The organism is Acidisoma sibiricum, assembly GCF_057837225.1.
Genome location: NZ_CM174445.1, coordinates 1,536,124 through 1,593,047, shown reverse-complemented (window position 1 = coordinate 1,593,047; position 56,924 = coordinate 1,536,124). Strand labels below are relative to the sequence as shown.

At 63.2% G+C, this 56,924-nt stretch carries 52 protein-coding genes (2 of these 52 only partly in view); 23 read left to right on the top strand and 29 right to left on the bottom strand.

Annotation, left to right across the window (positions count from 1 at the left end):
- The 4 genes in view from AC3G7M_RS07670 to AC3G7M_RS07655 are tightly spaced (at most 23 nt apart) and all read left to right on the top strand, a layout consistent with a single transcriptional unit that may run on beyond the window.
- On the top strand, positions 1–640 hold the 3' portion of the coding sequence (locus AC3G7M_RS07670) for a glycine-rich domain-containing protein (protein ID WP_489215332.1). Its footprint begins 602 nt before the window's first position; only the last 640 of its 1,242 coding nucleotides appear in the window; its start codon lies beyond the left edge, outside the window; it ends in the stop codon at positions 638–640.
- A gap of 1 nt (position 641) precedes the next feature.
- Positions 642–1,124, top strand: a complete 483-nt coding sequence (locus tag AC3G7M_RS07665) for a phage fiber-tail adaptor protein (RefSeq protein WP_489215330.1) — start codon at positions 642–644, stop codon at positions 1,122–1,124.
- A gap of 3 nt (positions 1,125–1,127) precedes the next feature.
- Entirely contained in the window at positions 1,128–3,683 is a 2,556-nt protein-coding gene (locus AC3G7M_RS07660) for a right-handed parallel beta-helix repeat-containing protein (protein ID WP_489215328.1), read from the top strand.
- A 23-nt stretch (positions 3,684–3,706) separates the two neighbouring features.
- Entirely contained in the window at positions 3,707–4,828 is a 1,122-nt protein-coding gene (locus AC3G7M_RS07655; protein ID WP_489215326.1) for a hypothetical protein, read from the top strand.
- Here the strand turns inward: AC3G7M_RS07655 and AC3G7M_RS07650 are convergent, their stop codons facing one another.
- A complete protein-coding gene (locus AC3G7M_RS07650; protein ID WP_489215324.1) occupies positions 4,829–5,623 on the bottom strand; it encodes a phosphodiesterase in 795 nt (264 codons plus the stop codon). It abuts the gene before it with no gap.
- A 77-nt stretch (positions 5,624–5,700) separates the two neighbouring features.
- Between AC3G7M_RS07650 and AC3G7M_RS07645 the strand changes: the two genes are divergently transcribed.
- Genes AC3G7M_RS07645 through AC3G7M_RS07630 form a run of 4 tightly spaced genes read left to right on the top strand, consistent with a single transcriptional unit; the run spans position 5,701 to position 10,704 of the window.
- A complete protein-coding gene (locus tag AC3G7M_RS07645) occupies positions 5,701–7,629 on the top strand; it encodes a phage tail protein (protein WP_489215322.1) in 1,929 nt (642 codons plus the stop codon).
- On the top strand, positions 7,629–9,719 hold the full coding sequence (locus tag AC3G7M_RS07640) for a hypothetical protein (RefSeq protein WP_489215320.1): 2,091 nt from the start codon (positions 7,629–7,631) through the stop codon (positions 9,717–9,719). Before AC3G7M_RS07645 ends, AC3G7M_RS07640 begins: the two co-directional genes overlap by 1 nt.
- A gap of 23 nt (positions 9,720–9,742) precedes the next feature.
- A complete protein-coding gene (locus tag AC3G7M_RS07635; protein WP_489215319.1) occupies positions 9,743–10,201 on the top strand; it encodes a hypothetical protein in 459 nt (152 codons plus the stop codon).
- A gap of 38 nt (positions 10,202–10,239) precedes the next feature.
- On the top strand, positions 10,240–10,704 hold the full coding sequence (locus AC3G7M_RS07630) for a hypothetical protein (RefSeq protein ID WP_489215317.1): 465 nt from the start codon (positions 10,240–10,242) through the stop codon (positions 10,702–10,704).
- Here AC3G7M_RS07630 and AC3G7M_RS07625 read toward each other — a convergent pair.
- The 6 genes from AC3G7M_RS07625 to AC3G7M_RS07600 form a co-directional block, all read right to left on the bottom strand.
- The gene (locus AC3G7M_RS07625; protein WP_489215997.1) at positions 10,610–11,398 is read right to left on the bottom strand and encodes a segregation and condensation protein A; all 789 of its coding nucleotides are present in this window, start codon (positions 11,396–11,398) and stop codon (positions 10,610–10,612) included. The genes AC3G7M_RS07630 and AC3G7M_RS07625 overlap by 95 nt on opposite strands.
- A gap of 64 nt (positions 11,399–11,462) precedes the next feature.
- On the bottom strand, positions 11,463–12,164 hold the full coding sequence (locus AC3G7M_RS07620) for a site-2 protease family protein (RefSeq protein WP_489215315.1): 702 nt from the start codon (positions 12,162–12,164) through the stop codon (positions 11,463–11,465).
- A complete protein-coding gene (gene nagZ / locus AC3G7M_RS07615) occupies positions 12,164–13,162 on the bottom strand; it encodes a beta-N-acetylhexosaminidase (RefSeq protein WP_489215313.1) in 999 nt (332 codons plus the stop codon). Before nagZ ends, AC3G7M_RS07620 begins: the two co-directional genes overlap by 1 nt.
- 8 nt (positions 13,163–13,170) lie before the next feature.
- Complete coding sequence (locus tag AC3G7M_RS07610; protein WP_489215311.1) at positions 13,171–14,019, bottom strand: SPOR domain-containing protein; 849 nt, start codon at positions 14,017–14,019, stop codon at positions 13,171–13,173.
- Positions 14,020–15,807, bottom strand: a complete 1,788-nt coding sequence (gene argS / locus AC3G7M_RS07605; RefSeq protein ID WP_489215309.1) for an arginine--tRNA ligase — start codon at positions 15,805–15,807, stop codon at positions 14,020–14,022.
- 9 nt (positions 15,808–15,816) lie between these two features.
- Entirely contained in the window at positions 15,817–16,965 is a 1,149-nt protein-coding gene (locus tag AC3G7M_RS07600; RefSeq protein WP_489215995.1) for a deoxyguanosinetriphosphate triphosphohydrolase, read from the bottom strand.
- A 51-nt stretch (positions 16,966–17,016) separates the two neighbouring features.
- On the opposite strand from AC3G7M_RS07600, the gene AC3G7M_RS07595 reads away from it, so the two are divergent.
- Positions 17,017–17,361, top strand: a complete 345-nt coding sequence (locus AC3G7M_RS07595) for a HesB/IscA family protein (protein WP_489215307.1) — start codon at positions 17,017–17,019, stop codon at positions 17,359–17,361.
- 26 nt (positions 17,362–17,387) lie between these two features.
- Positions 17,388–18,182 (top strand): exodeoxyribonuclease III, encoded by a 795-nt coding sequence (locus AC3G7M_RS07590; protein ID WP_489215305.1) that lies wholly within the window; start codon positions 17,388–17,390, stop codon positions 18,180–18,182.
- 3 nt (positions 18,183–18,185) lie between these two features.
- On the opposite strand, the gene AC3G7M_RS07585 is transcribed toward AC3G7M_RS07590, so the two are convergent.
- The 5 genes from AC3G7M_RS07585 to AC3G7M_RS07565 all read right to left on the bottom strand — a co-directional run bounded on the left by AC3G7M_RS07585 (position 18,186) and on the right by AC3G7M_RS07565 (position 23,344).
- Positions 18,186–18,509, bottom strand: coding sequence for a DUF2218 domain-containing protein (locus AC3G7M_RS07585; RefSeq protein WP_489215304.1), 324 nt, complete (start codon positions 18,507–18,509; stop codon positions 18,186–18,188).
- A 20-nt stretch (positions 18,510–18,529) separates the two neighbouring features.
- A complete protein-coding gene (locus AC3G7M_RS07580; RefSeq protein ID WP_489215302.1) occupies positions 18,530–19,141 on the bottom strand; it encodes a PadR family transcriptional regulator in 612 nt (203 codons plus the stop codon).
- A gap of 66 nt (positions 19,142–19,207) precedes the next feature.
- Positions 19,208–20,401 (bottom strand): benzoate/H(+) symporter BenE family transporter, encoded by a 1,194-nt coding sequence (locus AC3G7M_RS07575; protein ID WP_489215301.1) that lies wholly within the window; start codon positions 20,399–20,401, stop codon positions 19,208–19,210.
- A gap of 58 nt (positions 20,402–20,459) precedes the next feature.
- Positions 20,460–22,142, bottom strand: a complete 1,683-nt coding sequence (locus tag AC3G7M_RS07570) for a cation:proton antiporter domain-containing protein (protein WP_489215299.1) — start codon at positions 22,140–22,142, stop codon at positions 20,460–20,462.
- Positions 22,143–22,255: 113 nt separating this feature from the next.
- Entirely contained in the window at positions 22,256–23,344 is a 1,089-nt protein-coding gene (locus AC3G7M_RS07565; protein WP_489215297.1) for a LacI family DNA-binding transcriptional regulator, read from the bottom strand.
- 256 nt (positions 23,345–23,600) lie between these two features.
- Here AC3G7M_RS07565 and AC3G7M_RS07560 point away from each other — a divergent pair, with 256 nt between their 5' ends.
- Both AC3G7M_RS07560 and AC3G7M_RS07555 read left to right on the top strand, forming a co-directional pair.
- The gene (locus AC3G7M_RS07560; RefSeq protein ID WP_489215295.1) at positions 23,601–24,602 is read left to right on the top strand and encodes an ABC transporter substrate-binding protein; all 1,002 of its coding nucleotides are present in this window, start codon (positions 23,601–23,603) and stop codon (positions 24,600–24,602) included.
- An 11-nt stretch (positions 24,603–24,613) separates the two neighbouring features.
- On the top strand, positions 24,614–25,321 hold the full coding sequence (locus AC3G7M_RS07555) for a M24 family metallopeptidase (protein WP_489215293.1): 708 nt from the start codon (positions 24,614–24,616) through the stop codon (positions 25,319–25,321).
- Between the two features lie 36 nt (positions 25,322–25,357).
- Here the strand turns inward: AC3G7M_RS07555 and AC3G7M_RS07550 are convergent, their stop codons facing one another.
- The 4 genes from AC3G7M_RS07550 to carA all read right to left on the bottom strand — a co-directional run bounded on the left by AC3G7M_RS07550 (position 25,358) and on the right by carA (position 31,846).
- Positions 25,358–26,560 carry a threonine ammonia-lyase gene (locus tag AC3G7M_RS07550; protein WP_489215291.1) on the bottom strand — a complete coding sequence of 401 codons (1,203 nt, stop codon included), beginning with the start codon at positions 26,558–26,560 and terminating at the stop codon, positions 25,358–25,360.
- 12 nt (positions 26,561–26,572) lie between these two features.
- Positions 26,573–27,046 (bottom strand): transcription elongation factor GreA, encoded by a 474-nt coding sequence (gene greA, locus AC3G7M_RS07545; protein ID WP_489215289.1) that lies wholly within the window; start codon positions 27,044–27,046, stop codon positions 26,573–26,575.
- A gap of 125 nt (positions 27,047–27,171) precedes the next feature.
- Positions 27,172–30,414 (bottom strand): carbamoyl-phosphate synthase large subunit, encoded by a 3,243-nt coding sequence (gene carB / locus AC3G7M_RS07540; RefSeq protein ID WP_489215287.1) that lies wholly within the window; start codon positions 30,412–30,414, stop codon positions 27,172–27,174.
- A gap of 4 nt (positions 30,415–30,418) precedes the next feature.
- Complete coding sequence (carA, locus tag AC3G7M_RS07535) at positions 30,419–31,846, bottom strand: glutamine-hydrolyzing carbamoyl-phosphate synthase small subunit (RefSeq protein WP_489215285.1); 1,428 nt, start codon at positions 31,844–31,846, stop codon at positions 30,419–30,421.
- Between the two features lie 113 nt (positions 31,847–31,959).
- Here carA and AC3G7M_RS07530 point away from each other — a divergent pair, with 113 nt between their 5' ends.
- The 5 genes from AC3G7M_RS07530 (at position 31,960) to AC3G7M_RS07510 (ending at position 37,976) form a co-directional block, all read left to right on the top strand.
- Entirely contained in the window at positions 31,960–32,418 is a 459-nt protein-coding gene (locus AC3G7M_RS07530; RefSeq protein ID WP_489215283.1) for a GatB/YqeY domain-containing protein, read from the top strand.
- Between the two features lie 9 nt (positions 32,419–32,427).
- Positions 32,428–34,299, top strand: a complete 1,872-nt coding sequence (gene dnaG / locus AC3G7M_RS07525; protein WP_489215281.1) for a DNA primase — start codon at positions 32,428–32,430, stop codon at positions 34,297–34,299.
- A gap of 73 nt (positions 34,300–34,372) precedes the next feature.
- A complete protein-coding gene (gene rpoD, locus AC3G7M_RS07520) occupies positions 34,373–36,319 on the top strand; it encodes an RNA polymerase sigma factor RpoD (protein WP_489215993.1) in 1,947 nt (648 codons plus the stop codon).
- A gap of 59 nt (positions 36,320–36,378) precedes the next feature.
- Positions 36,379–36,927: a GNAT family N-acetyltransferase gene (locus AC3G7M_RS07515; RefSeq protein WP_489215279.1), complete on the top strand. Its 549-nt coding sequence runs from the start codon at positions 36,379–36,381 to the stop codon at positions 36,925–36,927.
- Between the two features lie 8 nt (positions 36,928–36,935).
- Positions 36,936–37,976 (top strand): glycosyltransferase family 4 protein, encoded by a 1,041-nt coding sequence (locus AC3G7M_RS07510; RefSeq protein WP_489215277.1) that lies wholly within the window; start codon positions 36,936–36,938, stop codon positions 37,974–37,976.
- Positions 37,977–38,116: 140 nt separating this feature from the next.
- Here AC3G7M_RS07510 and AC3G7M_RS07505 read toward each other — a convergent pair whose 3' ends face one another.
- Positions 38,117–39,049 carry a hypothetical protein gene (locus AC3G7M_RS07505; RefSeq protein ID WP_489215276.1) on the bottom strand — a complete coding sequence of 311 codons (933 nt, stop codon included), beginning with the start codon at positions 39,047–39,049 and terminating at the stop codon, positions 38,117–38,119.
- A gap of 640 nt (positions 39,050–39,689) precedes the next feature.
- Positions 39,690–39,896 carry a hypothetical protein gene (locus AC3G7M_RS07500; protein WP_489215274.1) on the bottom strand — a complete coding sequence of 69 codons (207 nt, stop codon included), beginning with the start codon at positions 39,894–39,896 and terminating at the stop codon, positions 39,690–39,692.
- Positions 39,897–39,959: 63 nt separating this feature from the next.
- Between AC3G7M_RS07500 and AC3G7M_RS07495 the strand changes: the two genes are divergently transcribed.
- The 3 genes from AC3G7M_RS07495 to AC3G7M_RS07485 are packed head-to-tail and all read left to right on the top strand — an operon-like array spanning position 39,960 to position 42,439.
- Complete coding sequence (locus AC3G7M_RS07495) at positions 39,960–40,475, top strand: UPF0262 family protein (protein ID WP_489215273.1); 516 nt, start codon at positions 39,960–39,962, stop codon at positions 40,473–40,475.
- Positions 40,472–41,557, top strand: a complete 1,086-nt coding sequence (mtnA, locus tag AC3G7M_RS07490; RefSeq protein WP_489215271.1) for an S-methyl-5-thioribose-1-phosphate isomerase — start codon at positions 40,472–40,474, stop codon at positions 41,555–41,557. Before AC3G7M_RS07495 ends, mtnA begins: the two co-directional genes overlap by 4 nt.
- 15 nt (positions 41,558–41,572) lie before the next feature.
- Positions 41,573–42,439: a DUF2272 domain-containing protein gene (locus AC3G7M_RS07485; RefSeq protein ID WP_489215270.1), complete on the top strand. Its 867-nt coding sequence runs from the start codon at positions 41,573–41,575 to the stop codon at positions 42,437–42,439.
- Positions 42,440–42,478: 39 nt separating this feature from the next.
- On the opposite strand, the gene AC3G7M_RS07480 is transcribed toward AC3G7M_RS07485, so the two are convergent.
- A complete protein-coding gene (locus AC3G7M_RS07480; RefSeq protein ID WP_489215268.1) occupies positions 42,479–43,024 on the bottom strand; it encodes an ester cyclase in 546 nt (181 codons plus the stop codon).
- Between the two features lie 23 nt (positions 43,025–43,047).
- Positions 43,048–43,458: a rhodanese-like domain-containing protein gene (locus AC3G7M_RS07475; protein ID WP_489215266.1), complete on the bottom strand. Its 411-nt coding sequence runs from the start codon at positions 43,456–43,458 to the stop codon at positions 43,048–43,050.
- A gap of 75 nt (positions 43,459–43,533) precedes the next feature.
- Here AC3G7M_RS07475 and AC3G7M_RS07470 point away from each other — a divergent pair, with 75 nt between their 5' ends.
- From AC3G7M_RS07470 to AC3G7M_RS07460, 3 genes are read left to right on the top strand one after another with little or no spacing between them, the layout of a single operon-like run.
- Entirely contained in the window at positions 43,534–44,523 is a 990-nt protein-coding gene (locus tag AC3G7M_RS07470) for a cysteine synthase A (protein ID WP_489215264.1), read from the top strand.
- Between the two features lie 45 nt (positions 44,524–44,568).
- Positions 44,569–45,747, top strand: a complete 1,179-nt coding sequence (locus tag AC3G7M_RS07465; RefSeq protein ID WP_489215262.1) for an AI-2E family transporter — start codon at positions 44,569–44,571, stop codon at positions 45,745–45,747.
- The gene (locus AC3G7M_RS07460; RefSeq protein ID WP_489215260.1) at positions 45,744–46,928 is read left to right on the top strand and encodes a BaiN/RdsA family NAD(P)/FAD-dependent oxidoreductase; all 1,185 of its coding nucleotides are present in this window, start codon (positions 45,744–45,746) and stop codon (positions 46,926–46,928) included. Before AC3G7M_RS07465 ends, AC3G7M_RS07460 begins: the two co-directional genes overlap by 4 nt.
- 78 nt (positions 46,929–47,006) lie before the next feature.
- On the opposite strand, the gene AC3G7M_RS07455 is transcribed toward AC3G7M_RS07460, so the two are convergent.
- From AC3G7M_RS07455 to AC3G7M_RS07415, 9 genes are all read right to left on the bottom strand, one after another.
- Entirely contained in the window at positions 47,007–47,606 is a 600-nt protein-coding gene (locus AC3G7M_RS07455) for a nitroreductase family protein (protein ID WP_489215258.1), read from the bottom strand.
- A gap of 26 nt (positions 47,607–47,632) precedes the next feature.
- Complete coding sequence (olsC, locus tag AC3G7M_RS07450) at positions 47,633–48,391, bottom strand: ornithine lipid ester-linked acyl 2-hydroxylase OlsC (RefSeq protein ID WP_489215256.1); 759 nt, start codon at positions 48,389–48,391, stop codon at positions 47,633–47,635.
- 312 nt (positions 48,392–48,703) lie between these two features.
- Positions 48,704–52,336: a vitamin B12-dependent ribonucleotide reductase gene (locus tag AC3G7M_RS07445; RefSeq protein ID WP_489215254.1), complete on the bottom strand. Its 3,633-nt coding sequence runs from the start codon at positions 52,334–52,336 to the stop codon at positions 48,704–48,706.
- 385 nt (positions 52,337–52,721) lie between these two features.
- The gene (gene gloA / locus AC3G7M_RS07440; RefSeq protein ID WP_489215252.1) at positions 52,722–53,117 is read right to left on the bottom strand and encodes a lactoylglutathione lyase; all 396 of its coding nucleotides are present in this window, start codon (positions 53,115–53,117) and stop codon (positions 52,722–52,724) included.
- 114 nt (positions 53,118–53,231) lie between these two features.
- Positions 53,232–54,065, bottom strand: coding sequence for an LpxI family protein (locus AC3G7M_RS07435; protein WP_489215250.1), 834 nt, complete (start codon positions 54,063–54,065; stop codon positions 53,232–53,234).
- A 9-nt stretch (positions 54,066–54,074) separates the two neighbouring features.
- Positions 54,075–54,890 carry an acyl-ACP--UDP-N-acetylglucosamine O-acyltransferase gene (gene lpxA, locus AC3G7M_RS07430; protein WP_489215249.1) on the bottom strand — a complete coding sequence of 272 codons (816 nt, stop codon included), beginning with the start codon at positions 54,888–54,890 and terminating at the stop codon, positions 54,075–54,077.
- A complete protein-coding gene (gene fabZ, locus AC3G7M_RS07425) occupies positions 54,887–55,387 on the bottom strand; it encodes a 3-hydroxyacyl-ACP dehydratase FabZ (protein ID WP_489215247.1) in 501 nt (166 codons plus the stop codon). Before fabZ ends, lpxA begins: the two co-directional genes overlap by 4 nt.
- A gap of 21 nt (positions 55,388–55,408) precedes the next feature.
- A complete protein-coding gene (gene lpxD, locus AC3G7M_RS07420) occupies positions 55,409–56,467 on the bottom strand; it encodes a UDP-3-O-(3-hydroxymyristoyl)glucosamine N-acyltransferase (protein WP_489215991.1) in 1,059 nt (352 codons plus the stop codon).
- A gap of 2 nt (positions 56,468–56,469) precedes the next feature.
- Positions 56,470–56,924 carry the 3' portion of an OmpH/Skp family outer membrane protein gene (locus AC3G7M_RS07415; RefSeq protein ID WP_489215245.1) on the bottom strand. The gene runs 391 nt beyond the window's last position, so 455 of the gene's 846 nt are visible here — the last part of the coding sequence; its start codon lies off the right edge, out of view; its stop codon occupies positions 56,470–56,472.

Below are 56,924 nucleotides of genomic sequence, written 5' to 3'. Positions count from 1 at the left end.
TATCGCAGTTCACCCCGCGGCGCCTTTCCTGAATTTCAAGCTTCCGTCGCTGACCCCTGGATTTTCACGCCGCGTGGCCTATGGCGCATCCACAACCTTCACAGTGCCAGTGGGCGTGCGATTGGTCCGCGCCACCGTCGTCGGTGGTGGCGGTGGTGGCGGCGGCAGCAATGGCAGCTACGCGGCTGCCGGCGGCGGTGCGGGCGGCTTCGCAAGCGGGACGTTCAGCACGACGCCAGGCACCACCATTGCCATCACTGTAGGCGCGGGTGGCGCAGCCGGCGTGGCAGGCGCCTCTGGCGGCGGCGGCGGCAGTTCCAGCTTCGGCACCTGGCTGAGCGCGACAGGCGGCCAGGGCGGTCAATATCAAACTGCCGCATCGACACCCGGCGGCTCTGGCGGCCAGGGCAGCGGCGGCGAGCTTGCAGGCTATGGCGGCTACGGGGCTGACGGCCAGAACGGGTCAACCGTCATCGGCGGCCATGGCGGTGAAAGCCTGTATGGCGGCGGCGGACGCGCATCCACTGCGGGAAATCCTGCTCTTAATGGGCAGGCGCCGGGATCGGGCGCTGGCGGCACCTACAATACCGCGGGCAATGGCGGCCAAGGGGCCGGCGGCATCGTGGTCCTGGAGTATTGATATGCCAACTCAAGCAGCCCATTCATGGAAACCGAGTGCTGCACGACTTCTGACCATCACCGGTTTCGATCCAAGGCCGCGCGGCACCACAGCCGGTTACCAGGCAAATGCATGGCCGCCAAAAGATCCTGCCGATGTTCTCGACTATTCCTATGATATTTCGCCCGCACTTTGGGGCGATGACGGTGACAGCATTGCTTTCCTGGATGTGACGATCAACCCGAACCAAACGGGCGATCTCACACTCAACACGTCTTCCGCAGACGGCCAGTGCGCTATCCTCTGGCTTGGCGCTGGTCAGAGCGGCACAACCTATGCCGTTACCTTGGCGATTGAGACTGTGTCCGGCCGGGGATTTCAGCGTACCGTCTATCTTCCCTGCCTCTCGCTCTCGACAGAGCCGCCGCTTGGCATGGAACTGGTGACCGAAACCGGAGCCCCTATACTGGATAGCTCCGGCAACCCCATCTTCATCGAAAGTTAGACGATGCCCACGATCGATCAGTTGCCCGCTGCGGTCGCGAGTTCCGACACCGATGAGCTGATGACGACGCAAAGTGGTGGTGCGCGCAAGGTCACGCGGGCTCAGCTCCTAGCCGGTCTTCAGCCCGCAATCTCCGTGCCGCCGGGGGCTATTCTCGGCAATAGCGGCACCGCATCCAGCAGCCCGCTCGCCATTACGGTCGGCAGCAATCTGACGCTGGCCAATAGCACGCTCTCGGCCCCGGCACCTTTCGCTATAGCGGGACTGCCCGTTGGCAACGCGCCGGCCGCGACCGATCTCATTCCGGTCTCTCAGAATGGCACAGCGAATTCTGTTGCCTACAGCACATTTCTGTCGAGCCTAGCCACCCTACCTGGCTTTGACGCATCTCCGATGCAAACAAGTGCCATTGGCGGCAATACCGCGCGTAGCCTGGGAGCGCATGCTGCCGACAGCATCTGCATCGAAGATTTCGGCGCCGTGGGAAATGGTTCGACCGATGACAGCGCGGCCTTCATGGCGGCAATCGCCACCCTGCGGCCGGTGCGGCTGGGCGCGAAAACCTATATCGTCAATGGCGCGCTCACCCTCAACAATGGCGCTGCCTTGACGCTGCTCGGCATTGCCGGCCAGACCACGATCCGTAGATTGACGCAGGGCGCGGGATCAGCCTGGATCACGCTGACGGCACCGGTGGTTCATGTCGAAGGGGTGATCTTCGATGCCAATAGCAGCCTGACCGGCAGTGTCACCGCGGTTTCGGTCCCAGCAACCTGTCTACGCTCAACATTTCTCCGCTGCGCTTTTTCAAATGCCATCGGCGGCTCTGGTCTGCTGTTCAATCAATCCGACCCGATCCTGGCTCGCCATAGTGTCACCGCCTGCGAGGCCTTTGGCAATGTCAATGGCATTCGCGCGCAGGCGGTTGACGGTTTGACCGTAACGGCCTGCCATCTCTACAATAACTCGGTTGCCGGGATCTCGATCGATCTCGTCACTTCCGCACATACATTGAAATCGCGCCTGGCCGCGGTTGTCGGCAACCAGTGCTACGGCAATCAAATCGGTATTTTGGTGGGCGACTACGCCAATGCCTATGCCGTGCCCGCCACCATCGCCAATACCACGTCCGATGGAATGCTATGCGTCGTTTCCGCAAACATCGCCCATGACAATACGGAATACGGCATCGTCGCTCAGGGCTACAATCTGAATATTCAGGGGAACCTCGTCTATAGCAACGGGGGGACCAATGTGAACGGCGGCGGCATCCTGGCCAATTGCTGGGTTTCCGCGGTCAGCGGCAATGTCGTCTCGACCCATAGCGGCTTCGGGATAGATGCCGGTGCCGCAAATTTCACAATGATTGCCAACAACATCGTCTCGACATCGCGCATTGGCATCAATGCCGGCGGTGCCCAGGAGCCGCGCATAACCGGCAACTTTGTCTCGGCCGCGAGCTACTACGGCATCGTGATCTATAATAACGAGACGACGGCGGGTGGTTCACCGATCGGCGTTCCGTCGAGCGATGTTTCGATCACCGAAAACGTCATCGACATTCCAGCCGGGGGCGGCGGCATTCTGCTCATCGACGGACCACAAAATGTACATGTCGCGCGCAATGATTTCATCACCACCAGTGGCGCAGATCTGAGCCTTTGCCTTCTGCCGCTCACCGACACGGTGACGATCGCTGATAACATGCTCAATGGCGCGTCTTCGATCCATCTCTATGATCCAAGCGAAACCACCAGCGGCAGCTTCTCTGGCCTCTATTCCATGCTTTTCCCTGATGTGATCGACAAGGTATCCATCCTCAGCGCCTCGCAAGCGGTGCAATCGCTGCGGTCGCTCAATGCCGGCAACTACGCGGGCTACGTCACTTTCACCAAGCTCACCGCCGGTGGCAGTAGCTATACCAGTGCCCCGGCTGTCACCTTCAGCGGCGGTGGCGGATCGGGTGCGGCGGCCACCGCCTTTGTCATGAATGGCAGCGTGATCGGCTTTCGTATGACGAGCCTCGGCGCGGGCTATACATCCGCCCCTGCGGTCTCGCTTACCGGCGGGGGCGGAACAGGCGCTACCGCAATCGCGAATGTCGGCATCCCCGTGCCGACGGGGCGGCGCCTGACAGTCTATTGTGGCGTGCCCGTTACCTGGGCGGTTTCGGGCAGCAACCCGAGCCAGATGACCAGCTCCGGTGTCTCGATCACAACCCCTGGCCGTTCGGAGGTGGAGTGGGTCGGGCTAAGCGGCGTCTGGTTTGCCAGCCGGTACCAGCAGACCGACTATATTGCGCCTGCGACTGACGGCAGCGTGACTTTGCGCTCGCAAACCGGTGACGTTCGCCTTCACCCCGCCGGCGCCGGTGCCGTACGCTGGGTCAATGACGCGCAATCCACGGGTTGTACCACGACGATCGGCAACGGTGCGCCGACCGGCGTAGTGGCCGCACCGCCCGGATCGGATTACCGCAATCTCAGCGGTGCCGCGGGTTCCATCTTCTGGGTGAAGCAGTCCGGTACCGGCAATACGGGCTGGGTCGCCATCGCCTGAGGCGCTTTGCGAAGGAATGCGACATGCCGACAATCGCCAAGCTGCCTGCAGCTCAGACGCTGGCCCCCACCGATGTGATGCCGATAGACCAGGGAAACGGCACCAACGGCGTCACTCTGGCAGCGCTCTTCGCCGGCCAGCAGTCAGCCATCACCGCCCCTACAGGTACGCTGCTGGGGCGGGTGTCAGTGGGCTCAGGCGGTCCAGAGACCGTGGCGCTCGGCTCCGGCCTGATCATGACAAGCGGCACCATCGCCGTGGGAGGTTCATTAACCGGTCTTCTGGACGGTCAGACAGTCGATGAGCTACAGGCTGCCGCCGTCATTCATGACACGGACAGTTTTCCCCTCGATCAGGGCGGCACCACCTTGCTGCGCCAGACGATGGCCGCCGTTTGGACCTATATCGCGGCCAAGCTGCCGATTGCGACACGGCGCGTCGTTGAACTCACGACCAATACGGTTCTCGATGCGACCGCCCATAATGGCGCGATACTGGTCTGCAGCCAGCCGATCACCCTCTCGGCCAATTTTGTCAATATGGGATCAGGCTTCGCCTGTGACGTGCTCAACCTGTCGAGCGGCACGGTGACCATGGGAACCGGGATTACCGTGGGAACAGGCAATACCGGTCTGCCGGTGCAGATGGCAGCCCATCTCAGCGCCATCACCTATTCCGCGGGGAATCTGGTCTTCTGGGAGGGTGTCAGCAGCAGCGGATCATCCACTACCACATCGTCCGGCACGACCACCGTGTCCTCCGGCGGCTCCACAACCTCTTCTGGCGGTTCGACCGTCACCTCAGGCGGATCGACGGTCACCTCGGGTGGCTCCGCAACGACGGCAAGCTTCAGCTTCGTCAGCGCCCCCAGCGGCAGCTATACCGCCGGACAGGCGGGAGTCGGTGTCAACGCAACACTTGCCCCCGGCAGCGCCGCATCAGCCGTGCAGTTCGGCATCTCCTCCTCCGCCAGCACGGCACCGCTGAGTTGGACGGCAGGCGCGCTCGTGAATACGCAAAGCAACGGCGATACTTTCTGGGGCGCCTATGTCACTATGCCGAGCACCGCCGGCAGCTACTACTGCTGGGTCGAATCGGTGGACGGCACAATCTTTGGTGTCAGCGCTGCCTTCACGGTGGCCTGATCACGCGAAGGGATATGGCCCCGGAAATTCCCCGATCGGCAGATAATGCGTCAGCAGGCCGTGCGGGTCCCGCCAGTCATGCAGAAGCAGGCCCGGTGGCTCGATAAAGGATGCCGGTTCGGCAGCTGGATCGATCCGCAGGGCGATCGCCGTCGTTGTGCTCGGTGCGGTGCACAGAAGCGTACCTCCGAACCGCATCTGCATGAGACGATGGACATGTCCGCACAGGACCCGTTCAACCCCCGGTGCCCTTGCAATACAGGCCGCAAGGCGATCGGCACCAAAACAGCGATACGCGTCGAGATAGGGTACGCCGGTCACAATCGGTGGCTGATGCATCATGACGATCATCGGACGATCAGGTCGCGCCATAAGTGCCGCTTCCAGCCAAGCCTCGGCAGACGCATCAAAAAGTCCATGATGCTCGTCCGGGACAGTGACGTCGAGTGCGATGACCCGCCTGTCTCCCAATTCCAGAACGTAATGCAAGGGTCCTTCTGCCGGAAGATAGGCGTGATCACGGAAGGCCGCCCGGAAAGCCGCGCGCTCGTCATGATTGCCGGGAATGACCAGAAGCGGTGCCCTCAACGCGCTGAGAATCTCGCGGGCGACCGCATATTCCTCACGCGAACCGGTGTCCACGACATCGCCCGTCAAAAGCACAAGATCAGGCTGCGGCGATAGCCGGTTGAGCTGCGCGATGGTACGCGTGAGATCACCGTTCGAGTTTGCCGCATCCTGATAGAGAACACCGCCTGGCCGCAGATGCGGGTCTGAAATCTGCGCAATCAACATAGGCTGCCTCCCTCCATCCTCTTCCCACGGAGAGGAGCACAGCAGGTGCAGCAGCGCCATACGCAAATCGAGCAAGCATGATCACCCAGCAAGGTGCCCTGAACACGACCGCGCTGGTCGTGCCTGATCTTTATGTCCAGCTGGTACCCCCAGCCGCCACCATCCTGAATGGTGTGCCCAGCAACGTCATTGGCGCCGTCGGCTCGGCAAGCTGGGGGCCGGTCGGCCAGCCGGTCGTGATCGGCACCATGGCAGATTATGCGCAGAGCTTTGGCCCCGTGATGAACCGTCCTTTCGACATGGGCACCCATGTCGCCATCGCGGTTCAGCAGGGTGCGACGGCCTTCCGCTGCGTGCGTGTCACGGATGGCACTGAGACCGCCGCCACTGGTCCAGGGCCCGCCGGCTGCATCACGTTTACGGCCATCCACGCCGGCGCGGTCGGCAATCTCATCGCCATATCCTTGGCTGCGGGCAGCAAGGCAGGCAGTTGGGCTGCCATCATCGGTCTGATCGGCCAAACGCCTGAGCGCTTCGACAATATCGAGGGCAGCGGCGCTGCCTTCTGGACGGCGCTTGCGGCCGCGATCAATACCGGCATTGGCCAGGCGACAGCGCTGGCATCGCGCTTCGTTGTGGCCGCGACGCAGGGGGGCACCACGGCACCGGCCGCCGCGCACTTCACCTTGTCCGGCGGCACCGATGGCGCGACGGGCGTGACCGCCGCGACCCTTGTCGGCACCATGGCACCGCTGAGCGGCATGTACGCACTGACCGGACAGGGCTGCGCGATACTCGACCTCTGCGACAGCACGGACGCGATACACTGGCCGGATGTGGAGGTTTTCGCGGCATCCGAAGGCATCTATGCGATGCTGACCGGACCAGCCGGCGATACCATCGCCAATGCCATTGCCACAAAGGCCAGCGCCGGCATTGACAGTGCCGCCGTCAAACTTCTGTTCGGGGATTGGCTGGCCTGGTGGGACGCAACCAATGAGACAGAGCGGCTGGTAAGCCCGCAGGCCTTCGCCGCCGGGCGCCTCGCCAATCTCTCGCCGGAACAGTCCGGGCTCAACAAGCCGCTCTATGCCATCGGCGGCAGTCAAGGCGTCGGATTGCCGGGCAGCGGGCTGACCCGCACCTACAGTTATGCCGAGTTGGAGCAGCTATTCGCGGCCGGGATTGATCTGATCACGACACCGAGCGCGGGCGGACAGACGCTTTGGAGCCTGCGGCTTGGCCATAACAGCGCCAGCAACCCGGCGGTCAGCGGTGACAACTACACACGGCTGACGAATTATATCGCGGCGACGCTCGCCGCTGGCATGGGTCTTTATGTCGGGCAGGTCATCAACACAGCTTTGCTGCGTCATATTCGCAGTACTTTGCTGGGCTTCCTCGCGAACCTGCAAGGTCAAGGGATGCTCGGGAGCACGGACGGATCAACGCCCTTTGCCGTGCTCTGCGATAGCGTCAACAACCCTGCCAATCGCACCGCATTGGGCTACGTGCAGGCGGATGTACAAATCCGATATCAGGGCATCAATGAGAAATTCATCGTCAACCTGGATGCCGGGGCGAGCGTTCTTGTCTCTACAAGCGGCGCATCCAGCAGCAGTAGCGGGGGTGGCTCGACCTCAGGCGGCGGCTCCGGCGGAAGTGGGAGTGGCGGCGGCACCGGGAGCGGCGGCTCGACACCCACGACCCTGAGCTTCCAGACAGCACCCACCGGGCCTTATACGGCGTCACAGGCGAATATCGGCGTCAATGCCGTCCTGGCGCCCGGCAGCACAACCGCCAGCATTGAGTTTGGCTGGTCAACCTCGACGACCACAGCACCGACAAGCTGGGTCGCCGGCCTCTATGTCAATAGCCAAAGCAATGGCGACGCGCTCTATGGTGCCTATCTGACGGCGCCCGCAACAGCTGGTACCTATTACGCCTGGGTCGCAACCGCTGATGGAAGCGTTCATGCGGTCTCCGCAAGCGTGACCGTCAGCTGATGCTGCTCGTTTCCCCCAATACGCCGCTGCTGGTAGGCGCGGGTTTACCACTGTTAAGCGGCCCCAGCGGCAATTCGTCAGTGGGGTCGGGGGCCGGCGGCGGCAGCGCCTCATCCGGCACCACGCCCGCGTCGATTAGCGGCCTGGCCGGCTGGTGGGACGCCAGCACAGCCGTAAACTGGAACACGGCAGTCCCGACGCTGCCTGACCTGTCCGGCGCCAATACGCCGCTCACGCCGTACCATTTCTACACCGGCAGCAGCGTGACGCCTGCGATGCTGATGACGACGCCAAGGCTGAATGGCCTTCTGGGCGGTCTTGGCGCCCCGATCGCCCAGGCAAGCTACGCGCCGACACTCGATCCTGATACGGGCCTGACGGTCAGCGCGCTCAGCCTTTCACCCGATATCGCCTGGACCCATTGCCTTGTCTGGAGCAGGCCAAACCGCAGGCAGGGCACATCTTACGTCAATGCCAATCCGGTTGCGCTGATCACTGTCGGCGGCACTATTGCTCTGTCCCTCTCCTCCAACGGCAGCAGGCTCAACCTCTTTCCAGCTGCAGCCAATGTCCTGCTGTCCTCGTCCATCACCCGGCGGCACAGCCATGCCATCGTCCTGCGCAATACACCGGGCAGTGGCGTCGATATATGGCTTGACGGTGCTCAGGTCGCGGGTGCTGTCGCCAATCCATTGCCCACGGGCGTCACCGGGCCTGTCACGCTGCTGCATGACATGACGCTGCAGGGCGCTGCCCAGCTCTGGTTCCATGAAATGGCGACCTGGCCGCGCGCTCTTTCGGCGTCCGAAGTCGCGACGCTGGTCGGCTACCTTGGCAGATGGACACTCGGGGCCCGCAAGGGCGTCAGCCTGCTCATCATGGGTCAGTCAAATGCCAGTTATTTTGTGGCGTCAGGCGGCGCTCAGCTCATGGCGAACGGGCTTTCCTGGTATCTCGGCGCCCTGGCCGGCAACCTCATCTTCCAGCCTTCCGGCACCTATCTCAGCCCGGCGCGCTATACGCAGGTCAACGGCCACCCGATCTCGAATGCCACGGCACCGCTGTTCCCGCCAGGAACAGCCAGCGGCACCTTCCTCACCAATCCGGGCGACGGCTCTGACCCGTCTAGCTGGGTGCTCGGCCCGGATGGCCTCGCAACTCAGGCCTATCTCACGGGCAGCGCGGCGATTCCGACATCTGAGGACCTGACGGATATTGCGGCCATCCTTTGGCCCTGGACTGAGCAGGACAGCACGGCCCCCTATTCCCAGAAGGCGCTCTATGCCGGAACCGTTAAACGGCTGGCCGCCCTCACCCGCGGCATGCTGGGCCGCACGCCCGCAAACCTGCCGCTGCTGATGTGGAATGCCATCCCGTACGAAACCGATGGCGGGGTCCAGATGGTCCGCGAAGCGATCAGCGATATTGCGGGGGACAGGACGGACAATCTGACCGTCTTCGTCGCCCAGACCGCGGACAGCATTCCGCTGAACGCAACCTATGATGCAACGACCGGATTGTGGAGCGGCGGTGACGCCACGCACCGCGATGAGACAGATGAGATCTCCTTCGGCCTGCGCGGCGCTCATGGCGCAGCGCGCGCGCTCGCGGCTGCCGGCTTCGCCGATACGACGCCCACAATTCTCAATGCCATGCCGAAGGCAGGACCAAAAATCCTGAGCGCGCAGTTGAGTGGCGCCACCATCATCGTCACCATCCAGCACGATCAGGGCACGGATATTCTGCTGCCCTTGCAGGCCGCTGCCGGTATCGGCTGGGCCGTGATGGATGGCGGATCGGTCGCGGCCCCTGGCCCCATCATTGCCGCCATAAGCGCGTCGCGCATCGACGCCACGCATCTTCTGCTGACACTCGCCAGTGCGCCGGTAAACACGGCCGCCAGCTGCCTCCTATTCTATCCTTACGGATCTACCCAGATCGGCCGCGGCGATGCGGTGACCGATAATTTTGCCAGCATCGCCTGGCCTGCCGGATGGGACATGAGCGCGCAGCTTGGCAGCCTTTGGCGCTTCAACTTTCCGCTGCAGGCGACCAGTTACGGCGTGCCGCTCAACGCCGGCAGTCCATGATTGATCCACATACCGAGAGCAGCATGACGACGAATGACTGGATCGGAGTAGCGACCGTCACGCTGACATTTTTTGCTCTTTATTCATCGGCCCTTGCCTGGCTCATCGGCCAGAATACCCGGCTGCGTTCAGAAACTCGGCGCGAACTTGAATCGCTGGAAGCGCTGACCGAACGGGGATTGGACAAAATCCAGATGCAGGAATCGAAGTCGCGAGGCGATCTGGGTACGACCCTTCAGGCCGGCGTGCAGTCCCTGCAACAGCAGGTTAACCAACTTCGCGACGGCAGCGCCACAAAACCGGAACTCGCCGCAGTCGAACAAAGGCTGGCCGCGACCCTCAATGAGTTCAAGGCGGAAACGCGGACCGACTTCGCCAAAATCAGCCAGAAGGTCGATCGCCTTCCGGCGATCGAGGCTCATATCGCCTCGGTCAGCAGCATGATCGAAAAGATCAGCACCAGTCTGACCATTCGCAATTAGTTTCTTCAACAATACCAGCATCGTCAGGAGCATATCCGATGGATCTCTCGCCGCTGACTGACTCGACCGTGACCCTTGCCTCGGCAGGCATCGCGGCCCTGTGCCCGGTTCTTGTCGTCAAGCTCAGTACCTTTTTCAAACTCAATCTCGATCAGGCGCATCGTGATGCGATCGCATCGGCGCTGGAAACGGCGCTCGGAATCGGCCTGCAAATCGCGAAGGAGGCCGGCGACACCCAGCTTGCCAACGTGAATGTCAAAAGCACCGCTCTTGCCGCCATGGTGGGCTATGTCAAGCAATCGGTGCCTGATGCCGTCAGCCATTTCAGCCTGACCGATGACGCCCTCGCCCAGCAGGCGACGGCCAAGCTTGCGACCGTTCTGCATACGACAGCGGCCGCCGCCGCGCTCAATGCTGTAACGGGTCTTCTTCCGACGGTGGCGGCGGCTCTGACGTCACCGTCTCCGGCACCTCCGGCGTCTCCGACCCCCGCTTCACCATGATGGGGCCGAACAGCTCGTCCTGACGAAGGGAGATGGCGCCGCCTCTGGCCATTTCCAGTCCCGCAAGCAAAGTGCTGGCCAGTGCGGCACGCCGGCCCAGCGGCTCGGCCGCAGGTTCTTCGGGTAGAAAGGCGGAAAGCTCCGTCCAGTCCGGCAACTGCCCCATCAGCTTGCCCAATCGCTTGAGCGCGTCTTGCACGCTCCAGAACACCATCGGACGCGGCGTGTAATGGCGCTGCGAGACGCCGCGGCGCAAGGCACTGATATAGCCGCGCAACAGCCCGGGCAGATCAAGCTTGAGGCCCGAGCGGTCGGTTTCGGTCAGATCCTCCGGCACACCACGTCCGAAAACGTCGAAACCGAGCTGCGGACGATTGCCAAGCCATTGCGCGGCGCGCCTGACGACCTGCAGCTCCAGCAGCCGCTCGGCGAGATTGCCCGCCAGCTGCTCGGTATCATCCGCCTCGTCCACACCCTGCGGCACCAGAAGGCGCGATTTCAGCCAGGCGAGCCACGCTGCCATGACGAGCCAGTCCGCCGCCAGTTCCAGCCGGATACGGCGTGCGCCTTCGATAATGACAAGATACTGGTCAACCAGCGCGAGGATTGAAATATTGCCGAGATCGACCTTCTGGGCCCGCGCGAGATCGAGCAGCAGGTCGAGTGGACCTTCAAACCCTTCCAGCCGCAGCATGAGGCTTTGGTTGCTGTGATTGGCATCCTCTCCAAATAGGTCGGAGGTGGACGGCTTGCCGCTCTCAGACACTTTGGCCGGCCAGATTGAAGACAAGGCGCATGGCCCAGGGCACAAGCCGGTTCAAAACCTCACCGATCGGGTCGAACTGATAGCCCGCCTGGCGGGCGGCCACGGGCAGAATGAAAATCGCCAGCAGCACGACGGCGATCCCCGCGCGCTCCATCCGCGCCCAGGCAGCAGCGAGCGGCAGGGGAAGAATCCCCACCACAATGCGCCCGCCGTCCAGCGGGGGGATCGGCAAAAGATTGAAAAGCCCCAGCACAATATTCGCGAGAATGAAATCCTGGATGAAGGTCGCGGCCGGCCCGATCATCTGCGGTGAGAGATGCGGCAACAGCCAGCCGCACAGCGCGCCGATCCAGGCAAGAAAGAAATTCATCGCCGGGCCGGCCGCCGCGACCAGCGCCATGCCCTGACGTGGATAGCGAAAGCGCCAGGCGGCAACCGGCACCGGCTTGGCCCAGCCGAACATGAAGCTGACATATCCCAGGGTGATCAGCTGACCGATGAGCAGAATGCCGGGCAGGATAATCGTGCCAAAGCGATCGATGTGACGCAGCGGATTGAGCGACAGCCGCCCTTGCAGTTTTGCGGTGTCATCGCCCAGGCCCCATGCCGCGAAACCATGCGCCGCCTCATGCAAGGTGATGGCCAAAACCGCGGCAATGACGCCGAGCGCAATCTTGAGAAAAACGGCGTCCATCAAACAACGCCTTCGAGAAGTGAGGAACGTTCGTCAAGCAGAGCGGCAAAATCCAGCGCGGCGGGGACGGGGCGCATAGAGCGCAGACGCTCACCCAGGCCCGGCGCCGCCGGCAACGCTTCCAGAAGGGCGCGGTTGCCTTCCGCCTCTCCCGGACAGAACAGCGCGATATCACAACCGGCGGCGAGCGAGGCTTCGGCCCGCTGCAGCGGGGAGCCGGTGAGCGCATGCATGGCCAGATCATCCGACAGCAGCAGGCCTCTGAATCCGATGTCCTGGCGGATTACGGACTCGATCACCCCTGCCGACAGCGTCGCCGGCCGGTGGTCATCAATGCCCGTGAACAGGATATGCGCCGTCATCATACAATCAAATTCTGCGGCCAGGACTCGAAACGGTTCAAGGTCCCGTGCCCATTCCGGTCCGCTCGCATCGACCCTAGGCAGATGATGGTGACTGTCGACCGTCGCGCGGCCGTGGCCGGGCACATGCTTGGCGATCGGAATAATCCCCGCCGCCACCAGACCCTGCGCCATCGCGCGGCCCAGCACCACAACGGCATGCGGATCGGCGCCGAAGCTGCGGTCGCCGACGACGGCTTGGTTCTGTCCCGGCACGGCCAGGTCCAGCACGGGGGCGGCGACCATGTCGAAGCCGGCCGCACGGCATTCGGCACCGATCGCAGCGCCCTGCAGCCAGGCAGCACGCTCGGCTTGTCTGGGCGCTTCAGGCCACAAGACGGCGATGCGGCCGACCGCCGGATGTGCCGCCCATTGCGGCGGCCGCAGCCGCGCCACGCGCCCGCCTTCCTGGTCGACCATGATCACCGCGTCGGGCGAGAGCACCGCGCGCAGGTCAGCGACCAGCCGCGCCAGCTGTGCCGGGTCCTGCACATTGCGACCGAAAAGAATGATCCCAGCCGGAGAATGCTGGCGGAAAAGGTCAGCCTCCGCCCCTGTCAGATCAGGGTCGGAGACACCGAGGATTACGGGTTTCAAGGACTGGCTCAGTAGGATGCCACGTTGCATGCGCTCCCATGGGCGCGCACGTCCTCACAGAACTTGCTCGCCTCGGCGATGGAGCCGAAGCCCGCCGTACGTACCCGCCACCAGGTATGGCCATTGACCTGCGCCTGCGCGAAGATCGGCCGGCGGCCGGCAAAAAGCGCGGGCATGCGGTGGGAGAGATGATCCCATTCCTTCATCGCTGCGTCGCGACTATCCAGCGCCGCGAGCTGCACGCGGACGGGGCCGTGATGGTCTGCCGCCGGCGGCCGATATTCTTGGGCCAGATCATGCGTTTTAGCCGCCTCCTTGGAGGGCGGCGGGACATTCATTGCCGTCTGCTTCGACCCGGGCGCGGCCGGCGTTTCTGGCACCGAGGGAATAGAGACAGCGGGCGCCTGGGTCGCCGCGGCCTGCGCCGGAGCGGGCGTGGCCGGAGCCGGAGGCGGGGTCGGGGTCGGGGTCGGGGCGCTTGCTGCCGGCTTTGCAGGTTGCGGCCCGGACGCCTGCTGTTCCTGCTGTGCGGCAGCGGCGAGCGCCGCCGGGTCCGGCGTTTCTGGTGCGGGTGCAACCGCGCTACTGCTGCCATTGGTCAGCAGGCCGCTGCCTTGGGTCGTCACGGCCAAGCCGCCGGGATCGGCCGGCTTGACCTTCACCGGTGTCGTCTGCGCCTGAATCACCGGCACGCTGTCGGACCCGCTGCCGGTCGCCACGAAATAGGCGATAACGCCAAGCAGCACGATGACAGCGGCGCCCCCGCCCAGATAGACCATCCGCCGCATCTCTTCCGCCCGGCGCTGCGGGGCCGAACGATAGCCCGGCGGCGGAATGCGGAATTCATCGTCACGCATTCAACGCATCTCCTCTGCCGGGGCGACGCCGAGAACCTGAAGACCAGAGCGGATGACGGTTGCGGTGGCCGCGACAAGGGCCAGGCGGGCGCGGGTGCCCTCCAGATCATCGGCCTGCAGGAAGCGCAGCGTGGTGTCGTCACGGCCCTTATTCCACAGCATGTGGAACTCGCCCGCCAGGTCATAGAGGAAGAAGGCGACGCGATGCGGCTCGCGCGCGGCGGCAGCCCCTTCAACCAGACGCGGCCAATTGATCAGCGCGCGGATCAGAGCGATTTCCTGAGGGTCATCCAATCCGGCCAGATCGGCGCCGGCCAAAGCGTCCGGCGTCATCGCCGCCGCGCCCTGGCTTTCCACGGCCGCCCGCAGCACGCTGCGACAGCGCGCATGAGCATATTGGACATAGAAGACCGGATTTTCGCGCGTCTGCGCCACCGCCTGGTCGAGATCGAATTCCATCTGCGCATCCGATTTGCGCATCAGCATGGTGAAGCGCACCGCGTCGCGGCCAACTTCGTCCAGCAGATCGCGCAAGGTCACGAACGTGCCGGCGCGCTTGGACATGCGCACCGGCTGGCCGCCGCGCATGACATGCACGATCTGGCACAGCACGACTTCCAGCGGCACGCGCCCGTCGGAGACGGCCTTCACCACGGCCTTCATCCGAGACACATAACCGCCGTGATCAGCGCCCAGGACATCGATCAGGATATCCGCGCCACGCGCAATCTTGTCGGCGTGATAGGCGATGTCATTCGCGAAATAGGTGTTCGAGCCGTCGGACTTGCGTAGGGGACGATCGACGTCGTCGCCAAAATCGGTGGCCCGGAACAGGGTCTGCGGACGCGGCTCCCAATCATCTGGCGTCTTGCCCTTCGGCGGCTCCAAGATGCCTTCATAGATCAGCCCCTTTGCCTCCAGCTCACTGATGACGCGATTGGTCGCGCCACTCGCCAGCAAGGCGGCTTCGGAGGAAAAGACCTTTTGCTGCACGCCCAGCAGCGCCAGATCCTCACGGATCTCGGCCATCATCAGGGTCAGCGCGCGGTCACGGACCGTCTCAAACCAGGTCTCCGCCGGGGCGACAGCGAGATCGGCTGACGCCAGAGACGCACCGAATTCTTGGAACAGCGCCGCTCCCACGGGGATAAGGTATTCACCGCGATATTGCAGGCCGTTCGGGGTTTGCACCTCGAACTCTTCGGGCGTGATGGTGCTGCCAGCCGCCTGCAGATACCGCCAGTAGGATGCCCAGGCGAGCGCCTGGACCTGACCACCGGCATCGTTGATGTAATATTCCGTCGTCACGTCGAAGCCGGCTTTGGCCATCACGGCCGCCAGCGCGTCCCCCACCACCGCCCCGCGGCAATGGCCAATATGCATGGGTCCCGTGGGATTGGCGGAGACGTATTCCACGTTCACCCGCGTGCCGCGGCCGACCGCGCTGTCGCCGTAGCTTTCGCCCGCCTGCAGGATCACCGGCAGTTGGCCGAGCAGAGCCGCGGTGCTGAGGCGCAGATTGACGAAGCCGGGACCGGCAGGCTCGGCCTGCGCCAGGATCGGCAGTCCGCCGAGCTTTTCAGCCAGCGCCTGCGCCAATGCGCGGGGGTTTTGCCCGGCGGGCTTGGCCGCGACCATCGCCGCATTCGTTGCCATATCGCCATGGGCTGGGTCGCGCGTCGGCGACACCTCCACGCGCGCCAGCACCTCCGGCGGCAGGCCGGGAACGATGGCACTGAGGGCTGTCACCACATGGTCACGCAGGTCGGAAAATAGATTCTGGCTCATGGCGCTGTATCAGCCTTGAACGCCAAGGTCGGTCAACCGGCGAAACTCATCCCGCGCATAGCGATCAGTCATGCCCGCTATGTAGTCGCGCACCGTCTCAGCGGCAGATTGGGAAGAGGCGGCGCCCGCGCGCGGGCCCCATTCGTCCGGCAGCAGGCTGGGATCTTCAAGAAAAAGTGTGGCGAGCGCCGCCGTCACCTTGCGCGCCTTGGCAGTGGTGCGGTTCACCCGCCAGTGCCGGTACATATGCGAAAAGAGGAAGGCTTTGATAGCCTGGTTCGCCTCGGCCATTGCCGGGCTGAAGCCGATCACGGGTTCAGGCGCATGCCGCACGGCGTCGGCCGAGCCAGGTTCCATACGCGCAAGGCGGCTCCGGCTTTCATCGACGACGTCTCGGATCAGCCGGTCCAGCACGCGGCGAATCGTCTCATGCCGCAGGCGGGCTTCCGGCAAGGGACCGTACAGTCGCCGCACTTCGGCCAGACAGACGCCGACCACCGGAAGGGCCTCGGTATCGCCCAGCGTAAAAAGATGCGCTCGCAGGCCATCATCCAGATCATGGCTGTGATAGGCGATATCATCCGCCAAGGCCGCGACCTGCGCCTCAGCTGAGGCAAAGGTATGCAGGTCCAGCGGATGGATCGCGTCATAGGCTGCGACATAGCCTGACGGCGCGGCGATGGGGCCATTGTGCTTGACCAACCCCTCCAGCGCTTCCCAGGTTAGATTGAGACCGTCGAATCCGGCGTAGCGCGCTTCCAGCAGGGTCACGACGCGGAGGCTCTGGGCGTTGTGGTCGAATCCGCCGAAAGCGGCGAGCGCCGTATTCAGCCCTGTCTCGCCTGCATGGCCGAAGGGCGGATGCCCGAGGTCATGGGAAAGGGCCAGCGCTTCCGTCAGATCATCATCCAGCCGCAGCGCGCGCGCAATCGCGCGGGCGATCTGTGCCACTTCCAGACTATGCGTCAGCCGGGTGCGGTAGAAATCACCCTCATGATTGACGAAAACCTGTGTCTTGTATTGCAGCTTCCGAAAAGCGGTGGAATGGATGACGCGATCACGGTCGCGCTGAAACGGGCCGCGCATGCCGCTGGACGGCTCTGGCACCAGCCGGCCGCGCGATGTCTCTGCCCGGACGGCATAAGGGGCAAGCTCCATGGACGTGACGTAGCCCTTCAACCCGATGCTGCTCCGGTCTATATTAGACTGATGAGCACCCAGACGTCGAATTTTGGCCTGACCGATCGCGCTGTGACGCGGATTGCTGAAATCCTCGGCAGCCAATCAAGTCCCTCTGCCCTCCGCGTTGCGGTCCTTGCCGGCGGTTGCAGCGGCTTCCAGTATAAGTTTGACCTCGACGAAGCACCGCCCGCCGAAGATGATCTGGTGATCGAACAGGACGGCGCCCGCGTGCTGGTCGATCCGGGCAGTCTCGATCTGCTCGGCGGCGCGCAGCTCGACTACGCGGATGCGCTGATGGGCGCCCATTTTGCGATCAAGAATCCGAATGCGACCTCGGCCTGCGGCTGTGGCGCCAGTTTCTCGGTCGATTGATCTTTCCAAAAGTCGGACCCGCCGCCGTGCGCATCGCCACCTGGAACGTCAACTCCGTCCGCGTGCGCCAGACGCATGTGAAAGACTGGCTGGACCGCGTGCGGCCGGATGTGGTCGTGCTGCAGGAAATCAAATGCGAGGAGCCGGCCTTTCCCCGCGCAGTCTTCGCGGAGCTAGGCTACACGTCCGAGGTCGTTGGTCAGAAAGCCTATAATGGCGTCGCCGCGCTGTCGCACCGCGACATCACCATTCGTCATCGCGCCCTGCCCGGCCTGCCCGCCGACGACACCCAGGCGCGCTATATTGAGGTCGAGACGGACGGGCTGACCGTCATCGGCATCTATCTGCCGAATGGCAATTCCGGTGGCGACGCCGGGTTCCAATACAAGATCGACTGGATGGACAAGCTGTGCGAGCGGGCGGAGACGCTGCTGCGCGAGGATCGCGACTTCCTCATCACCGGCGATTTCAACGTCTGCCCGACGGCGCAGGATTTCGCGCCCGGCGCATTGGCGCCCACCGATGCCCTGCTGCGGCCGGAAAGCCGCGCACGCTACCGCCGCCTGATCTATGCCGGGCTGACGGATGCGGTCCGCACCCTGCATCCCACAGCACCCGCCTATACCTTCTGGGATTATCAGGCGGGCTGCTGGGAACGCGACCGCGGTCTGAGGATCGATTTCGCGCTTCTCTCACCGCGCCTGGCTGAAGCGCTCATCGCCGCGGCACCTGACAGGGCCGAGCGCGGGATGACCCAGCCCTCCGACCATGTGCCGGTGGTGATTGACCTCGCCTGGGGCGACAAGGCAGCTGCCGCCTGACCCTTAGGCTTTCACCCAGGTGATGCCCGCCATATCGGCTTCCGTCATTTCACGGAAGGCGAAGCGCTGCAGATGGCTCAGCACGACGGATTGCAGGCGGACAAGGTCCGCCTCGCTGCCCGTTTCTATCCGCATCGCAAGCGCCTCGTCTTCGGCCTGCAACAGGCAGCGGCCGGAACCAAAGTCGATCACGCCGTCCTTCTCGTTCAGCGTGACCGCCAGGCGATGGGCGAAATGCTTGCAAAGCTGCGCCATGTAGCGCGCGGGATTGGCCGTCTGCCAACGTGTTTCGGCAGCGATGGCGGTGCTTGGCACAGTATCGTTCATATCCGTGCTCCTTTCGGCAATCAGGCGTTTTCGATGGTACGAACTGCGGTATCCAGCGCCTCGGCAATGACCTGGATTTCGGCAGCATTGAGCGGGCCACGCTCCAGCCGCAGGCGCAGCGCCGTCTTCATATTCTCGATCGCCCGCACAAGCTGCGGCGGTCTTTCACCGGGCGCGGCCGCGGAAGCACGATCGATGCGCGCGAAGATCATATCCACCACAGCCTGGTTTTCGGCGAGATGCGCCCGTCCAAGATCCGTGATGGTGTAGAGTTTGCGGCCGCCTTCGGTGTCGCTGACGGTCGTGTAACCCAGCTCGCTGAGTAGCGTGAGCGTCGGATAGATCACACCGGGGCTCGGGCTATAGCCGCCGCCCAGACGGTCCTCGATCGCCTTGATGAGTTCATAGCCGTGGCGCGGGGCCTCCGCGATCATCCCGAGCAGGACCAGGCGCAGCTGGCCTTGCTCGAAGAAGCGGCCACCGCGCCCGCCGCCCTCGCGCGGACCACTGTCATGCGGGCCGCCGTGCCGGCCAAACCGGCCGCGGCCGCCGCGTTCCGGGCCCCAGGCCTCATCCCGCCCGAAATGACGTTGGTGGCGGTCTGCATGCGGGTGTTTGAAATGTCTAAACATGTCGTCTCCTTGTTATCGACATGCTCAAGATATATCGAACTTCGTATGAGTCAAGATATATCTTAGTTATCTCACTCTAGATCGAACTCGCTGGAGAAGCAGTATCGCGCCGCCCGCCAGAAGGCCCCAGAACGCACCGCCGACGCCCAAAATCTGCAATCCAGAGGCAGCCATCAGAAAGGTCACCATGGCCGCATCGCGCTCACTGGGCTCCGCTGCTGCACCGGCCAGGCTGCTGGCGAGCGCCCCGAACAGGGCGATGCCGGCGACAGCCGTGATCAAAACCGGTGAGGACAGGGCAATGAAGGTGGTGATAAGGCCGGAGAAGAGGCCGATCAGAATATAGAAGAGCCCGGCAATGGTGCTGGCCCACCAGCGGCGGCTGGCATCCGCATGGGCCTCCGAACTCGCGCACATGGCGGCGGTGATGGCGGCAAGATTGATCGGAATGCCGCCGAAGGGTGCCACCAGCAGGCTGGCCAGACCCGTCGCCCCCAGCAGAAGGCCATGGCGCGGGCGATAGCCATTGATATTGAGAACGGCGAAGCCCGGAATATTCTGCCCCGCCATGGTGACGACAAAGAGCGGCACACCCAGGCTGACGATGGCCGACAGGGAAAACTGCGGCGTCACCCAGGTCAGCGGCAAATGGAGCGACAGCGCGCCCGCGTTGTGGAGATCGAATGCGGCGAGAGCGACCGCCACGACAACCGCCGCCGGCACGGCAAGCGTCCTCTGGAAGCGCCCGACGACGACCCATACGGCGAGGATAAGAAGAATAAACACCGGCTTCTCACGCAGGCCGAGGATGGGTGCCAGGCAGAGTTGAAAGACAATGCCACCCAGCATGGCGCTCGCCAGAGACCGGGGAATGGCCCCGACCAGGCGACTCATGAACGGCCATAGGCCGGTGACCATGATCAGCAGACCGCAGACGACAAAGGCGCCGACCGTAAAGGCAAAGCCGCCTTGCGGTGCCGGCGTGCTGACCAGCAGGGCCGCACCCGGCGTCGTCCAGGCGACGATCAGTGGCATGCGCAAGCTGACACTGACCACAATGCCCAGTAATCCGGTGATGACCAGCAAGGCCAGTAGACCTGATGCTGCCTCCGCCGGACTGGCGCCCGCCGCCGCCACGCCATGCAGAATGACCGCGAAGGAAGAGCCGAAACCCACGAAGGCCGCTAGGCTTCCGCTCGAGGTTGCCTGCCAGGAACTGTCCCGCCGGATTGCCGCCCATAGGCTGTCGCCTGCCATCATCACTCCAGCCGGGCGGATGCGGGTCAGCGCCTGCCGCCCCTTTCAGGGTTGCGCGCCGTCAGACCCGAACCGTCTGCGCTTCCGTATGCGCCAGCATGCTGCGCGCGATTTCTTCTTCGCCCATCACCACCAGATTGGCGCCAAGACGGGTCAGATGCGGAACCTCCGCGTCGAAATGGGCGCGGGCAATAATGCGGACATCAGGATTGGCCGTCCGCGCCTGGTCTACGATCTGACCGGCCTCGAAAATATCAGGGATGGCGACGACGACCAATTTGGCCGCTGCGATATTGGCGGCAGCCAGCACCGCCGGATCAGCGGCATTGCCAGTCAGCACCTCGACATCCGAATCATCGAGGCTGCGGGCGGTTCCAGCCCCAGCCTCGATCACCAGTAGCGGCCAGCCATCCGCGCGCAAACCGTCAGCGACCCGCCGCCCGACACGGCCATAGCCGATCACCACCGCGTGCTGCGTGAGGTCCGTGCGCGATCGTGCGATCGGCACATCAGGCACGGCGGCGACCGGCACCACACTGCCGTCGCGCGCCTCGATCCAGGGCCGATATCGCTTGAGCAGATAGAACAACACCGGGTTGATGACGATTGAGAGGATCGACGCGCCCAGGATGAGATCGCGGACATCGTGGTCGACGAGCCCGAGACTCATGCCGAGCCCCGCCAGAATGAAGGAAAATTCGCCAATCTGGGCGAGGCCGAAGGCGATCGTCAGCGAGTCCATCCAGGAGCGTCCGAACAGACGCAGCAGCGCAAAAGCGACCCCGGGCGTGCCGACCAGCACGACCAGCAGGACACCAAGCAGCTTCAGCGGCTCATGCACCACGACATGGGGGTCGAACAGCATGCCGACCGAGATGAAAAACAGCACCGCGAACGCGTCGCGCAGCGGCAGGGTTTCCTCGGCCGCCCGCAGGCTGAGCTGGGATTCGCTCAGGACCATGCCGGCGACGAAGGCGCCCAGCGCGAAGGAGACGCCGAATAGCTCGGCCGCAAAAAAGGCGACGCCGAGGGCGACTGCCAGCACCGCGAGGCGGAACAGCTCGCGGGAGCCGGTATGGGCGATGAAATGCAGAAGCGCTGGAATAAGGCGCCGCCCGATCAGCAGCATGACCAGGACGAAGGCTGCAACCTTGGCAAGCGTCTCGCCGACCATCAGCAGGATGGCCGGCAGCCCCATATGGACCCCACCGGAATGCCCCAGAATCGGGCCTATGATGGGCAGCAGTACCAGGATCAGCACCGTGACCAGATCCTGGATGACGAGCCAGCCGACCGCGATGCGTCCGGCATCGCTATCGATCAGCCGCCGCTCCTGCAGGCCTCGCATCAGCACGACAGTACTCGCGATGCTCAGCGCGCAGCCCAGTACGAGCCCGCCACCGGCCGAGAGACCCATTAGCCAGCCCAAGCCCTCTCCGAGGAGAATCGAGGCCGCCATCTGCAAGATGGCGCCAGGTATGGCGATGGCCCGCACGGCCATGAGGTCTTTGACTGAGAAATGCAGTCCGACGCCGAACATCAGCAGGATGACGCCGACTTCCGCGAGCTGCAGCGCCAGCGCCTGGTCTGCCGCGAAACCGGGCGTGAACGGACCAACCACCACGCCCGCCAGCAAATAGCCGACCAGAAGGGACGTTCTGAGGCGGTTGGCGATCGTGCCCAGAATGAAGGCGAGTCCCAACCCGACGACAAGCAATGCAATCAGCGGATTGTCATGCGGCATAGGCTGACCCCTCGTAGCTCAGCCGGGTCTAACAATGATTGCCGCCGATGCCTATCTGCCCGCGGCCGGGCGGGGGCACTTTCCCGGCAGGGCCTGACCGCGCTGCCGCGCCGTCAGGCGGGCGGGGGCGAGGTGACCGACCCGCGGATAACCAGCCGGGTGGGATGATCGGTCTCGATCGGGTTCATATCATCCACGCTCGGCGGGGCGATCAGGCGCAGCAGCAGACGGCATGCCGAGCGGCCGAGATTGGCCCCGCATTGATCGACCGAGGTCAGCCCCGGCTGCACAAGGTTGGACAGCGGAATGTCATCGAAACCGCAGAGGCTGATATCGCGCGGCACTTCAAGGCCGATCTCGCGGCAAAAGACCATGGCGCCGATGGCCATCAGGTCATTGGCGCAGATCAAGGCTGTGGGACGCTCGGCGGGCGGGGCGCTCAAAAGAATGCGGGCCGCCGCATAACCGGAGTCTTGGTGATAGTCGCCAGATACAACCGGCACGCTGTCCGGCTCAATCCCGGCGGCGGCCAGGGCCTCACGATAGCCGGCCATACGCTGGCCTGCGGTCCAAAGATTGGGCGGCCCGGAGATGATGCCGACGCGCCGGTGGCCCTGTTTCAGAACATGATCGGCGACCGCCCTGGCACCGCGCCGGTTGGTGGAGACGACGGATGGCACATCAAGACCTGGAAGCCGCTCATCGACCAGCACGACACTATCACTCTGGACAAGTTCCATCAGTGATGGCGTCAGCATACCACTGCCGCTGAGGAAGATGAGGCCATCGAGTCGCCGCGCCCGCAGCACTTGACTGTAATAATTTTCCCAGTGCTGCGCTGACTGCGTCGTGCAAAGCACGAGCAGCATATCACGGGATTGTGCGATTTCTTGCACGCCCGATGCCACGGCGGCGAAATACGGATTTATGAGGTCAGGCGCGATAAGTCCGATGGACCCGGCGCGCCCGGCCTTTAAGTTGCGGGCAAGCAGATTGGGCTCGTAGCGCAATGCGTTGATCGCGCTGTTCACGCGCAACTGCGTCTCGGCCGAGACTTGGCCGCTGCGGTTGATGACGTAACTCACAGTACTGACGGCGACTCCGGCAGCGCGGGCGACATCCCGGATGGTCGGCCGCCTTCCCGTCTCATCCTTGATCGCCGAATCTGGAAGTGAAACCACGGTCGGCGACCTGCGTTTCATTCTATGTCCCTTTGCGATACCGACCACACATTGGGGCCGAACGGCAGCCTGCATCGGTTCAACCGACCCGCAGCCCACTTCCCAGTGTATCCACTAGATAGACCCAGCCCGTCGCCGCCGCCCATATGTTTTTTGGCCTTGCCGATCTTTTTGCTTGAACTTTCAACACGAAACGTTTCAAATTTCTAAAATTCAGATCGATATCGTATATAGTCAGATATTCTTTTAACCAGCCAGATCCCGGAAGGCCTTATCCATGCGGTCCGCTCTCACGCTCACCCGCGTCGCTGCCCTCACGTTTGGACTAGTTCTTTCGCCTATGCTCGCAGCCGTTGCGACAAGTGCCGCGCAAGCCGCCGCACTCACACCCGTTCGTTTCGTCTACGACTGGCCGGTCGCTGATTTTGATATGGTACCAATTGTCGTCGCTCAGCAGAAGGGCTTTTACGCAAAGCACGGTCTGGACGTCTCCATACTGTTTCCGCCTGATGCGCAGACAACTGCCCGCATGCTGGCGACCAAGCGCGCAGATATCGGTTTCGAGGCAACGACGGATCTGGTCTTTGCGGCAAACCAGGGCATTCCCGTTACCTCCATTGCAAACTTTACCCAGACCAACAGCTGGTGTCTGATCGGCCGCCCGGGCGAACCTGTCGATGTCACAAAGCTGAAGGGCAAGTCTATCGGCATCTTCACCGATTCCTGGACCAAGGCGATGATGGGATTCGTGCTGAAAAAGGCGGGTCTGCAGGATACCGACGTGAAGCAGATCATTGCGACCGATGACGATATGCCGATGCTGCTCTCCAAGAAGATTGATATCGCGACGAATGCGGCAGCCTATGGCCTGGCGGAGGTCGAAGACGGCATTCATCAGACCCCAACCATGGCGTGCAACGATGCGATCGGCGTGCCCAATATCCCGGTCTGGTCCTTCACCGGCTCCCCAGATTGGCTCAAGGCCAATGCGGCGACTGTCAAAGCCTGGCTTGCCGCGACGGCTGAGGGCATCGACTGGAGCATCGCCAATCCGAAGGACGCTGCCAAAATCTTCACCAAAGCCTATCCGCCTGCGGGAAGCGAGAATTACAACGTTATCGGCTGGACCTATACGGCCGGGATCATGAAAGGGCCCGACGGCTATTTCAAGCAGACTGACAAACAATGGACCGTGCTGGCCCAGGCGCTCAAGGATATCGGGCAGATCACCGAGGTCAAAGCGCCGTCCGTCTACTACACGAATGACTATTTGCCGTAAGGGTGTCCGCCTTGCGCCTCACCGATGACGAACTGGCCCGCTATGAGACCGCCCAGGCTTTGGCGCGGGTCAGCCTGGAAGAGATCGCCGCGTTTATTCGTCCGGGGGCGACGGAAGCCAGCCTGATGGAAGACTGTCGGCGCATCATGGATGCCCATGGCGCCACCGGATATTGGTGGTTTGGCGTGCCGGCCGTGATTCTGGCCGGACCACGATTGCGTGTCTCCGAAGAGGGCGATGTCTATCAGCCTGCCGCGATCCCGATCGCGGCTGATGACATGGTGACGATCGACGTGGCGCCGGAGATCAACGGCATCTGGGGGGATGCGGCGCGCAGTTTCTTTTTGAAGGATGGCCGGATCGTCTCAGCCTCCGAAGCGGGAGCGGCACAGGGGGAAGGCATGGCGGCGGAAGCGGCGCTTCATGCCCATCTTCTCGCCGTCGCCAGGCCGGAGATGACCTTCCAGCAACTGCATGCCGCGATGGCGGAACGCCTGGCCGAACTCGGCTTTGCGAATTTGGATTTCCTCGGGAATTTCGGCCATAATATTGGCGATGACCTGCATGGCCGCGCCTATATGGACGCGACTTGCACGGTGCGGCTCGACAGCGTGCCGATGTTCACCTTTGAGCCGCATATCGCGAAGCCAGGGCAGCCGCTCGCCTTCAAATATGAAGAAGTCTATCGCTTTCAGGATGGGCGGCTGCGGGTGCTCTGATGGAATAAAAAGGGCGCCCCGCGGGGCGCCCTTTTGTCACAGCCGGCGAACGATATAGGCTTCGCGTAGCTTGGATTCGATGAACGACCCATGGGCCGCATCGCGCGCCTCGATCATCACTTCAAGCTGGGCCGCCTGCACCGTCGGCGAACTGAACAGCCGGTGATGCGCGACTTCGAGAATATTGCCGCCTTCATTGCCGATGCGGGTCGCTATATCGCCTAGCATGCCGGGCCGGTCGGGCATTTCCAGCACCAGACGCAACATCCGCCCGTCGCGCAGCAGATTACGCTGCAAGGTATTCGCCAGAATGCGGACATCGATATTGCCGCCGCACACCGGCAGGCCGACACGCCGCCCGGCGAAACGATCCGGGTAGCGCAGCACCGCCGCCAAAGCCGCCGCCCCCGCCCCTTCGGCGACCAGCTTGGCGCCTTCGGCGAGCAGGCCGATGGCCTGCTCGACCGTCGCTTCCGGCACGATCAGCACTTCAATGCCCAGGGTTTTCAGGGTGGTGAAGGGCAATTCCCCGACATCGCGCACCGCCATGCCTTCGGCAATGGTCTGACCGCCGACGGAAACGGGCTCGCCCGCCAGCCGCTGAGCCATAGCGCTGTAGGCCTCGACCTCAACGCCGATGATCTCGATGCCCGGCTTCATCGCTCGCGCCGCCGTGGCACAGCCTGCCAACAGACCGCCGCCGCCGATCGGGATCACCAGAACATCCAGGTCAGGAAAATCCTGCAGCAGCTCAAGGGCAAGCGTGCCTTGCCCCGCGATGATGCCGGGATCGTCATAGGGGTGGATAAACACCAGTCCCTCTGTCTCGGCGAGGTGATGCGCGTGTGCCGCCGCTTCGGCTAGGCTTTCGCCGTGCAGCACCACGCGCGCGCCCCAGGATGCGGTCCGCGTCACCTTGGTCGTAGGCGTGAATTTCGGCATGACGATGGTCGCCGCCACACCTAAAAGATGGGCATGGCGCGCCACCGCCTGGGCATGGTTACCGGCAGACATGGCAATGACGCCGCGGGCTGCCTCTGCGGGCGTCAGCAGCGCCAGCCGGTTCGCCGCCCCCCGCTCCTTGAAAGCGCCGGTTGCCTGCAGATTGTCGAGCTTCAGGACAATATCGGCGCCGGTTGCCCGGCTCAGACTGTCGCTGCGCACGGCAGGGGTCCGCAGCACGCGCCCGGCGATCCGGCCGGACGCGGCCTCAATCTCCGCAAAACTGACGAGGGTCATGATCCCCTCCGATCAGCCGAAGCGGACCGCAATAATCTCGTAGGATCGGTCTCCACCAGGCGCCGGCACCGAGACGGTATCACCCTTTTTCTTACCAATCAGAGACTTAGCGAGCGGTGACGAGACGGATAGCAGACCCTGCTTGATGTCGGCCTCATGGACGCCGACGATCTGATAGGTCGCTTCCTTGTCGGTCTCCTCATCCACCAGCTTCACATGCGCGCCAAACTTCACGTTCTCGCCAGACAGCGAAGCCGGGTCGATCACCTCGGCGGCCGAGATAATCTCCTCCAGCTCCTGGATACGTCCCTCAATGAAGGACTGCCGTTCCCGCGCAGCATGATATTCGGCGTTTTCGCTCAAATCGCCATGGCTACGGGCTTCGGCAATGGCGCGAATAACGGCAGGCCGCTCCTCGCTGCGCAGCTGGCGTAACTCGGTCTCCAGGCGGGCCAAACCAGGCCCCGTCATCGGAAATTTCTGCACGCGACGTCCTCGCAGTCATCAGTCAACTAGGACTGGTTAACAAAGCAAAGAGGCCGGATCACGGCATGATCCAGCCCCGGTTGCCCGGAAAATCCGGGCATTTGCCAGCTTAGCCGAGCTGGCAGTTAAAACGGGGATCGAAAGTACGACTGTAGCGGCGCAACTTCAAGCGGGCCTGTTTTCATAGCCGCTACCGCGTGAACAGCGGCCCGCGCCCCCGCGATCGTCGTGAAATGTGGCACTCCCTGGGTCAGAGCGCTACGGCGGATGTCGAAACTGTCGGTCACGGATTGCGGCGTCGATGCCGTGTTGATGACCATCTGGATTTCCCCAGACTGGATGGCATCCACGCAATGCGGGCGGCCTTCCAGCACCTTGGCCACGGTCTTGACCTCAACCCCGGCCTCCCGGATGCGGGCGGCAGTGCCTTTGGTCGCGACGATCGTGAAGCCCATCTCGGCAAGACGCCGGGCGAGCGGAACCAGGGCACCCTTGTCCGAGTCCTTGACCGAGAGGAAGACTGCGCCTGCCATCGGCAGACGCACCCCCGCCCCCAGCTGGGCCTTGGCAAAGGCACGGGCGAAGTTGGTGTCGAGCCCCATGACCTCGCCGGTCGATTTCATCTCCGGGCCCAGAATAGTGTCGACCTCCGGGAAGCGTGCGAAAGGAAAGACCGATTCCTTCACCGCGACATGGGGCCGCTCGGCATGGCCATCGAGGTTGAAGCTGGAGAGCTTGGCGCCTGCCATCACCTGAGCCCCGATCTTGGCGATCGGCACACCCGTGGCCTTGGCGACGAATGGCACCGTGCGCGACGCCCGAGGATTGACCTCAAGCACGTAGATCGTGTCATCCTTGATCGCATACTGGACGTTCATGAGACCGATGACGTTCAGCGCGCGCGCCATGGCCACCGTCTCGACCTTCAGTTCCTCGACGATCGCCGGCGACAGAGAATAGGGTGGCAGCGAACAGGCGCTGTCGCCCGAATGGATGCCGGCTTCCTCGATATGCTCCATGACGCCCGCGACGAAGACCTCGCTGCCGTCGGCGATGCAGTCGACATCCACTTCGATGGCATCATTGAGATAGCGGTCGATCAGAACGGGGTTGTCACCCGAAACGCGCACCGCTTCCCGCATATAGCGCGCAAGCTGCGTGCGATCATGCACGATCTCCATCGCGCGGCCGCCCAGCACATAGCTGGGGCGGATGACGACCGGATAGCCGATACGCTCGGTGATTGCCTCAGCCTCGGCGGTGGAGCGCGCAATGCCGTTTTCCGGCTGGCGCAGGCCAAGCTTGTGCAGCAGCGTCTGGAAGCGCTCACGGTCTTCGGCGATGTCGATCGCGTCCGCACTGGTGCCGAGCACAGGGATACCGGCAGCCGCCAACGCCTGCGACAGCTTCAGCGGGGTCTGGCCGCCGTATTGCACGATGCAGCCGATCACTTCGCCGTTCTGCTGTTCGCGTCGGATGAGGGAGATCACGTCCTCGGCCGTCAGCGGCTCGAAATAAAGCCGATCGGAGGTGTCGTAATCGGTGCTGACGGTTTCGGGGTTGCAATTGACCATGATGGTCTCGAACCCGGCATCCTTCAGCGCATAGGCCGCGTGGACACAGCAATAGTCGAACTCGATCCCCTGGCCGATGCGGTTCGGACCGCCACCCAGGATGATGACCTTCTTCCGATCGGTCGGATTGCTTTCACAGACAGGCTCGCCGTAACCCGTCTCATAGGTCGAGTACATATAAGGTGTGGCGGAAGCGAATTCCGCTGCACAGGTGTCGATGCGCTTATAGACCGGTCGCACACCGAGCTTTTCACGGGCCGCCGCAATCTCCGCAGCGGACTGCCCGACCAATTTCGCAAGCTGGATGTCGGAGAAGCCCAGTGCTTTGACGCGTCGCAGGCCAAGCGCAGTCCGCGGCAGGCCTTGCGCGCGCAACGCGGCTTCGGCATCAACAATCCGCTTCAACTCGGCCAGGAACCAGGGATCAAACTTGCAGCAATCATGGATCTCTTCCAGGCTCAGCCCGGCGCGGATCGCCTGCGCAGCCATGATCAGGCGGTCAGGCTTGGGCTGTGACAGCGCCGCGCGGAAGGCGTCCGGCGTGCCGTCGCCCGGCGCCTCGATCTCATCAAGACCGGAGAAGCCCGTCTCCATGCTGCGCAGGCCCTTCTGCAGGGCCTCGGCGAAGGAACGGCCGATCGCCATCGCCTCGCCGACCGACTTCATGCTGGTGGAGAGCAGCGCCGGCGTACCGGGGAATTTCTCGAAGGTGAAGCGCGGGATCTTCACCACGACATAATCGATTGTCGGCTCGAAACTCGCCGGCGTCGTGCGGGTGATATCGTTCTTGAGTTCGTCCAGCGTGTATCCCACGGCCAGCTTGGCCGCGATCTTGGCGATCGGAAAACCGGTCGCCTTGGAGGCCAGCGCCGAAGAGCGCGAGACGCGCGGGTTCATTTCGATCACGACCATGCGGCCATCAGCGGGGTTGAGACCGAACTGGACGTTGGAGCCACCGGTATCGACGCCGATTTTGCGCAGGCAGGCGATGGAGGCATCGCGCATCCGCTGATATTCTTTGTCGGTGAGCGTCAGCGCGGGGGCGACCGTGACGCTGTCGCCGGTATGGACGCCCATCGGATCGACATTCTCGATCGAGCAGATGATGATGCAGTTGTCGGCGCTGTCGCGCACGACTTCCATCTCATACTCTTTCCAGCCGAGCACGCTTTCCTCGATCAGCACCTCGGTCGTCGGGCTGGCATCCAACCCACCGGCGACGATGCGCTCGAACTCCGTCTTGTTATAGGCGATGCCGCCGCCGGTGCCGCCGAGCGTGAAGCTCGGCCGGATCACAGCAGGCAGTCCCACCAGAGCCAGCGCTTCACGGGCTTCGTCCAGGGTGTGCGCGATAGCGCTTTTCGGGCTTTCGATGCCGATTTCGGTCATCGCATCGCGGAACTTGAGCCGGTCCTCGGCGCGGTCGATGACATCCGCCTTGGCGCCGATCAGTTCAACGCCGTGCTTGGCGAGGATTCCGGCGCGGTCCAGCGTCAGCGCGGTATTCAGCGCCGTCTGGCCGCCCATGGTCGGCAGCAGCGCATCCGGCTTTTCGCGAATGATGATTCGCTCGACCATTTCCGGCGTAATGGGTTCGATATAGGTCGCGTCCGCGAGCGACGGATCGGTCATGATCGTCGCCGGATTCGAGTTGATGAGGATGACGCGATAGCCTTCCTCCCGCAGCGCCTTACAGGCCTGGGCCCCCGAATAGTCGAATTCACAGGCCTGGCCGATGACGATGGGGCCGGCACCGATGATCAGGATCGAATGGATGTCTGTACGTTTCGGCATGGACTTAACCCTTCGCCTTCTCGGCATCCATCATCGCGACGAAGCGATGGAACAGGTGGTGGCTGTCGGAAGGGCCCGGGCTCGCCTCGGGGTGATACTGCACCGAGAAAGCCTTTTTGCCAGGCGCGCGGATGCCTTCGTTGCTGCCGTCGAACAGGCTGACATGGCTGACTTCGACACCCGCGGGCAGGCTCTGGTCGTCCACCGCAAAACCGTGGTTCTGGCTCGTAATCTCAACCTTGCCGGTGGCAAGGTCCTTGACCGGCTGGTTGGCACCGCGATGCCCGCGGTCGAGTTTGTAGGTCTTCGCGCCCAGCGCGGTCGCGAGCAGCTGATGGCCAAGGCAGATCCCGAAGACCGGGATATCGGCCGCCATCACGCCCTGGATCGCCGGCACGGCATATGCGGCGGTCGCTGCCGGGTCGCCAGGGCCGTTCGACAGAAACAGACCGTCCGGCTGATGACGCAGGATGTCCTCGGCCGTGGCGGTTGCGGGCACGACCGTCACCCGGCATCCGGCCGAGGCCAGGCTGCGCAGGATATTGCGCTTCGCGCCGTAATCGACGGCGACCACATGGTGGCGCGGCGCGGTCTGGCGCGCTGGCGGCTGGTCCCATGCCCACACCATCTCATCCCACTCGTAGGTTTGCGTGCAGGACACGAGCTTGGCGAGATCCATGCCCTCAAGGCCCGGCCAGGCCGCGGCCTGGGCCTGCAAGGCCGGGATATCGAAACCGCCATCTGCGGGGTAGTACAATACGCCGGCGGGCGCGCCGCCGTCACGGATGCGCATGGTCAAAGCGCGGGTATCGACGCCGCCGATGCCGGGCAGATCCATCGCTTCCAGCCAGGCAGTGAAGCTGCGGGTGGCGCGCCAGTTGCTGGGCGCCGTCACGTCCTGCGCCGTCACCAGGCCGAGGGCGGCCGGGGTCGCCGCCTCATCGTCCTGCGCATTGGCGCCGACATTGCCGATATGGGGAAACGTGAAGGTGACGATCTGCCCCGCGAAGGACGGGTCGGTCATCGTCTCCTGATAGCCGCTGAGGGCCGTATTGAAGCAGACTTCCCCCACGCGGGCGCCGCCCGCCGGCGTATGCGCGCCGAATCCCCGCCCCCACCACAGGCTGCCGTCGTCCAGCACAAGAACAGCGGTGGCACCTTCGGGCGCCAGATGCGCGGTCGCAGGGGGATTGGCATCCGGCATGATCGGATCGTCCTTCGCGGCTGGTTCGAGGGCGACGCCGGGCGCAGCAGCACCCGGCATGTCGTTGAGGGTCAGGCCGGTGGCGGCGATGATGGTGCGCCAATGTTTCGACGGAATGACACCGGATTGCTTCCATTTGCGCAGCGCTTCCGGGCTGACATGGGTCAGCCGCGCGGCGGCATCAGGACCGCCAAGACGCTGTACGATATCATTGACTGCTAAGGGCATGGCGCTCACATACGGGAAGTTATTTCCCAGTTCAATGTCGAAACACCGCATGGGAAAAATCTTCCCAGCGCATGCGGGATCGGCAGCGTGTAAGTTTGGATGGAGGGCAGACTATGAGCATTCGAGACGACATCACCGCGGCCATGAAAACAGCCATGAAGGCTGGCGATAGCGGGCGGCTTTCCGCCGTCCGGCTGATCATGGCCAAGCTCAAGGATGCCGATATCGCCGCCCGGCCCAAGGGCGTCGAGCGTATTGCCGATGACGAGGTGCTGGCTCTGCTGCGCGGCATGATCAAGCCGCGGCGCGAGGCGATCGAGCTGTATGAAAAGGGTAACCGCCCGGAACTCGCCGCCAAGGAACAGGCGGAGATCGAGGTCATCGAAGGCTTCCTGCCCCGCGCCTTGAACGAAGAGGAAATGCAGGCGGCCGTGAAGGACGCCGTGGCAGAGACCGGGGCTGCCGGCGTCAAGGACATGGGGCGCGTCATGGCCGTGCTGAAGACGAAATACGGTGCGGCCCTGGACATGGCCCGCATCGGGGCGATTGTGAAACTGGCCCTCGCAGGTTAACCACAGGGCATGGCGCTTCCCCCCTCCTTCCTCGATGAGCTGCGGGCGCGTACGCCCCTGGCACCGCTCATCGGGCGGCGGGTGAAGCTGACCCGCTCGAGCCGGGACTGGAAGGGCTGCTGCCCTTTCCATAACGAGAAGTCGCCGTCCTTCTATGTCTATGCCGACCACTACCATTGCTTTGGCTGCGGCGTGCATGGCGATGCCATCAGCTTCGTCATGCAGACGCAGAATGCCGGCTTCATGGAGGCCATCGAGCAACTGGCGGCCGAGGCCGGCATGGATGTGCCCCGCCCCTCGCCGGAAGCGGCCGCGGCTGAAAAGCAGCGCGCCGATCTCAATGACATTCTGGCGGCCGCCGGACGCTTCTTTGAAGACCAGCTGGCAGGACCGAATGGCCGCGAAGCGCGGGACTATCTAAACCGCCGCGGCTTGAGCGCGGAAACCATCCGCCGCTTCGGCCTCGGTTTTTCCGGCTCCGGCCGCGGCGCACTGGCGGCGGAATTCGCCCGCGCCGGAATCGACATGCAGCGGCTGGTGGAAGCCGGGCTGATGAAGCAGATGGAAGACGGCCGCCTGGTCGATTTTTTCTTCAACCGCGTGATGTTTCCCATCCGCGATGCCCGCGGCCGGCCGATCAGCTTCGGCGGCCGCATCATGGGTGACGGGCAGCCCAAATATCTGAACGGACCGGAGACCGCCCTCTTCTCCAAGCGCCGCACCCTCTACGGCCTCGACCTCGCGCGGGCCGATATCGCCAACAACCGGCGGCAGGGGCAAGGGGCGGCCCAGAGCCTTCTCGTGGTCGAAGGCTATATGGATGTCATCGCCCTGTCCCAAGCCGGTTTTCCAGCCGTCGCCCCCTTGGGCACTGCCATTACCGCGGAACAGGTGGAGGCGATCTGGCAATATCATGACCGGCCGGTCTTCTGCTTCGACGGTGACGCCGCCGGCAGGCGAGCGGGCCGGCGGGTCATCGACCTCGCTTTGCCGCTGCTGACCCCCGATCATGGCCTGGGCATCGCCATTCTACCCCAGGGCGAGGACCCGGACAGTATCGTCACCAAGCGGGGCCGCCAGGGCATGGCCGAGGCGCTGCAGAAGGACGATCTCACCGCCGCCATCTATGATCTGGTGAAGGACGAGATTCAGCCCAGCACGCCGGATACTTGGGCGAAGTTCCGCGACAAGCTGGACGAGGCCGCCAATGCCATCGCCCAGAAGACCATCTCAAGCACCTATTGGGGCGTCTTGCGGGATCGCTGGAAGGATGAGTGGTTCGCCTTCCGCTCAGGCGGGCGCAACCGCAGCCAGCAGCCCTGGGCGCCCGGTCGAAGCTTTACGCCGGGCGGCCGTCGTGGCGATCGGCGGCCGGAATTCCCGCCCGTGGCTTTGCCGCCGCGGCCCAATATCCAGACCGATACCCAGGCCGCCGAGCGGGCCCGCGTGCTGCTGGCCATTCTTCTCACCCACCCGGCACTGCTTCCCGACCTGGAAGAGCCCTTTGGCATGCTTGACCTGCCCCCTCCCCTCACGCGGCTGCGCGATGCTCTGGCCGCATGGTTGGATGGGCAGCCCGAGCTTGACAGAGAGGCGTTGAACGCCCATCTCCGCCGGCTCGGATATGATGGGGATGTGTCTGCCGTGCTGGAAGCGCGGCATCTGCCGGCAAGCGCAATGCCGAACGCATCCCTCACAGAAGCGGCGTCGAGTTGGTGGCAGATTTACGGCTTTATGCGACAATCGCAGTTGGAAGAAGAGGTCGCTGCCAAGCAGCGCCAGTTCAGCCAAACCCAAGACGCCGAGACAGAGCGCCAATTGGTCGCCCTCACCGAAGCGCTCCAGCGACTGAAGTCGGGCGACATGGACAGCATTCAATGAGACGTGACGGAATTTTGCCTCGATGTCGAGGCATGGCTATGACGAGCGGACCCACGGCGAAGAGGTGTAGATGATGGCAACGAAGCCTACGACAACGGCTGAGGCACCCGCGCCCGACTCTGATTCCGAAACGACCCTCGATACCCAGTCCGGTGCCGTAAAGCGCCTGATTTCCAAGGGTAAAGAGCGCGGATATATCACCTTCGACGAGCTTAATGCCGTTCTCCCGCCGGAGCAGAACAGCTCCGAGCAGATCGAGGATGTGATGTCCATGCTCAGCGAAATGGGCATCCAGGTCATCGAGAGCGAAGAGGGCGAGGAAACCGAAAGCGTCGCCGCCAAGCCGCTCGATGCCGAGGAAGAGGAAGGCGCCGAGCCAGCCGGCAATATCAATGCCGAAAGCGCGGGCCGCACCGATGACCCGGTGCGCATGTATCTGCGCGAAATGGGCAGCGTCGAGCTGCTCTCGCGCGAGGGCGAAATCGCCATCGCCAAGCGCATCGAAGCCGGGCGCGACATGATGATCGGCGGCCTCTGCGAGAGCCCGCTCACCTTCCGCGCCATCGTCGGCTGGCACGAGGCGTTGAAGGACGGAAAGATTCTGCTGCGCGAGGTCATCGATCTCGAAGCGACCCAGGGCATGGGCAACCCGCCCGCCGAAGGCGAGACTGAGGGCGAAGAAGGTGAGCCGGCACCCCCGCCGGCCTTCGATGCGGCCGAAGAGGCGGACGAAGAGGAAGGCGAAGGCAGCAACCTCTCGCTCTCGGCCCTTGAAGAGAAGCTGAAGCCTGAGACGCTGGCGACTTTTGAGGAGATTGAGACCCTCTACAAGAAGCTGCATAAGGTTCAGCACAAGCGGCTCGAATCGATCACGAGCGGCGAGGAAATGAACCTCCGCTCCGAAAAAAGCTATGCCAAGCAGCGCGAAGAGCTGGTTGCGAAGGTGCGGCAGGTGCGCCTGCACAACAATCGCATCGAGGAGCTGGTGCTGCAGTTCAAGCAGCTCAATCAGCGGCTCACCGCCCTTGAGGGGCAGCTTCTGCGTCTTGCCGAATCCTGCAAGGTGCCGCGCGATGATTTTCTGCGCGAATATCGCGGCAACGAACTCGATCCGAATTGGGTCGAGCGCGTCGGCACTCTGAAGGGCAAGGGCTGGCAGCTTTTCATCCTGAAGCACACCGAACAGATCATCGAACTGCGCAGCCAGATTGGCGTCATTGCCAGTGACGCGAGCCTGCCGATCGAGGAATTCCGCCGCGTCTACATGACCGTCAGCCGCGGCGAACGGGACAGTGCGCGCGCCAAGAAAGAGATGATCGAGGCCAATCTCCGCCTCGTCATCTCAATCGCCAAGAAATACACCAATCGCGGCCTGCAGTTCCTGGATCTTATCCAGGAGGGCAATATCGGCCTGATGAAGGCGGTCGATAAGTTTGAATATCGCCGTGGCTATAAGTTCAGCACCTACGCGACCTGGTGGATCAGACAGGCGATCACGCGCTCGATCGCCGATCAGGCACGCACCATCCGCATTCCGGTGCATATGATCGAGACGATCAACAAGCTCGTGCGCACCTCACGCCAGATGCTGCATGAGATCGGCCGTGAGCCTGCGCCTGAGGAGCTGGCTGAAAAGCTCGGCATGCCGCTCGAAAAGGTGCGTAAGGTGCTGAAGATCGCCAAGGAGCCGATCAGCCTGGAGACGCCGATCGGCGACGAGGAGGACAGCCATCTCGGTGACTTCATCGAGGACAAGAACGCCGTCATTCCGCTCGACGCAGCGATCCAGGCCAATCTGCGTGAAGCGACGACACGGGTGCTGTCCAGCCTGACCCCGCGTGAAGAACGCGTGTTGCGCATGCGTTTCGGCATCGGCATGAACACCGATCACACGCTGGAAGAGGTCGGTCAGCAGTTCAATGTGACGCGAGAGCGTATCCGGCAGATCGAGGCCAAGGCATTGCGCAAGCTGAAGCACCCCAGCCGCAGCCGCAAGCTCCGCAGCTTCCTGGACGACTGATGGTGCTGGGCGGAATGTTGGGCAAGGCGCGGGGTAACGGGTCTCGGGAGCATGATGCCGTGACGCGGGTGAGCGTCACGGTAACCTTCCTTAAAATGCTCGAACGCCCAACCGAGCCCGCACCCAAATTGCCGGGCAATGCTGTCGTCCGGCAGTGGCGAGCGCCCAACAATGACGCCTATCGCGAGCTGCAGACGAAAGTCGGCCATCCCTATCTCTGGTGGCTGCGCCGGGTGATGCCCGACGCCGAATTGGCGGCCATCCTGCGCAACCCGCAGCTTGCCATCTATATGCTCTATCTCGATGACGAGCCGGCTGGCTTTTACGAGCTCGATGCCGGCCATTGGCCCTTCATCAACCTCAATTACTTTGGCCTTATGCCGCATGCGATCGGCCGTGGCCTGGGCCACGCCTTTCTGCGCCACGCGATCGACAATGCCTGGTCCGGTCCTATCCGCGGCATGACGGTCAATACTTGCACGGCGGACCACCCGCGCGCGCTTCCCGCCTATGAGCGCACAGGCTTCCGTCGTACCCGCGCCATCAAGGAAGTCTGGTCCATCCCGGACAGGCTTGGTTTTGCCATTCCCGATCATCTCAAGGTCTGAACCTGCCGATGGCTGTCACTTGGTTTGTGCCAGGCAATTATCCGCCGACGACCGGCGCGATCGTCTTCGACACCAAACTTGGCGCAGAGCTTGCCGCCAGCGGCCGTGATGTCTCCTTCGTGCCGATCGGCGGTCACCACCCCTGGCCCGACGATCAAGCGCGCCAGAGCGCGGCATCCAGCCTGGCAGCCGCGCGTGTCTCCGGCGATCGCATCGTCATCGACGGTTTCTGCCTGTACGCCTTTGCTGATCTGGCAGCGGAACTGCAGGCGGCGGATGCCATCGGCATGATCCATCACCCGATGTCCTTCGAGCCGCATCTCAATATCGGGCAGCGCGAATTTTACGCTGCGGCCGAGGCCCGGCTGCTGCCATTGCTCGCCCGGATCGCCGTGCCAAGTGACACTGTCGCAGCCCAGATTGCGACCCTGCCGGGCCTCGACGCGGCGCGTGTGACCATCATCACGCCGGGCCTGCCCGACGCGCCGCGCAGCACGGGCTCAGAAGGCCCTGGCTGCCATCTTCTGGCCATTGCCAGCCTCATTCCCCGCAAGGGCTTTGAGACCGTGCTGCGGGCCCTGCAGCCGCTACAGGACCTGGATTGGCACCTCACCATCTGCGGCGATCAGACCATCGACCCCGCGCATAGCGCCGCACTCCATGCGCAGGCAGCCGCACCTGGCCTCGCCGGGCGCGTCACCTTTACTGGCCCATGCGCGCCCTTACCATTCGAGGCGCTGTGGCAGAGCGCCGATATCTTTGTCTCCGGCAGCAGCTACGAAGGCTATGGCATGGCGGTGGCGGAAGCGGTGCGCCGAGGTCTGCCGCTTGCGGTGACGCGGGGTGCGGCAGCACCCGCGATCATCCCCGAAGGCGCCAGCGTCATCGTGGAGCCTGGCGATGCCATCCAGCTATCGAAAGGCCTGCGCCGGCTGATTTTCGACCCGGCCGCCCGTCGTGTCTTAAGTGATGCGGCATGGGAGGCGGGCCGCGCCCTGCCCAGCTGGACCGCCCAGGCAAAGCACTTCGCGTCGCTCCTGGATCATTGATCCCAGCCCTTAAGGCTAGAGCACATGCCCCCCGAGCACCGCGCGGTGGCGAGGTGATTGCACAAATGAAAAGTCCCAAAACAAAATTGGCCGGCCGATAACGAAATCGGCCGGCCAATAGGGTGCTTCGGAAAAGCCGATTACTCGCTATCGGTTTCCGAAACCGGGGTCTCGACGGAGTCCGTCACCGGGGTTTCGACCGCCGCAGGCACGACTTCCTTCGCCTTACGCGGGCGGCGGATCTTCTTCTCGGCAACCGGCGGCAGGACCGGCTTTTCGACGGCCGGCGTCACCACTGCCGGGCGACGGCCACGCGTAGCCTTTGCAACCGGAGTCTTCACCTTGCGGGTAGTCGCCGGCTTGCGCACAGCGGCGGTGCGCGCGCTGGTCGCGGTCTTGCGAGCGGCAACCGGTGTGCGCGTGGCGGCCGCGGCCTTGCGCGTCGTTGCTGCCGGCTTGCGGGTCGCGGCGGGCTTACGGGTCGCAACGGGCGTCTTGCGCGCGGTGCTCGCCGTCTTGCGGGCCGGCGTTGCCTTCGCAGCCGGGATACGCTTCACGGTCTTGGCCGCGGACTTCGTGGCGCGGACGGGCGCCTTCGCGGTCTTCGTCGTCTTGGCGGCGACCTTGGTGGCGCGGACAGGCGCCTTCGCGGTCTTCGTCGTCTTGGCAGCGACCTTCGTGGCGCGGACAGGCGCCTTCGCGGTCTTCGTCGTCTTGGCAGCGACCTTGGTGGCGCGGACAGGCGCCTTCGCGGTCTTCGTCGTCTTGGCAGCGACCTTGGTGGCGCGGACGGGCGCCTTCACGGTCTTCGTCGTCTTGGCAGCCGCCTTAGTGGCGCGAACCGGCGCCTTCACGGTTTTCGTCGCCTTGGCTGCAACCTTCGTCGCGCGGGCCGGAGCCTTTACGGCCTTCGCCGACTTGGCAGCAGCCGCCTTGGGAGTTGCCGTCTTGCGGGCGGTCGTCGCCTTGGCGGCAACGGCACGCTTGGCAGGCGCACGGCGCGCCGGCGCACGAACGGCGAGAGCCTGGCTGCGCGGCGCAGAACCGGTTTCACCCTGATTGTCGTTACTCAATGTATATCTCCTTTGTCTTGTGTTGCGTTCGATTTCAGGCGGGGAACACCCTGCCCTCACTTTTTCTTCGCAAATGGCACGCATTGCTGTGGCGTTAGGATTGAGCATTCTTCCCACGTCTCGCCTCGGCGGGGATGTCAGTTCTGAACACGGCGGTCCCGGATATGACTGACAAAACGCTCTGCGTGACATGTGCATCCAGCCGATGCGTTACCACCCGATAGCTTAGCCCCCTTCAACCTGCCGACCAGCACGCCCCATTTGCGACTCGCGATTCAGTACGGCTTTTTCGCTATCTCAAGTCTTGAATCAAACTGTCAAGAAAAACGCAATCAAACTAGCTGGGATTTTACAATTTATTTCGTAACGGCAGTGGCTGATATGAGCGGAACCTTAACCAAGACGGATCAACCATCCAACCCGCCACAGAATTCGTCATAGATATAGTCAACAATCTTCTCAGAAATCGGCGATCGCGACGGCACCTCCGTCACCCGGCGGCCCGCTTGGGCCCACCGCAGGGCAGCAGGTCTGCCATTCGCTGTCCATGCGGGTCTTTGCGGGCGCCACCGAAACGCGACCGATCGGTCAGCCACGCCAAAGCCGATTCGTCTGAGATGCGTGACGCACGCGCTCGGCCTCATGCGCTGTCGTCGACAAAGCGCAGCGATGCTTGAAATAAAATGCTATAGGGTCTGGCACGGCGGCCCGCTCTTTGCCGCAGCTTTGCAGCCTGAACCACTTGCGCAGCAGTATCCACACCATGGCCGATCCGGTCTTCGACAACACCCAGGCTTTGCATGCGGCAACGCATGAGGGATGGTTTGAGCGTGGTGAAAATCAGCACGCCTCTCCGACAATGCGGCAGCCCGCAAAGGGCTTGGCTGCAAAGATTGTGTGAGGCGTGAGCATGGCCGCGCCCTCGAACGTGTCTCCCCGTCTTTGTCGCATTGTTCTGAATGACGGCGCTCCAAGCCATCTGCCGCCGATGATGGACGCAGACCGGGCACAGGCCATCGCAGATCTGGAAATGGGCAATTACTTTGCCCCGCGGCATGCCGGGCCAGGGCCCTTCATTCTGAATTTGTCTCTGCGCGAGGGCCGGCTACTTTTCGACATACGCGATCAGTCCCAAAATCCTGTCACGCTCCTCGGCCTTGCACTTGGTCCTTTCCGGCGCCTTATCAAGGATTATGAACTTCTGCTCGACAGCTACGCGACCGCCATGCAGGAAGGGCGGGAGGGACGCATTCAGGCAATCGATATGGGACGGCGCGGATTGCATAACGAAGGCGCAGCACTGGTCATGGCCCGCCTTGCGAGCAAGGTCGAGATTGACCATGACACCGCACGGCGTCTGTTCACGCTCATCACAGTGTTGCATCACCGCGTCACCGGTTCATCAGCGCAAAGTCATACCTCATGAAGATCGACGGCATTTCCTATCGCAGCATCTGGCTGGACGACGACGGCTGGGCCGTTCGCATCATCGACCAGACGAAACTTCCCTGGTCGCTCACCATCCTGCGCATCGCAACGGTCGATGAGATGGCGGAGGCCATCCGCACCATGCGCGTACGCGGAGCGCCGCTGATCGGTGCTTCTGCCGCTTATGGCCTCTGCCTCGCGCTCAGGGTCGATGCATCCTCCGATGCCATGGAGCGGGACGCGGCCATGCTGGCTGCCACGCGGCCGACAGCAGTCAATTTGAAATGGGCCATCGACCGGATGCTGGAACGGCTCCGCAATACCCGCGTCGACGAGCGTGTCGCCGTCGCCTACAGGGAAGCGGCGGCAATTGCCGATGAAGATGTGGCTCAGAACGAGGCCATCGGCCGCTACGGGCTCGAACTCATCCGCGCAGCCCAGCAGCCGGGCAAGCGGGTCAATGTTCTCACGCATTGCAATGCGGGCTGGATCGCGACCGTGGACTGGGGCACGGCCCTTGCCCCCATCTACATGGCGCATAACGAGGGCATCGATGTGCATGTATGGGTCGATGAAACCCGCCCGCGTAACCAGGGTGCGTCGCTGACGGCTTGGGAACTTGGCAGCCACGGCGTGCCGCATACCGTCATCGCGGACAATGCCGGCGGCCATCTCATGCAGCACGGCGACGTCGATCTCGTGATCGTCGGCACCGACCGCGTGACCCGGCGCGGCGACGTCGCCAACAAGATCGGCACCTATCTGAAGGCCCTGGCGGCACATGACAATGCGGTCCCCTTCTGGGTGGCGTTGCCCTCCACCACCATCGACTGGACGATCAGCGATGGCGTGGCGGAGATCCCGATCGAAGAGCGCTCGGCGACCGAGGTGACATTGATGACGGGTCAAACCGCTGATGGCAGCCTGGCCACCATCCAGGTAACGCCCACAGGCAGCGGGGCCGCCAACCCGGCCTTCGACGTGACGCCTGCCCGGCTTGTTACCGGCATGATCACCGAACGCGGGCGCTGTGCGGCAAGTCCCGAAGGGCTGCTGTCGCTCTTCCCCGAATATGCGTGAGGCTTGCGTGCAGGCATGAAGAAAGCGGCTTTTGGTCTGATCCTCAGCGCCGTCGCTCTGACGGCGTGCGCGCATAGCCGGACAAACACCTCGATGCAGGGCGGCTGGGTCTCTCCCCCGTCCCTCTCGTCCTGCACCGCCCAGGCGGATGATGGGCAGGAGCCGCCTTTCATCCGCGATTGCTTCGGCAATTTCGACCGCGCCTCGGCCATCGCCATCGCCTATGCCGAATGGCGGGCCTGGGGCCAGGTCGTCTACGATGGCGATCCGAAGGATGAAGGTCCGGTCGATCCCGACACGAAGGCCGAACGCCAGCCCGGCTTCTGGCAGCGCGTCGGGCTCTATTGGTGGCTCGGCTTGAATGAAAGCAATCCGACCGCGAATTGGACGGGGAAGCATGACGCCTCCGGCATCATCTTCTCACCCGATGTCGATGGCAGCTTCGCCTGGTCTGCCGCCTTCATTTCCTTCGTCATGCGCATGGCCGGCGCCGGTCCGGCCTTTCCCTACGCGGAATCGCACAGCGTCTATATCAACGCCGCGGTCGCAGAGACACAGAGCCATGTCGGTCAATATGCGATCCAGGCTGAGCCACCGAACGGCTATGCCGCAGTGGTAGGCGATCTCATCTGCTTCGGGCGCAACGGCGCGGCCGCCCTAACCTATGCGCAATTGCCCGCCGGTCGCTTCACCGGCCATTGCGGCATCGTCGTCGCGAAAGCGCCCGGCCAGATCAGTGTCATCGGGGGCAATGTCGAAGATGCGGTCGCGCTGACGCATGTCCCCGTGACCGATCAGGGTCTGCTGACACAGCCCGACGGCACCGTGCTCGATACACGCTATCCGTGGCTGGTCGTGATTCGCGTCGCCTACAACCAGTAGACCAGACGCGGCGTCGGCATGGCGGCGCGTCTCAGGCACTCAGATCGGCTGGTCCTGGCTGCTGGCCCAGCGCGCCATCAGCGCATTGCTGGGCAGCGTCTTGTCGGCAACCTTAAGCGCCGTCTCGGCACCGGCTACCGGCAATCCTGCCGGGTCAAGCAGTCCCGTCTGCACAAGCACGCTGGCCTGATCCCAGTAGATATGCTCATGCACCAGCTTGTCGCCCTGGAACTGGACGATGGCGACCGCCGGAATATCAACCTGCCGTCCCGTCGGCGGCACGCCCGGCAACAGCCAGTCGATCTCCGTCGTATGGGTGAAATGCATGATGAATTCGTCAACGATGCGATCCTCGCCGATGGTGCGGCTGATCGAGGTCAGGCGAAAGTCGGGCGGATTGCCACTGATGAAGTGATATTTATAGAACCGCTTCAGCTGGTCATGGCCGACACCGCCGGTCATGGTCGGGATATGATTGACGTAAGGCTCGCTTACCATCGTCGCCATGGTGGCATCGACATCGCGCGTCGCAAATTCGTGACGGCAATGCTCTTCCCATAAAGCGACAAGATCAGGCTTGGTCATTCTGTGTCTCCCGTCACACGGTGCTAGCGCTGGCGCCAGGGCAGCCCCTCGGCCTTCCAGCCGCCCACCTGTCCGCGATGACCCTCTGGATCGAGCGGGCCTTCAAAACCATCGGCCACATTATAGACCTTTGCGAAGCCTGCTGCGGCCGCTGCTTCAGCCGCGGCCAGGCTGCGGGCGCCGCTGCGGCAGATGAAGTAGATCGGCGTCTCCGGCGTCAGCCCCGCTTCGCGGAGGTGCTCAACGAAGCCGCCATTGCGCTGCATCGTCGGATAGAGCTGCCAGGGGATCAGCACGGTCTCTCGACCGATGTCGTGCAGATCCGGGATGCCGACGAAATTCCACTCCGCGTCCGTGCGTACGTCACAGAGCTGCGCCTCCGGGCTGGCCTTGAGCGCCTCCCATGCCTTGCCGGGCTCAACATCTTCGATCATCTGTGTCCTCAATCGGTTAAACTGCCATCAGAAGGCCGCGTGGGGCGGCTGTTGGCAAGGGTCGGAGGTCAGCGAATGACGGCAGCGATTGCAGACGGGCTTATTGGCGCTATCGGCCATACGCCGCTGATTCGGCTGCGCCGCGCGTCGGACGCCACAGGCTGCACTATATTAGGTAAAGCGGAGTTCATGAATCCAGGCGGCTCGGTGAAGGATCGCGCCGGGCTTGCCATCATCACCGATGCCGAAGACAGCGGCCTGCTGCAGCCCGGTGGCGCCATCGTGGAAGGCACCGCCGGCAATACCGGCATCGGCATCACCCTGGTCGCCAATGCGCGCGGTTATCGGTCCATCGTGGTCATGCCGGAGACTCAAAGCCAGGAGAAGATCGATTTCCTGCGCATGATCGGAGCCGACCTGCGTCTGGTCCCCGCCGCACCTTTTCGCGATCCTGGCAACTACGTGCACGTCGCCCGCCGCCTCGCGGAAGAACTGGGCGCAGTCTACGCCAACCAGTTCGACAATCTCGCCAACCGCGCCGGCCATGCGGCCACCACCGGCCCTGAAATATGGGCGCAAACGGGCGGCCGGATCGACGCCTTCACCTGCGCCTGTGGCACCGGCGGCACGCTGGCCGGCGTCGCCGACGCACTGAAGGCGCAACACCCCGGTATTCGCATCGTCCTGGCAGACCCTGATGGCAGCGGCCTGTACGGCTGGGTGAAATCGAACGACCTGTCGATTTCTGGGAGTTCGGTGACGGAAGGCATCGGACAATCGCGCGTGCCCGGCAATCTCGAAGGCGCCGCCATCGACGATGCCGTGCGCATCTCCGACGCTGAGGCGCTGGAACAGGTCTTCGATCTTCTGCAGTATGAAGGGCTTTCGATCGGCGGCTCAGCCGGCATCAATGTCGCCGCCGCCATCCGCGTTGCGCGCGACCTCGGCCCCGGGCATACCATTGTCACGATCCTGTGTGATGGCGGCAGCCGCTATCAATCGAAACTCTTCAACCCCACCTTTCTCAAGAGCCGTGGCCTGCCGACGCCGCCCTGGCTTGGCTGATTGATCTGGCGCCGAAATCTGCCTCCCGACAGCCGGATAACCTGAATGCCCGATACGTCGCCATTGGATGCCGTGAAGCCTGCGGCCGGTACGCCAGAGCTGCCCGCGCGGAAATTGCGCGGTGAACTCGGCCGCGCGCTGGGCATCGCCGTCAGTGATCCGCATCTGCATGATCCGAAGACGCGCGAGATGCCGTTGCCGCGCAATTGGAACACGGTCTTTCTCGGCATCCTGACGATGATCGCCGTGCTCGCCTGCCTTTATGTGGCGCGTGACATCGTACTACCTGTGGTCCTTGCCTTGGTGCTGAAGCTTCTGTTCCAGCCGCTGGTGAAGCTGCTGGAGCGCATTCGCATTCCCAAAGCTGTCGGTGCGCTGGTCTGCATCGTGCTGCTGCTGGGTGTCTTCGTGGGGCTCGGCGCGCTTCTTTCGAGCCCCGCTTCCCGCTGGGCGGCGCAGCTGCCGCAGGCTTGGCCCATGCTGCAGGAACGTTTCGCCGTCGTGCAGCCGACCGTGACGCGACTGCATAATATCCTGTCCGGCATGGGCGTGCATTTCGGCAGTGCGGATTCCTTCCTGTCCCATCCGGTCGGGATGGTCACCGCAGTCTTCAGCGGCACAGGAACGATCGCCTCCAACCTGCTCGAAACGCTCCTGGTTTTGTTCTATCTTCTCGTTTTCGGAGAAACATTTTTGCGGCGGCTGGTGGAAGTTCTGCCGCGCTTCGACGACAAACGCGAAGCCGTTGAGATATCCATGCACATGGAACGTGACCTGTCGGCCTACCTGCTGACGATCACCATTATCAACGCCGTCGTCGGCTGCGCGACCGGCCTTGTCATGTGGATTTGCGGCGTGCCGGGACCGGTGCTGTGGGGTGTGGTCGCCTTCTGCCTCAACTTTGTGCCGATCCTCGGTCCGTTTGTCGGTATTCTGATCTTCCTGGCCGTCGGCATCGTGACCGCAGGCTTCGCATGGATTGCGATCCTGCCGGCGTGCCTGTATTTCGGCATCCATGTCGCGGAAGGCGAAATCATCACGCCTATGCTGCTCGCCAGCCGTTTCACCATCAATCCCGTCGCCGTCATGCTCTCCCTCATCTTCTGGTATTGGATGTGGGGCGTTGCCGGCGCCATTCTTGCGGTGCCAATGCTTGCCATCCTGAAGATCATCTGCGACCGGCTACGCCCCTTCCGTGCGTTCGGGCATCTGCTCGAAGGATGACCCGCAACGAGCGATACGACACCATCGTCATCGGCGCCGGCGCTGCCGGGCTGATGGCGGCGATGACGGCCGGCCAGCGTGGCCGCCATGTGCTGCTGCTGGACCATGGCGAGGTACCGGGCGCTAAAATCCTGATCTCTGGGGGCGGCCGATGCAATTTCACGAACCGCGAAACACCCGCAAACCGCTTCCTGTCCGCCAACCCGCATTTCGCCAAATCTGCTCTCAGCCGCTACAAGCCCGCGGATTTCATCGCGCTCGTCGACCGTCACGGCATCGCCTGGCATGAGAAGACGCTCGGCCAATTGTTCTGTGACGGATCGGCCAGGCAGATCGTGGAGCTGCTACTGGCGGAATGCCAGCAGGCCAGCGTGACACTCCGCCTGAATACGGAGGTGCAGACGATCCGGCATGATGACGGGCTGTTTCAGCTGGGAACTGCAGCCGGCAAAGTCTCTGCCCCTGCCCTCGTCATCGCGACCGGTGGGCTGTCGATCCCGAAACTCGGCGCAACCGGCTTCGCCTATCAGATTGCCGCCCAATTTGGCGTGGCCGTCGTGCGTCCCGAACCCGCTTTGGTGCCGCTTTGCTTCGAGGAGCCGGAACTCGCGCTCATGCGCGGCCTCTCAGGCACAGCCACGGAAATTATCGCCAGCCTCGGCAAAACCGTCTTCCGCGAGGGCATGCTGTTTACCCATCGCGGCCTCTCCGGCCCAGCCATCCTGCAGATGTCCAGCTACCTTCGTCCTGGCGATGCCTTCACGGTCGATCTCCTGCCGGGCCGGGATGCCCGTGCCCTGCTGATCGAGACCAAGCGTCTGCGGCCTCGCATCGCGCTGCGCACGGCGCTGGCTGAGCATCTGCCGCAGCGCCTGGCCCATGCCCTGGCCCCGGATGAGCAGGCGCCACCGATCGGAGACACCAGCGACAAAGTTCTGACCGCGCTATCGGAACGGGTTCAGCGATGGCATCTGGCCCCCGCGGGCACGGAGGGCTTCGCCAAGGCCGAGGTCACGCGCGGCGGCATCGATACCGCCGGTCTGTCCTCAAAAACGATGGAAGTGACCGCCGTGCCCGGACTCTATTTCATCGGCGAAGCGGTAGACGTCACCGGCTGGCTGGGTGGCTATAATTTTCAATGGGCCTGGGCCAGCGGCTTCGCTGCCGGCCAGGCGGTCTGAGCGCTGATCTCTTAGAGAGCGGCGGATCGCCGCGAACCGGCAAGGCGCGAAGGCCTCGCCGGTCGGTTGAGGCTTTGATTACGCGCGGAAATTGCCTTCGTAGGCGAAGTCGGTGATCGGCTTGCGCGGGCTGGGCTGCTCGCGGCCCTGCAGATACTCCGGCAAAATCGACTTGTCGCCGAGGCGACCGATCGCGACTGCCGCTTCCACGCGATAGCCGGCGGGTAGGCCAAGATCGCTGAAGGCGGCCGGAATATCGAAACCGACCATCGCATGGGCATGCCAGCCGAGCTTGGCACCCTGCAATGCTAAGGAGCCCCAGGCGGCGCCCGCGTCAAAGGAATGGCTATGCGAAGGCACGGCCTTCTCGGCACCCGGTGGCAGCATGGTGGAATTGGAGGCAATTATCACCAGCGCGCCGGCGCGCTTCGCCCAGGACTGGTTGAACTCATTCAGCAGACCGAACAGCTTGTCCCAGTTCGGGGAGCTGCGGCGGGCGTAGATGAACACCCAGGGCTGGGAATTGTAGGAGGACGGCGCCCAGCGCGCCGCTTCAAACATGGAAAACAGATCGGCTTCGGGAATCTCTTCCTCGGTAAAGGCGCGCGGCGACCAGCGGTCCAGGAAGACCTCGTCAATCTCGTGGTCAGCAGTGCGGAAATTGGCACTTTTTGTCATGGTTCATCCTTCTCCGAAAACCGCGTTCAATGCTTCGCGGCGGTGTTTCTCAGGGCCTCGGCCTCTGCATAGAACTTCTTCTCCCACTCATTGTGGTTATCCGCGCCTTCTTTGATGAAGGGCGTGAAGATGGCGATGCGCAGCAGGGCGGCGTTGATGAGATTGGCTGGGAAGCGCAGCGGCTTGTTGAAATCGACGAAGAGTACGACCCGCGTCTCGTCCGAATGGTTCCAGGCCTCATGCTCGAAGGCGTCGTCGAAGATCAGCGCGCGGCCTTCCTGCCAGTTGCAGATCTGGCGATCGACGCGGATCGCGATCTTGTCGGGGTGATTGGGCACGATCAGGCCGAGGTGGAAGCGCAGCACGCCATTATAGGGCCCACGATGAGCAGGCAGATGCTTGCCCGGCTCGAAGATCGAGAACATCGCCGTCTGCAGACCGGGGATTTTTTGCACGATGCGCCAGGTTTCCGGGCACATCTGGGTGTTCTTTTCAGAGGTCAGGCCGTAGCCCGTCAGAAAGAAGGTCTTCCATCCGGCATCGGTGCTGATGGTGGAGACATCGGTCGAGATATCATGAAAGCTCGGCAGATCCGCCTTGCGGAGGAGAAGCCGGTCAAGCTCCGCCCGGATCAGATGCCATTCCTTCTCGACCTCGGCCGCCCAGGGAAAGGTCGCATTCTGATAAACGGGCGGATTGCCAAGCGTGGCACAGCGGAGGTTGAGCGCCTCCACCCAGGAGACCAGCTTCATCACCACCCGTGTGGTCAAGCTCGGGCGGCCCATAGGCTTAATTCCGGCGGTCCCGAAATTCTGTTTGGTGTCTTGCGCATCGCCAGGCGCCGCAGCGCCGGCTTGGGGGTTTGTGATTGTATCCATCGCTCGATCTCCGCAGGCTCGGCAGCCACTCCCGTCCGCCGGCTTCGTGATACGACAGTGACACTAGGTTTGGCGAGACACCCCCGCCAGATACCCCTCAAACCCCGGCGCTCTGCGCCGCAGTCCCGGCGCTTCAGTCTTAAACGCAGGCGGCCGGCGCGACCCCTGAGCAGGATCGGCCGGCCTCTGTCCTCAAACTCTCAGCTCAGCAGATAAGGCTTACGAGCAGCCGCTGGTGGAACCGCAGGTCACGCATTTCAGGCAGGTGCCGTTACGCACCATGGTGAAGTTGCCGCATTCGGGGCAGCTATCACCCTCATAGCCCTTCACCTTCGCTTCGCGCATTTTGCTGGCGCGATCATCGGCCGGAGACACGGCTTCCGCCATCATCGCCGGGCGCAGACTGGTGGAGGCGGCAATACCCGCTGTCGCGCCCGATGCCGTCGGCTGGGTGCCGATGGTGCCGCGCACGAACCCCTTGCTGACGTCCCGCTGGATATCGGCCAACATGGAGCGCGCCTGCTCGGCCGTGGCATCGCCGCTACGCGGCAGGTTCCCTTCTGCCGCACCATTGCCGATGGTGTCCGGCATCAGATCGGCCGGATCGACATGGGCGAGATCGTTCCGCGCAATGTAGGAAATCGCCAGTTCACGGAAGATATAGTCGATGATCGAGGTCGCCATGCGGATGGCCTCGTTCCCCTGCACCATGCCCGCGGGCTCGAAGCGCGTGAACGTGAAGGCTTCGACGAATTCCTCCAGCGGCACGCCGTATTGCAGACCGATGGAAATCGCGATGGCGAAGTTGTTCATCAGCGAGCGGAAGGCCGAACCTTCCTTGTGCATGTCGATGAAGACCTCGGCCAGGCTTCCGTCTTCATATTCGCCGGTGCGGAGATAGACCTTGTGGCCGCCGACGGTCGCCTTCTGCGTATAGCCCTTGCGCCGATCCGGCAGACGGCGGCGCTCGGCGCGCTGGATCACGCGCTCCACAATCCGCTCGGCCATGGCGACGGCCTGAACGGTCGGCGGTGCGGCGATGATCTCTTCCGCCTCGTCCTCATCCTCGATGAGCTGCGAGGACAGCGGCTGGCTGAGCTTGGAACCGTCGCGATACAGCGCATTGGCCTTCAGACCAAGGCGCCAGGACAGCATATAGGCCTGTTCGCAATCTTCGACCGAAGCCGAATTCGGCATGTTGATGGTCTTGGAAATGGCGCCCGAGATGAAGGGCTGGGAGGCGGCCATCATGCGGATATGGCTTTCGGCAGAGAGGAAGCGCACGCCGATACGGCCGCAGGGATTGGCGCAGTCGAAGACCGGCAGATGCGCCGGATTGAGTTCCGGCGCGCCTTCCAGCGTCATCGCACCACAGACATAGGTATTGGCGGCTTCGATCTGCGCGCGGGTAAAGCCGAGTGCCGTCAGAAGATCGAAGCCCGGCGCCTCGATCTGCGCCGATGTGAAGCCAAGCTTGCCGGTCAGCAGTTCCTCACCCAGCGTCCACTTATTGAAGACGAACTTGATGTCGAAGGCGCTCAGCAGCGAGGACTCGACTTTGGCGATGTCGTCCTTGCCGAAGCCGAAGGCGGTCAGGCTCTCGGCAGTGATCGCTGGCGCGCCGACGAGCGTGGCGTGACCCACGGCATAGCGGATGATGCGATCGGTCTGCGCCGCGTCATAGCCTAGCGTCCGCAGGGCGTCCGGCACGATGCGGTTGATGATCTTGAAGTAGCCGCCACCAGCAAGCTTCTTGAACTTCACCAGTGCGAAGTCCGGCTCGATGCCCGTGGTGTCGCAATCCATGACAAGACCGATGGTGCCGGTCGGTGCCACGACGCTCACCTGCGCATTGCGGTAGCCATTCTTCTCACCCAGCGCCAAAGCCTCGTGCCAGACATCGGCGACGGCACCGGCCAGGCCATTGTCCGGGCAGTCTTCCCGCATGAAGGGCACCGGGAAGACGGAGAGGCCTTCGTAGCCTTCGGTCAAACCCATCGCCGCACGGCGATGGTTGCGGATGACGCGCAGCATGCTGTCGCGATTGGCCTCATGCTCCGGGAAAGGCCCAAGCTCACCAGCCATCTCGGCCGACGTGCGATAGGCGACACCCGTCATCACGGCGCTGACCGCCGCGCAGATGGCCCGGCCTTCGTCGCTGTCATAGGGGATGCCGTCGGCCATCAGCAGGCCGCCCAGATTGGCGTAGCCCAGGCCGAGCGTGCGGTAGTCATAGGAAAGGCGGGCAATTTCCTTCGACGGGAACTGCGCCATCAGCACGGAAATTTCGAGCACCACGGTCCAGATGCGAACGCAATGCGTATAGAGCGCGGTATCCAGATTGCCGTCCTCGCGCCGGAAGGCGAGGAGGTTGAGCGAGGCCAGGTTGCAGGCCGTGTCGTCCAGGAACATATATTCCGAGCACGGATTGGACGCGTTGATCCGTCCGCCGGCCGGGCAGGTATGCCATTCGTTGATCGTCGTATCGAATTGCAGGCCCGGATCGGCCGAGGCCCAGGCGGCATAGCCAATCTTGTCCCACAGCGCGCGGGCGCGCAGCGTCTTGTGCAGCTTGCCATCGATGCGGCGGATCAGGTTCCATTCGCCGTCATCCAGCACGCGCTGCAGGAAGTCGTTCGTCAGACGGACGGAGTTGTTGGAATTCTGGCCTGCAACGGTGAGATAGGCTTCGCTGTCCCAATCGGTATCATAGGTGCGGAAGCTGAAATCATCGGCTCCGTTCTTCGCGGCATCGATCGCACGGCGGATATAATTCTCCGGGATCGCGCAATCCTTGGCCTTCCGCACGGCTGCCTTCAGCGCGCTGTTCTTCGTCACATCGAAGGCGGCGTCACCCAGGTCAGGGGCTGCTTCGCGGGCGGCCCGCACCACGCCATCCAGCTGACGCTTCGTCATCTTGGAGCCAGAGACGAGAGCCGCGACCTTCTGCTCCTCGATCACCTTCCAGTCGATGAAGGCTTCGATATCGGGATGATCGACATCGACCGTCACCATCTTGGCCGCGCGACGCGTGGTGCCGCCGGACTTGATGGCGCCCGCCGCGCGGTCACCGATTTTGAGGAAGCTCATCAGACCCGAGGAACGGCCGCCGCCGGACAGGCGCTCACCGTCGCCGCGCAGCTTGGAGAAGTTGGACCCGGTGCCGGAGCCATATTTGAACAGGCGCGCCTCGCGCACCCACAGGTCCATAATGCCGCCTTCGTTCACCAGATCGTCGGCGACGGACTGGATGAAGCAGGCATGCGGCTGCGGATGCTCATAGGCGCTTTTCGATTCGACCACCTGCCCACTGGCCGGATCAACATAGAAATGGCCCTGCGCCGGACCATCGATGCCATAGGCCCAATGCAAGCCGGTGTTGAACCACTGCGGCGAATTCGGTGCCGCCATCTGGCGCGCCAGCATGTAGCAAAGCTCATCGCGGAAGGCGCGGGCGTCGTCTTCGGTATCGAAATAGCCGCCCTTCCAGCCCCAATAGGTCCAGGTGCCGGCCAGACGGTCGAACACCTGCTGGGCCTGCTTTTCGCCCACATAACGCTCGGCTTCCGGCAGTTTCGCGAGTGCTTCGAGATCAGGCACATGGCGGCGCAGCCAGACAGGAACGCCAGCCTCGTCAACCGGCTTAAGCGCGGCCGGGATGCCGGCCTTGCGGAAATACTTCTGCGCCAGGACGTCGCAAGCGACCTGCGACCAGGCCTTCGGCACTTCGATATCGGCCAGGCGGAAAATCACCGAGCCATCGGGATTACGGATTTCACTGGTCGCGCGCACGAACTCGATGTCGCCGTAGCGTCCGCCTAAGTCGGCCGTCAGTTCGCGTTCGAAGCGCATGCAAAAATCCTCTGTCAGGCGGAGCGTGATGATGGGGCGTCAGCCAGGCCGGCCGCGTCGTTAACCAAATCTAGTAGGCGATGCGGGGGGAGAGCAACCATATCTTGTGCTTGACACGCACAACAAAGCCTTCGGAAGGCTTAAATTCGAGGGAAATGCTACGCCAAAGCGGGGTGCAAAGGGAACACTAATCAGCCTTGCGTAGAATTCGTGATTGGCTGATTTGCCGAATGCACTAGGCCCACCGCTCACGAATCGCGGCTGTGCCACATATCGTTTAAGACCCGTGCTTTGTTCAGCAAAGCTCAGACAGGGCTGGTGCCAAGGAGACTCGCAGAGAGCCGGGCATCAGGGGTATTTCCCCATCCGCCCGGGTAACCCGCCGTCAGTGACGCTGGATCAGCTCGATTTTATAGCCGTCCGGGTCTTCGATGAAGGCGATCACAGTCGTGCCGAACTTCACCGGACCAGGCTCGCGGCTGATCTTGACCCCGGCGGCGCGCAGTTGCTCGCAGGTGCCGTAGATATCCGGCACGCCAAGGGCCAGGTGGCCGAACGCCGTGCCGATCTCGTATTCCGTGACACCATAATTATAGGTCAGTTCCAGCACGGTATGCGTACGCTCGTCGCCATAACCGAGGAAGACCAGGGTATATTTGCCGTCCGGCACGTCCGAACGGCGAATTTCCTTCATGCCAAGATGCTTGGTGTAGAAGCCGATACTCCGCTCCAGGTCGCCGACCCGCAGCATGGTATGGAGATAGGAAAATGTGTCGCTCATCGCGCACGATCCTTCATTGATGACTGGGTATCAGGAAGCAGCCCGAGGCTCAGGGCGCTGCGCCAATCTAGACCTTGGCGCCGTCTTGCCAAGCCAGCCCATAGGGCGCCGACGCTATCCCTTGCGAAACTCGGGCGATATGCCGATCACAAACAAGCCAGCAGCATCGGCCGCCTGCACCATCAGTTCGCGGTCCACTATCAGCGTGCCGCCGGCCTCAAAAGCGATCCCGCGCAGCCCTGCCGCCAGCGCGCCGCGCACGGTCTGCTCACCAATGGTCGGCAAATCGGCCCGCCGCTCCTGCCCTGGCTTGACCAGCTTGACCAGCACGCCGCCGGGACCCGGCCAGGCGAGGGCGCCGCAGCGGCTGAGCATTGCATCGGTGCCTTCAACCGCTTCCACCGCGAGCACGATTCCGGCCTGCACAACACAGCCCTGGCCGACATCGGCCTGACCGAGCGCACGGCACACGGCAATGCCACGCTGAATATCGGCTTTGGCCTGCTCGTCTGGTGCGGTGCGCGTCATCAGTCCTGCGCGTCCGATAAGGCCGCCTAAAATCTCATGTGCTCCCCGCACACGAAACCCCTCTTCGCCCAAGACACGGATGACGGCTTTGAGCAGACCGTCATCCCCCATGAAGGCGGCCTTGCCGATCCGCGCGAGGAGTTTCAGGCCCTCGGCGTCGGGACGCAGCTCTCTAAAGGACGGCCGCTTGACCGGGCCCACCAGCACAAGGTCACCGCAATTCTGCTCCTTAAGTAGAGACAGGATGCGGACCGCGGCGCCAAAGCGCAAAAAAGCATGGGGAAAGGGCGCAAGCCGATCAGGCTCCGCATGGCCTTCAAGACCGATGATGAAAACCTTCTGGCCTGCGGCTTCAGCCGCCCGCGCCACCTGTGCCGGAAGCGGGCCGCTTCCGGCTATGATGCCAAGGGCTGAGTCCATGACCGCTGATCAGGCGGCATCTTCGGTCTCTACCGTGCGCGTATCACGACGGATGAGACCGCGTTTGCTCGGCGCGTCGATGAAGGCGAGGATTTCGGCGATCAGCGGGTCAGAGCCGTAGCGCTGATGCGCTTCAGCAAGCCGGGTCGCGAACACGCCGTCCTGCCGGAACAACAGCCGAAAGGCGGCGCGCAGCCGGCGGATATCGGCCGGCTCCTGCCCACGGCGGCGCAGCCCGACGATGTTCAGTCCGGCCAGCCGCGCCCGATTGCCCATCACCAGACCGAAGGGAATAACATCAGCCTCGACACCGGACACGCCGCCCACCATGGCGCCATGACCGATGCGCACGAATTGGTGGATCGCGGCACTGCCGCCGATGACGGCGCCATCCGCGATACTGACATGGCCACCCATCACGACGTTATTCGCAATGATGACCCCGTCACCCAGCATGCAGTCATGGGCGACGTGGACCACCGCCATCAGCAGACAGCGGGCGCCGACGATGGTGATACCTTTGCCCGTGGCGGTGCCGCGGTGAATGGTGCAGTGCTCGCGAATCTGGGTGCCGGCGCCCACTTCACAGCGGGTCGGCTCACCCTTGTATTTCAGATCCTGGGGCGCCAGGCCGACGCTCGCGTAGGGGAACAAGGTCGCCCCTGCGCCGATCCGCGTGTGGCCGTCGATCACAACATGGGAGATGAGGCGCACCCCATCCTCCAGCACGACATTTGGGCCGACATGGCAGAAGGGCCCTATCTCCACGCCCTGGCCGATAAAAGCGCCATCTTCAACGATCGCCGCCGGATGAACGAACGTCACGATGCAACACGATCCATAATCATGGCGGCAAAGACCGCCTCGGCAACCGCAGTGCCGTCTACACGCACCACGGCCTCGAACTTCCAGACATTGCCGCGGTTACGCTGCTTGACGACATGCACATGCATCTGGTCGCCGGGCACGACGGGGCGGCGGAATTTCGCGCCCTCGACCGACATGAAATAGACGACCTTACCGCGCGCATCGGGACCAAGCGTTTCGACGACCAGCACGGCGGCCGTTTGCGCCATGCTTTCAATGATCAGCACGCCAGGCATGACGGGATGGCCTGGGAAATGGCCCTGGAATAGACCTTCGTTAATGGTCACGTTCTTGATGCCCACGGCCGAGACGTTCTTGATCATATCGACAACACGGTCGATGAGCAGAAACGGGTAGCGATGCGGTATCGCCCGCATGATACCGGCAATATCGACGACATGCTTTTCGGGGGTCGCGCCAGTCAAGGTCGCGCCGTTGTCAGTCTCTGCATCCATCAAACCAGGCCCGCATCCGCCCTAATTTTTAGCCGCTTCCTCGCGCCGCATCATCCGGCGCAAAAAGGCAACCTGCCTAAAAAATTCTCTCACTGGCTCAGCCGGGCTACCGACAACCGACGCGCGAGGCGCAACATCCGCCATGACGCCAGCCTGCGCCCCGACCCTTGCCCCCTGACCGATATGAAGATGGCCCGCAACACCTGCCTGACCAGCAAGGGTTACGTAGTCGCCTAGTATTGTGGAACCGGAAATACCAGCCTGGGCAACGATAACACAGCACCGACCAAGGCGCACGTTATGGGCGATCTGCACCCCATTGTCGAGACGCGAGCCCGCACCGATCACGGTGTCCTGTGCCGACCCCCGGTCGATCATCGAATTGGCGCCGATCTCGACATCATCCTCAATGATCACCCGGCCAAGTTGCGGCACAGTGGTGAATCCTCGTGCCGTCGGCATGGGGTCAAAGCCGAAGCCTTCCTGCCCGATCCGCACGCCGGGAAAGATGAAGACGCGTTCGCCAATCAGGCAGTGGCTGACCGCGGCATGAGAGCCGATCCGCGTGTCGCGTCCGACCTGCACGCCATCGCCGATGGTCACAAGCGGGCCGATCCGGCAACCAGGCGCAATCTCAGCCCTTGCACCAATCACGCAATAAGGACCGATCTCGGCCTCAGGTGAAACCTGCGCGGAAGGATCGATGACTGCTGTCACGTGAATCCCGGGCTTGACCCCGTCCGACGGGTGAAACAGACGTGCCACCGCCGCCCAGGCTGTCACGGGACGTTCAGCGGCCAGCGCGACCGTCGCGGCCGGAACATGGGCCTTGAGGTTAGGCTCCAGTATGACAGCGCCTGCCTGCGTTTCGCCCAGGGAATCGAGATATTTCCGGTTGGTTAGAAAACTGATTTCGCCAGGCCCTGCGCTTTGCAGCGGCGCGATGCCGGTAAAAACACGATCCAGCGGCAGGCCGCTGGTTTCTAGCCCGATCGTTTCAGCAATCGTCAAAAGTGGAAAAGGACCCGCACGTAGAAAGAAACGCGGGTCCCCGGCTATAGGTTGCACCAAACCGCCGATCCTTACTGTCCGAGCGATCCCTGTTGAGCCTGCTGCTGCTCCTGCATCGCCGCTGCCGTAACCTTCGCAAAGGCCGTATCCGGCGGCACCGTGACCGAGGGCAGAACCTGATTCAACTGCTTCGTCACTTCGTCGGTGATGTCGAACTCATTCATATTGAGTGCAACCTGCGCCCGGTGCAGCACCAGATTCATGCCACGGCTGGTCGACACCTGACGAATCACGGCAATCAGCGTGCGCTCGACCTGACCAAGGGCGACCTGTGCCGCCGCCTGGATGCGGGCCTCGCTATTGCGGAAGGCAAGTTGGGAATTGGCGATGCGCTGTTGCAGCGCCATTTCCCGCGACCGGAGTTCATCCGGGCTGTAATGCGCCTTGGGGTCGGCCAGCGCCGCCTGAACACGGCGCCACATATCCTGCTCTTTCTGAACCTCGGCCGTCAGCGCCGCACGCCGAC

What these genes read in the sequence shown, in the direction of transcription:
- AC3G7M_RS07665 (WP_489215330.1), top strand. Translation starts at nt 642, where the DNA reads ATGCCAACTCAAGCAGCCCATTCATGGAAACCGAGTGCTGCACGACTT.
- AC3G7M_RS07660 (WP_489215328.1), top strand. Translation starts at nt 1,128, where the DNA reads ATGCCCACGATCGATCAGTTGCCCGCTGCGGTCGCGAGTTCCGACACC.
- AC3G7M_RS07655 (WP_489215326.1), top strand. Translation starts at nt 3,707, where the DNA reads ATGCCGACAATCGCCAAGCTGCCTGCAGCTCAGACGCTGGCCCCCACC.
- AC3G7M_RS07650 (WP_489215324.1), bottom strand. Translation starts at nt 5,623, where the DNA reads ATGTTGATTGCGCAGATTTCAGACCCGCATCTGCGGCCAGGCGGTGTT.
- AC3G7M_RS07645 (WP_489215322.1), top strand. Translation starts at nt 5,701, where the DNA reads ATGATCACCCAGCAAGGTGCCCTGAACACGACCGCGCTGGTCGTGCCT.
- AC3G7M_RS07640 (WP_489215320.1), top strand. Translation starts at nt 7,629, where the DNA reads ATGCTGCTCGTTTCCCCCAATACGCCGCTGCTGGTAGGCGCGGGTTTA.
- AC3G7M_RS07635 (WP_489215319.1), top strand. Translation starts at nt 9,743, where the DNA reads ATGACGACGAATGACTGGATCGGAGTAGCGACCGTCACGCTGACATTT.
- AC3G7M_RS07630 (WP_489215317.1), top strand. Translation starts at nt 10,240, where the DNA reads ATGGATCTCTCGCCGCTGACTGACTCGACCGTGACCCTTGCCTCGGCA.
- AC3G7M_RS07625 (WP_489215997.1), bottom strand. Translation starts at nt 11,398, where the DNA reads ATGCTGCGGCTGGAAGGGTTTGAAGGTCCACTCGACCTGCTGCTCGAT.
- AC3G7M_RS07620 (WP_489215315.1), bottom strand. Translation starts at nt 12,164, where the DNA reads ATGGACGCCGTTTTTCTCAAGATTGCGCTCGGCGTCATTGCCGCGGTT.
- AC3G7M_RS07610 (WP_489215311.1), bottom strand. Translation starts at nt 14,019, where the DNA reads ATGCGTGACGATGAATTCCGCATTCCGCCGCCGGGCTATCGTTCGGCC.
- argS (WP_489215309.1), bottom strand. Translation starts at nt 15,807, where the DNA reads ATGAGCCAGAATCTATTTTCCGACCTGCGTGACCATGTGGTGACAGCC.
- AC3G7M_RS07600 (WP_489215995.1), bottom strand. Translation starts at nt 16,965, where the DNA reads ATGGAGCTTGCCCCTTATGCCGTCCGGGCAGAGACATCGCGCGGCCGG.
- AC3G7M_RS07595 (WP_489215307.1), top strand. Translation starts at nt 17,017, where the DNA reads ATGAGCACCCAGACGTCGAATTTTGGCCTGACCGATCGCGCTGTGACG.
- AC3G7M_RS07585 (WP_489215304.1), bottom strand. Translation starts at nt 18,509, where the DNA reads ATGAACGATACTGTGCCAAGCACCGCCATCGCTGCCGAAACACGTTGG.
- AC3G7M_RS07580 (WP_489215302.1), bottom strand. Translation starts at nt 19,141, where the DNA reads ATGTTTAGACATTTCAAACACCCGCATGCAGACCGCCACCAACGTCAT.
- AC3G7M_RS07575 (WP_489215301.1), bottom strand. Translation starts at nt 20,401, where the DNA reads ATGATGGCAGGCGACAGCCTATGGGCGGCAATCCGGCGGGACAGTTCC.
- AC3G7M_RS07570 (WP_489215299.1), bottom strand. Translation starts at nt 22,142, where the DNA reads ATGCCGCATGACAATCCGCTGATTGCATTGCTTGTCGTCGGGTTGGGA.
- AC3G7M_RS07565 (WP_489215297.1), bottom strand. Translation starts at nt 23,344, where the DNA reads ATGAAACGCAGGTCGCCGACCGTGGTTTCACTTCCAGATTCGGCGATC.
- AC3G7M_RS07560 (WP_489215295.1), top strand. Translation starts at nt 23,601, where the DNA reads ATGCGGTCCGCTCTCACGCTCACCCGCGTCGCTGCCCTCACGTTTGGA.
- AC3G7M_RS07550 (WP_489215291.1), bottom strand. Translation starts at nt 26,560, where the DNA reads ATGACCCTCGTCAGTTTTGCGGAGATTGAGGCCGCGTCCGGCCGGATC.
- carB (WP_489215287.1), bottom strand. Translation starts at nt 30,414, where the DNA reads ATGCCGAAACGTACAGACATCCATTCGATCCTGATCATCGGTGCCGGC.
- carA (WP_489215285.1), bottom strand. Translation starts at nt 31,846, where the DNA reads ATGCCCTTAGCAGTCAATGATATCGTACAGCGTCTTGGCGGTCCTGAT.
- AC3G7M_RS07530 (WP_489215283.1), top strand. Translation starts at nt 31,960, where the DNA reads ATGAGCATTCGAGACGACATCACCGCGGCCATGAAAACAGCCATGAAG.
- dnaG (WP_489215281.1), top strand. Translation starts at nt 32,428, where the DNA reads ATGGCGCTTCCCCCCTCCTTCCTCGATGAGCTGCGGGCGCGTACGCCC.
- rpoD (WP_489215993.1), top strand. Translation starts at nt 34,373, where the DNA reads ATGGCAACGAAGCCTACGACAACGGCTGAGGCACCCGCGCCCGACTCT.
- AC3G7M_RS07510 (WP_489215277.1), top strand. Translation starts at nt 36,936, where the DNA reads ATGGCTGTCACTTGGTTTGTGCCAGGCAATTATCCGCCGACGACCGGC.
- AC3G7M_RS07495 (WP_489215273.1), top strand. Translation starts at nt 39,960, where the DNA reads ATGGCCGCGCCCTCGAACGTGTCTCCCCGTCTTTGTCGCATTGTTCTG.
- mtnA (WP_489215271.1), top strand. Translation starts at nt 40,472, where the DNA reads ATGAAGATCGACGGCATTTCCTATCGCAGCATCTGGCTGGACGACGAC.
- AC3G7M_RS07485 (WP_489215270.1), top strand. Translation starts at nt 41,573, where the DNA reads ATGAAGAAAGCGGCTTTTGGTCTGATCCTCAGCGCCGTCGCTCTGACG.
- AC3G7M_RS07480 (WP_489215268.1), bottom strand. Translation starts at nt 43,024, where the DNA reads ATGACCAAGCCTGATCTTGTCGCTTTATGGGAAGAGCATTGCCGTCAC.
- AC3G7M_RS07475 (WP_489215266.1), bottom strand. Translation starts at nt 43,458, where the DNA reads ATGATCGAAGATGTTGAGCCCGGCAAGGCATGGGAGGCGCTCAAGGCC.
- AC3G7M_RS07470 (WP_489215264.1), top strand. Translation starts at nt 43,534, where the DNA reads ATGACGGCAGCGATTGCAGACGGGCTTATTGGCGCTATCGGCCATACG.
- AC3G7M_RS07465 (WP_489215262.1), top strand. Translation starts at nt 44,569, where the DNA reads ATGCCCGATACGTCGCCATTGGATGCCGTGAAGCCTGCGGCCGGTACG.
- AC3G7M_RS07460 (WP_489215260.1), top strand. Translation starts at nt 45,744, where the DNA reads ATGACCCGCAACGAGCGATACGACACCATCGTCATCGGCGCCGGCGCT.
- AC3G7M_RS07455 (WP_489215258.1), bottom strand. Translation starts at nt 47,606, where the DNA reads ATGACAAAAAGTGCCAATTTCCGCACTGCTGACCACGAGATTGACGAG.
- olsC (WP_489215256.1), bottom strand. Translation starts at nt 48,391, where the DNA reads ATGGGCCGCCCGAGCTTGACCACACGGGTGGTGATGAAGCTGGTCTCC.
- AC3G7M_RS07445 (WP_489215254.1), bottom strand. Translation starts at nt 52,336, where the DNA reads ATGCGCTTCGAACGCGAACTGACGGCCGACTTAGGCGGACGCTACGGC.
- gloA (WP_489215252.1), bottom strand. Translation starts at nt 53,117, where the DNA reads ATGAGCGACACATTTTCCTATCTCCATACCATGCTGCGGGTCGGCGAC.
- AC3G7M_RS07435 (WP_489215250.1), bottom strand. Translation starts at nt 54,065, where the DNA reads ATGGACTCAGCCCTTGGCATCATAGCCGGAAGCGGCCCGCTTCCGGCA.
- fabZ (WP_489215247.1), bottom strand. Translation starts at nt 55,387, where the DNA reads ATGGATGCAGAGACTGACAACGGCGCGACCTTGACTGGCGCGACCCCC.